This window comes from Streptomyces sp. NPDC030143 (genome assembly GCF_055573695.1).
In genome coordinates, this window is the sequence record NZ_JBVIAY010000001.1 from 455133 (window position 1) to 512090 (window position 56958).

At 72.4% G+C, this 56958-nt stretch carries 50 protein-coding genes and 1 riboswitch (2 of these 51 running past the window's edge); of the genes, 22 read left to right on the top strand and 28 right to left on the bottom strand.

The genetic code is table 11. The features are described 5' to 3' along the window. Positions 1–88, top strand: the 3' end of a protein-coding gene (locus tag ACZ4YY_RS02010; protein WP_468282546.1) for a PadR family transcriptional regulator. The gene continues 464 nt to the left of window position 1, outside the view; only the last 88 of its 552 coding nucleotides appear in the window; its start codon lies off the left edge, out of view; the stop codon is at positions 86–88. Here the strand turns inward: ACZ4YY_RS02010 and ACZ4YY_RS02015 are convergent. From ACZ4YY_RS02015 to ACZ4YY_RS02035, 5 genes are all read right to left on the bottom strand, one after another. Next, positions 69–1271 carry a hypothetical protein gene (locus tag ACZ4YY_RS02015; RefSeq protein WP_468282549.1) on the bottom strand — a complete coding sequence of 401 codons (1203 nt, stop codon included), beginning with the start codon at positions 1269–1271 and terminating at the stop codon, positions 69–71. The two genes, ACZ4YY_RS02010 and ACZ4YY_RS02015, sit on opposite strands and share 20 nt — an antisense overlap. 45 nt (positions 1272–1316) lie before the next feature. After that, positions 1317–2330, bottom strand: coding sequence for a C40 family peptidase (locus tag ACZ4YY_RS02020; protein WP_468282552.1), 1014 nt, complete (start codon positions 2328–2330; stop codon positions 1317–1319). A 199-nt stretch (positions 2331–2529) separates the two neighbouring features. Further along, positions 2530–3564, bottom strand: a complete 1035-nt coding sequence (locus ACZ4YY_RS02025) for a C40 family peptidase (RefSeq protein WP_468282555.1) — start codon at positions 3562–3564, stop codon at positions 2530–2532. A gap of 212 nt (positions 3565–3776) precedes the next feature. Beyond that, on the bottom strand, positions 3777–5120 hold the full coding sequence (locus ACZ4YY_RS02030; RefSeq protein ID WP_468282558.1) for an NYN domain-containing protein: 1344 nt from the start codon (positions 5118–5120) through the stop codon (positions 3777–3779). 37 nt (positions 5121–5157) lie between these two features. After that, complete coding sequence (locus tag ACZ4YY_RS02035) at positions 5158–5397, bottom strand: hypothetical protein (RefSeq protein WP_055541554.1); 240 nt, start codon at positions 5395–5397, stop codon at positions 5158–5160. A gap of 169 nt (positions 5398–5566) precedes the next feature. On the opposite strand from ACZ4YY_RS02035, the gene ACZ4YY_RS02040 reads away from it, so the two are divergent. Both ACZ4YY_RS02040 and ACZ4YY_RS02045 read left to right on the top strand, forming a co-directional pair. Next, positions 5567–6301, top strand: a complete 735-nt coding sequence (locus ACZ4YY_RS02040; RefSeq protein WP_468282561.1) for a rhomboid family intramembrane serine protease — start codon at positions 5567–5569, stop codon at positions 6299–6301. Beyond that, entirely contained in the window at positions 6298–6579 is a 282-nt protein-coding gene (locus tag ACZ4YY_RS02045; protein WP_468282564.1) for an Lrp/AsnC family transcriptional regulator, read from the top strand. The genes ACZ4YY_RS02040 and ACZ4YY_RS02045 overlap by 4 nt, the downstream gene beginning before the upstream one ends. A 63-nt stretch (positions 6580–6642) precedes the next feature. Here ACZ4YY_RS02045 and ACZ4YY_RS02050 read toward each other — a convergent pair whose 3' ends face one another. From ACZ4YY_RS02050 to ctaE, 6 genes are all read right to left on the bottom strand, one after another. Further along, positions 6643–8019, bottom strand: coding sequence for an aminotransferase class V-fold PLP-dependent enzyme (locus ACZ4YY_RS02050; protein ID WP_468282567.1), 1377 nt, complete (start codon positions 8017–8019; stop codon positions 6643–6645). Positions 8020–8182: 163 nt separating this feature from the next. Continuing rightward, positions 8183–8299, bottom strand: a riboswitch (SAM riboswitch). A 75-nt stretch (positions 8300–8374) separates the two neighbouring features. After that, positions 8375–9439, bottom strand: a complete 1065-nt coding sequence (trpD, locus tag ACZ4YY_RS02055) for an anthranilate phosphoribosyltransferase (protein WP_468282570.1) — start codon at positions 9437–9439, stop codon at positions 8375–8377. 141 nt (positions 9440–9580) lie between these two features. Continuing rightward, a complete protein-coding gene (gene qcrB / locus ACZ4YY_RS02060) occupies positions 9581–11203 on the bottom strand; it encodes a cytochrome bc1 complex cytochrome b subunit (protein ID WP_468282572.1) in 1623 nt (540 codons plus the stop codon). Next, positions 11200–12258 carry a cytochrome bc1 complex Rieske iron-sulfur subunit gene (gene qcrA / locus ACZ4YY_RS02065; protein ID WP_468282575.1) on the bottom strand — a complete coding sequence of 353 codons (1059 nt, stop codon included), beginning with the start codon at positions 12256–12258 and terminating at the stop codon, positions 11200–11202. Before qcrA ends, qcrB begins: the two co-directional genes overlap by 4 nt. Then, on the bottom strand, positions 12255–13067 hold the full coding sequence (qcrC, locus tag ACZ4YY_RS02070) for a cytochrome bc1 complex diheme cytochrome c subunit (RefSeq protein WP_468282577.1): 813 nt from the start codon (positions 13065–13067) through the stop codon (positions 12255–12257). Before qcrC ends, qcrA begins: the two co-directional genes overlap by 4 nt. A gap of 63 nt (positions 13068–13130) precedes the next feature. Further along, entirely contained in the window at positions 13131–13751 is a 621-nt protein-coding gene (gene ctaE / locus ACZ4YY_RS02075) for an aa3-type cytochrome oxidase subunit III (RefSeq protein WP_468282581.1), read from the bottom strand. 178 nt (positions 13752–13929) lie between these two features. On the opposite strand from ctaE, the gene ACZ4YY_RS02080 reads away from it, so the two are divergent. Beyond that, on the top strand, positions 13930–14331 hold the full coding sequence (locus tag ACZ4YY_RS02080) for a response regulator (protein ID WP_468282584.1): 402 nt from the start codon (positions 13930–13932) through the stop codon (positions 14329–14331). A gap of 116 nt (positions 14332–14447) precedes the next feature. On the opposite strand, the gene ACZ4YY_RS02085 is transcribed toward ACZ4YY_RS02080, so the two are convergent. From ACZ4YY_RS02085 to ctaC, 4 genes are all read right to left on the bottom strand, one after another. Next, positions 14448–15719: a L,D-transpeptidase gene (locus tag ACZ4YY_RS02085; protein ID WP_468282587.1), complete on the bottom strand. Its 1272-nt coding sequence runs from the start codon at positions 15717–15719 to the stop codon at positions 14448–14450. A 131-nt stretch (positions 15720–15850) separates the two neighbouring features. Then, complete coding sequence (locus tag ACZ4YY_RS02090) at positions 15851–16249, bottom strand: cytochrome c oxidase subunit 4 (protein ID WP_468282590.1); 399 nt, start codon at positions 16247–16249, stop codon at positions 15851–15853. Further along, complete coding sequence (gene ctaD / locus ACZ4YY_RS02095; protein WP_468282593.1) at positions 16246–17982, bottom strand: aa3-type cytochrome oxidase subunit I; 1737 nt, start codon at positions 17980–17982, stop codon at positions 16246–16248. The genes ACZ4YY_RS02090 and ctaD overlap by 4 nt, the downstream gene beginning before the upstream one ends. Further along, positions 17979–18938 carry an aa3-type cytochrome oxidase subunit II gene (gene ctaC, locus ACZ4YY_RS02100; protein ID WP_468282596.1) on the bottom strand — a complete coding sequence of 320 codons (960 nt, stop codon included), beginning with the start codon at positions 18936–18938 and terminating at the stop codon, positions 17979–17981. The genes ctaD and ctaC overlap by 4 nt, the downstream gene beginning before the upstream one ends. A 302-nt stretch (positions 18939–19240) precedes the next feature. Between ctaC and ACZ4YY_RS02105 the strand changes: the two genes are divergently transcribed. Further along, on the top strand, positions 19241–20623 hold the full coding sequence (locus ACZ4YY_RS02105) for an aminotransferase class V-fold PLP-dependent enzyme (RefSeq protein ID WP_468282599.1): 1383 nt from the start codon (positions 19241–19243) through the stop codon (positions 20621–20623). A gap of 191 nt (positions 20624–20814) precedes the next feature. On the opposite strand, the gene ACZ4YY_RS02110 is transcribed toward ACZ4YY_RS02105, so the two are convergent. Next, complete coding sequence (locus tag ACZ4YY_RS02110; RefSeq protein WP_468282602.1) at positions 20815–21789, bottom strand: carbohydrate kinase family protein; 975 nt, start codon at positions 21787–21789, stop codon at positions 20815–20817. A 130-nt stretch (positions 21790–21919) separates the two neighbouring features. On the opposite strand from ACZ4YY_RS02110, the gene ACZ4YY_RS02115 reads away from it, so the two are divergent. Both ACZ4YY_RS02115 and ACZ4YY_RS02120 read left to right on the top strand, forming a co-directional pair. After that, on the top strand, positions 21920–22129 hold the full coding sequence (locus ACZ4YY_RS02115; protein ID WP_468282605.1) for a hypothetical protein: 210 nt from the start codon (positions 21920–21922) through the stop codon (positions 22127–22129). 231 nt (positions 22130–22360) lie between these two features. Further along, the gene (locus ACZ4YY_RS02120) at positions 22361–24184 is read left to right on the top strand and encodes a hypothetical protein (protein ID WP_468282608.1); all 1824 of its coding nucleotides are present in this window, start codon (positions 22361–22363) and stop codon (positions 24182–24184) included. A gap of 74 nt (positions 24185–24258) precedes the next feature. Here ACZ4YY_RS02120 and ACZ4YY_RS02125 read toward each other — a convergent pair whose 3' ends face one another. Continuing rightward, positions 24259–24615 (bottom strand): HesB/IscA family protein, encoded by a 357-nt coding sequence (locus tag ACZ4YY_RS02125; RefSeq protein WP_404028008.1) that lies wholly within the window; start codon positions 24613–24615, stop codon positions 24259–24261. A 277-nt stretch (positions 24616–24892) separates the two neighbouring features. On the opposite strand from ACZ4YY_RS02125, the gene nadA reads away from it, so the two are divergent. After that, the gene (gene nadA / locus ACZ4YY_RS02130; protein WP_468282611.1) at positions 24893–26077 is read left to right on the top strand and encodes a quinolinate synthase NadA; all 1185 of its coding nucleotides are present in this window, start codon (positions 24893–24895) and stop codon (positions 26075–26077) included. A gap of 28 nt (positions 26078–26105) precedes the next feature. On the opposite strand, the gene ACZ4YY_RS02135 is transcribed toward nadA, so the two are convergent. The 6 genes from ACZ4YY_RS02135 to ACZ4YY_RS02160 form a co-directional block, all read right to left on the bottom strand. Continuing rightward, positions 26106–28340 carry a serine/threonine-protein kinase gene (locus ACZ4YY_RS02135; RefSeq protein WP_468282614.1) on the bottom strand — a complete coding sequence of 745 codons (2235 nt, stop codon included), beginning with the start codon at positions 28338–28340 and terminating at the stop codon, positions 26106–26108. 129 nt (positions 28341–28469) lie between these two features. After that, on the bottom strand, positions 28470–31571 hold the full coding sequence (locus ACZ4YY_RS02140) for an efflux RND transporter permease subunit (protein WP_468282617.1): 3102 nt from the start codon (positions 31569–31571) through the stop codon (positions 28470–28472). A gap of 159 nt (positions 31572–31730) precedes the next feature. Continuing rightward, complete coding sequence (locus tag ACZ4YY_RS02145) at positions 31731–32411, bottom strand: response regulator (protein ID WP_468282621.1); 681 nt, start codon at positions 32409–32411, stop codon at positions 31731–31733. Beyond that, positions 32408–33628, bottom strand: coding sequence for a sensor histidine kinase (locus ACZ4YY_RS02150; protein WP_468282624.1), 1221 nt, complete (start codon positions 33626–33628; stop codon positions 32408–32410). Before ACZ4YY_RS02150 ends, ACZ4YY_RS02145 begins: the two co-directional genes overlap by 4 nt. 130 nt (positions 33629–33758) lie before the next feature. Next, positions 33759–34037: a PspA-associated protein PspAA gene (gene pspAA / locus ACZ4YY_RS02155; RefSeq protein ID WP_468282627.1), complete on the bottom strand. Its 279-nt coding sequence runs from the start codon at positions 34035–34037 to the stop codon at positions 33759–33761. Between the two features lie 22 nt (positions 34038–34059). Next, the gene (locus tag ACZ4YY_RS02160) at positions 34060–34830 is read right to left on the bottom strand and encodes a PspA/IM30 family protein (RefSeq protein WP_468283217.1); all 771 of its coding nucleotides are present in this window, start codon (positions 34828–34830) and stop codon (positions 34060–34062) included. A gap of 297 nt (positions 34831–35127) precedes the next feature. Here ACZ4YY_RS02160 and ACZ4YY_RS02165 point away from each other — a divergent pair, with 297 nt between their 5' ends. The 3 genes from ACZ4YY_RS02165 (at position 35128) to ACZ4YY_RS02175 (ending at position 37936) form a co-directional block, all read left to right on the top strand. Then, positions 35128–35757 carry a DUF3043 domain-containing protein gene (locus ACZ4YY_RS02165; RefSeq protein ID WP_468282630.1) on the top strand — a complete coding sequence of 210 codons (630 nt, stop codon included), beginning with the start codon at positions 35128–35130 and terminating at the stop codon, positions 35755–35757. An 83-nt stretch (positions 35758–35840) separates the two neighbouring features. After that, a complete protein-coding gene (locus tag ACZ4YY_RS02170; RefSeq protein ID WP_468282633.1) occupies positions 35841–36542 on the top strand; it encodes a methyltransferase domain-containing protein in 702 nt (233 codons plus the stop codon). Between the two features lie 308 nt (positions 36543–36850). Next, the gene (locus ACZ4YY_RS02175; protein ID WP_468282636.1) at positions 36851–37936 is read left to right on the top strand and encodes a S1C family serine protease; all 1086 of its coding nucleotides are present in this window, start codon (positions 36851–36853) and stop codon (positions 37934–37936) included. A gap of 207 nt (positions 37937–38143) precedes the next feature. On the opposite strand, the gene ACZ4YY_RS02180 is transcribed toward ACZ4YY_RS02175, so the two are convergent. Further along, positions 38144–38356: a hypothetical protein gene (locus ACZ4YY_RS02180; RefSeq protein ID WP_468282639.1), complete on the bottom strand. Its 213-nt coding sequence runs from the start codon at positions 38354–38356 to the stop codon at positions 38144–38146. Between the two features lie 113 nt (positions 38357–38469). On the opposite strand from ACZ4YY_RS02180, the gene ACZ4YY_RS02185 reads away from it, so the two are divergent. Continuing rightward, entirely contained in the window at positions 38470–39678 is a 1209-nt protein-coding gene (locus ACZ4YY_RS02185; RefSeq protein ID WP_468282642.1) for a bifunctional adenosylcobinamide kinase/adenosylcobinamide-phosphate guanylyltransferase, read from the top strand. A gap of 300 nt (positions 39679–39978) precedes the next feature. Here ACZ4YY_RS02185 and ACZ4YY_RS02190 read toward each other — a convergent pair whose 3' ends face one another. Then, the gene (locus ACZ4YY_RS02190; protein ID WP_468282645.1) at positions 39979–40941 is read right to left on the bottom strand and encodes a class I SAM-dependent methyltransferase; all 963 of its coding nucleotides are present in this window, start codon (positions 40939–40941) and stop codon (positions 39979–39981) included. 163 nt (positions 40942–41104) lie between these two features. Between ACZ4YY_RS02190 and cobT the strand changes: the two genes are divergently transcribed. Further along, on the top strand, positions 41105–42265 hold the full coding sequence (cobT, locus tag ACZ4YY_RS02195; protein ID WP_468282648.1) for a nicotinate-nucleotide--dimethylbenzimidazole phosphoribosyltransferase: 1161 nt from the start codon (positions 41105–41107) through the stop codon (positions 42263–42265). A gap of 6 nt (positions 42266–42271) precedes the next feature. Here the strand turns inward: cobT and ACZ4YY_RS02200 are convergent, their stop codons facing one another. Next, the gene (locus ACZ4YY_RS02200; protein WP_468282651.1) at positions 42272–43036 is read right to left on the bottom strand and encodes a hypothetical protein; all 765 of its coding nucleotides are present in this window, start codon (positions 43034–43036) and stop codon (positions 42272–42274) included. Between the two features lie 61 nt (positions 43037–43097). On the opposite strand from ACZ4YY_RS02200, the gene ACZ4YY_RS02205 reads away from it, so the two are divergent. The 8 genes from ACZ4YY_RS02205 (at position 43098) to ACZ4YY_RS02240 (ending at position 55061) form a co-directional block, all read left to right on the top strand. After that, positions 43098–43889 (top strand): adenosylcobinamide-GDP ribazoletransferase, encoded by a 792-nt coding sequence (locus ACZ4YY_RS02205; protein ID WP_468282654.1) that lies wholly within the window; start codon positions 43098–43100, stop codon positions 43887–43889. 285 nt (positions 43890–44174) lie between these two features. Beyond that, entirely contained in the window at positions 44175–45701 is a 1527-nt protein-coding gene (locus tag ACZ4YY_RS02210) for a leucyl aminopeptidase (RefSeq protein WP_468282657.1), read from the top strand. 294 nt (positions 45702–45995) lie between these two features. Next, on the top strand, positions 45996–47384 hold the full coding sequence (gene lpdA, locus ACZ4YY_RS02215) for a dihydrolipoyl dehydrogenase (protein WP_468282659.1): 1389 nt from the start codon (positions 45996–45998) through the stop codon (positions 47382–47384). Between the two features lie 66 nt (positions 47385–47450). Then, the gene (gene sucB / locus ACZ4YY_RS02220; protein ID WP_468282662.1) at positions 47451–49244 is read left to right on the top strand and encodes a 2-oxoglutarate dehydrogenase, E2 component, dihydrolipoamide succinyltransferase; all 1794 of its coding nucleotides are present in this window, start codon (positions 47451–47453) and stop codon (positions 49242–49244) included. A gap of 355 nt (positions 49245–49599) precedes the next feature. Then, a complete protein-coding gene (locus ACZ4YY_RS02225) occupies positions 49600–50238 on the top strand; it encodes a GntR family transcriptional regulator (RefSeq protein WP_468282665.1) in 639 nt (212 codons plus the stop codon). A gap of 490 nt (positions 50239–50728) precedes the next feature. Beyond that, positions 50729–53431 (top strand): pyruvate dehydrogenase (acetyl-transferring), homodimeric type, encoded by a 2703-nt coding sequence (gene aceE, locus ACZ4YY_RS02230; protein ID WP_468282668.1) that lies wholly within the window; start codon positions 50729–50731, stop codon positions 53429–53431. Between the two features lie 79 nt (positions 53432–53510). Then, entirely contained in the window at positions 53511–54485 is a 975-nt protein-coding gene (locus ACZ4YY_RS02235) for a helix-turn-helix transcriptional regulator (protein WP_468282672.1), read from the top strand. Between the two features lie 57 nt (positions 54486–54542). Then, complete coding sequence (locus ACZ4YY_RS02240; RefSeq protein WP_468283220.1) at positions 54543–55061, top strand: DUF4240 domain-containing protein; 519 nt, start codon at positions 54543–54545, stop codon at positions 55059–55061. 192 nt (positions 55062–55253) lie between these two features. Here the strand turns inward: ACZ4YY_RS02240 and ACZ4YY_RS02245 are convergent, their stop codons facing one another. Together ACZ4YY_RS02245 and ACZ4YY_RS02250 are read right to left on the bottom strand one after the other, a co-directional pair. Continuing rightward, positions 55254–55484 carry a hypothetical protein gene (locus tag ACZ4YY_RS02245; protein WP_468282675.1) on the bottom strand — a complete coding sequence of 77 codons (231 nt, stop codon included), beginning with the start codon at positions 55482–55484 and terminating at the stop codon, positions 55254–55256. Beyond that, complete coding sequence (locus tag ACZ4YY_RS02250; protein WP_468282678.1) at positions 55481–56323, bottom strand: peptidoglycan recognition protein family protein; 843 nt, start codon at positions 56321–56323, stop codon at positions 55481–55483. The genes ACZ4YY_RS02245 and ACZ4YY_RS02250 overlap by 4 nt, the downstream gene beginning before the upstream one ends. Before the next feature lie 448 nt (positions 56324–56771). Here ACZ4YY_RS02250 and ACZ4YY_RS02255 point away from each other — a divergent pair, with 448 nt between their 5' ends. Next, a protein-coding gene (locus ACZ4YY_RS02255; protein WP_468282681.1) for a MarP family serine protease crosses the window boundary here: on the top strand, positions 56772–56958 show its start. The gene runs 998 nt beyond the window's last position; 187 of the gene's 1185 nt are visible here — the first part of the coding sequence; it begins with the start codon at positions 56772–56774; its stop codon lies off the right edge, out of view.

The following is a 56958-nucleotide window of genomic DNA, read 5'->3' on the forward strand; positions in this document are numbered from 1 at the left end:
GGCCACGACCACGGCGGAGCTGGCCTGGCTGACCGAGGCCGTCGCCCTCCTGGAGGAGAGCGAGGGGCTCAGCCGAGCCGCGCCGTGAGGTAGGCCCGCCAGTCGGCGGTGAAGGTCTCCAGGGTCGTGCCCAGCTCGCTCCTCAGCGCGTCCTCGACCGCCCCGTCCCGCCTCCCGTGCTCGCCCACAGCGCGGTAGAACGCCCCCAGCCGCTCCTCGCCCCACCGCTCGGCGATCATCCGGCAGGCCGTCCAGCCGCCCTCGTAGGCCCGCGCCAGCCGCGTCGCGTCCCCGCCGAAGCCGAAGTCGTCGTCCGTGGGGAGCGTCGCGGGCACCCGTCCGCCGGCGACGGCCCTGCCCAGCTCGGGGGCCACCTCGTCCGGTGTGCGCCCGGAGCCGCGGTAGCCGACCCAGTCGGCGTAGCCCTCCGACAGCCACAGCGGAGTGGCGCCGTTGGTGTGAGCGCGGGTGGCGACGTGCGTGGTCTCGTGGGTGAGCACCACCTGCTGCCCCAGCGGGCCGAGCAGGCCGTACGCGTCCGGGTTGACGATGACGCGGTCCGCGGGCGTCTCGGGCGCGCCGCCCGTCTCGCCCGTGGTGACCGCGGCGATGCCCCGGTAGGAGGAGGCGGGCGAGCCGAGCAGCGCCGCCATGCCGTCCAGCGACCGCGGGACGAGGACGACGACGCTCTGCGCCCAGTCCGTGCCCCACGCCTCGGAGACCGCCGGGACGGCGCGGTCGGCGAGCCCGGCGTACGTCCGCAGCCGCTCGCCGGACTGGCCCACCCCGAGGACCAGACTGCGGGCGCCCCGCACGACGGTCACCGCGCCCTGGTCCCACAACTGGACGGCGGCCCTCTTCGCGGGCCCCTCCGAGAGCACCGACCACGTACCGTCCGCGTCCTGGGTCAGGCGCAGGGCGCGGCCCGTGGTCACCGGGGCCCGGTCGTGGCCCTCGATGCGGTAGCTGAGGTCGGCGTCGGCCGTGGCGGTGCCCGCGTCGCGGTGGACGGCGGTCACCCGGTAGGACCAGGCGGCCAGCGGAACGGCCCGCAGCCGGGCGTAGCCGGCGGGGCTGCCGGTGGCGGCGTAGGCGTGCTCGTCGTGGGCGAGGACGGCGGCCGCCCGCCGGTCGAGCACCGCCTGCACCTCGGCCCGGGCGCTGTCGACGCCAGGCCGCCCGCCGCAGCCCACCAGCGACACCGACAGCAGCGAGAGCAGCAGACAGGACCGCACGACCCCGGATCCGCGCACCCGCCCTCGACCGCCCATCCTCCCGATCGTACGGTGCCCCGCCCGGACCGGAACCCGGTCGGCTCAGGGTCTGGTCACCGCCGACACCGGCATCATCCCGACCGGGTCGTAGCGCACCGGCGCGCCCGGGTAGGGGGCGTGGATGACCTTGCCGTCGCCGACGTACATGCCGACGTGGCTGGCGTCCGAGCGGTAGGTGACGAGGTCGCCGGGCCGCGCCTGGGAGAGCGGGACCCGCCGGCCGGCGTGCGCCTGGGCCTGCGAGGTGCGCGGCAGGGAGATCCCGGCCTGCGCGTACGACCACTGCATCAGGCCCGAACAGTCGAACCCGGTGGGGCCGTTGGCGCCCCAGACGTAGGGCTTGCCGAGCGCGGCGCGGGCGGCGGCCACGGCGGCGGCCGCACGGCCGGAAACGGGGACGGCGCCGGGGCCGGGCAGGTCGGTGCGGCCGGAGCGCGAGGCCCGTTCGTAGGCGGCGCGCTCCGCGGCCGTCAGCGAGTTCAGCAACTGCCGGGCCCGGGTGAGCTTCTGCTCGACGGTCCTCTTGTGCCGTGCGACGGCCTGCCGACTCTTCTCCAGCTCGCCCAGCCTGCGCCTGGCCTCGACGCGCTCCTGGGCCAGGGAGCGCATCGCGTCCTGAAGGTCCTTCAGTTCGACGGCCTGGTGGTGGGTGATGCGGTCGAGGACCGAGGCCTTGTCGAGGTAGTCGTCGGGGTCGTCGGAGAACAGCAGGGCCAGTGCCGGATCCAGGCCGCCGGAACGGTACTGCGCGCCGGCCAGCGCGCCGAGTTGCCCGCGCAGGTCGTTGATGTGCTTCTGGCTGCGGGCGATCCGGTCCTGCGCGTCACCGACCTGCCGGCGCAGTGTGCCGGCCTTCTCACCGGCCTCGTTGTAGGCCTCGGTGGCCTTCTCGGCCTCCTCGTAGAGGCGGTCCACCTCGGCCCGGGTGTCCTCCTGCGGCGCGGCCTGGACAGGTGCGGCGGCGGACACGGCGCCGAGGAGGGCGGCCGCGGCGGACAGGACGCACAGGGCGCCACGGTCGAAACCGGACGGTGCAAGGCGGCGATGGGACCCCACGGAAAGCCGCGCTCCTTCCACTGGCGGACGAGGAAACGCGGCAGACAGTAGCCCCGCGACAGGGGGCCCTCCAAAGACCTCGGCGGACACACAACGTGACGCCCCGCCTCAGACGCAGGTCATGGGCGGGGCGCGGGGTCAGTTCACGTCGTGGCGATTCGCCCGTTCGGGCGGTGTGGTGTCGCGATCTCGAGCGTGCTCAGATCCGGACGCCGAACTGGAACGGCATGTTGTTGATCGACTCGTAGCGCACGACCGTGCCGGTGCGCGGAGCGTGCAGCACCTGGCCGTTGCCGGCGTAGAAGCCGACGTGGTGCAGGTCGCCGTAGAAGATGACCAGGTCGCCCACCTTGAGGTCGGCCTGCGAGTAGATGCGGGTGCCCGCGTTGGCCTGGTCCTGGGAGATCCGCGGGATCTTCACGCCGGCCTGGGCGAAGGCCCAGGAGGTCAGGCCCGAGCAGTCGAAGGAGTTGGGGCCGGCGGCGCCGTAGACGTACGGCGAGCCGATCTTGCCCTGGGCGGCCTGGAAGGCGGCGAGCGCGCGGCCGGAGGCGGGCGCGGTGTTGCCGAGGTCGACGCGCTCGCCGGCGTCCCGGCTGGCGCGGGCGTCGGCGGCGGCCAGGTCGGCCTTCTCCTTGGCCGTCAGCGTGTTGAGGAGCTTCTGCGCCTCGGCGAGCTTGGCCTGGACTTCCTTCTTCTTCTTGCCCAGTTCGGTGCGGGTGGAGGCCAGGTCCTTGAGCTTGGCGGAGGCCTCGGAGCGGTCCTGGGCGAGCTCGCGCTGCTTCTCCTGGATCTTCTTCAGCGACTCGACCTGCTGGGCGCTGAGCTGGTCCGCGGTGGACGCCTTGTCCAGGTAGTCGTCCGGGTTGGAGGACAGGAACAGCTGGAGGGAGGAGTCGATGGTGCCGCTGCGGTACTGGGCGGCGGCCGCCAGGCCGATGCTGTCGCGCAGCCCGTTGAGCTCTTCCTGGCCGCGGGCCACGTTGTCCTGGATGGTGGAGATCTCCTTCTGGAGGGTCTCCTGCTTCTCCTTGGCCCCGTTGTACTTCTCGGTGGCCTGCTCGGCTTCCTCGTAGAGCTTGTCGACCTTGGACTTGACCTCGTCCTTGGTGGGCTTCTCGTTCGGAGCGGCGTTGGCGGCCTGCGAGCTCAGAGCGACGGCGGCGGCGGCCGCGGTGGTCAGCACGGTCACACGTGCGCGACTGGGCTGCTTGGGTCGACGGTGGGACGCCACGGAGGTCGAGCTCCTTCTTGTGAGTGATCACTCGGCCGGAGGTTCGATGGCAGACCCTAGTGACCATCCTGTGATCAGTTCAAATCCTGGCACCGAAAAAGTCGGTGCCGCAACGCATTCTTTACGCCCGACTCACGTGTGGTAGTGCGCGGTTGACGCTACGTTGCGTGACGATCCCGCCAATTCGGGCATTCAATCATCTATGTTGACCTTCAGGTCAGTCGCCTGAGGAGTACCGCAGAAGCGACAGGACGCGCCCCCGCCCTGGCGACCCCGTCGGCCACCTCGCGGTCGGTCGAGACGACGATGACGGGCCGGCCCGGCGGCTCGGCGCGCACCAGTTGGCGGATCAGCTCGTCGGCGGTGACCCTCGGCTTGGAGAACAGCACCCGCACTCCGCGCGGCGGCGCCAGCAGCACCGGCGCGGCGAGTTCGGCGCCGTCGAAGACACAGGTGACCTCGGCGCCGGTCTGCGCGGCGAGTTGCGAGAGCTGTCCGAGCAGCCGCAGCCGCTGCTGCTCGAGCGGCATCTGCGGATAGCCGGTCTTGGTGACGTTGTAGCCGTCGACCACGAGATGGGCCTGCGGCAGGGCGAGCAACTGGTCCAGGATCGCCGGATCGTTCTCGGACAGCGCGCGGGCCGCGATGTCCTTCGGAGTCATCCGGCCCGGCTCGACCGCGTCGACGGTCTCCGCCGGGCGCACGGACACCGGCGGCAGCGCCAGCTCCCGGCGCAGCCCCTGGGCCGCGTCCAGCACGGTGTCCAGCAGCAGCCGTACCCGCATGTCCTCGACGCTGCGCCCCTCGCGGGCCGCCCGACGGGTCGCCTCCAGGGCCGCCTCCGCCTCGCCGAGACGCGCCTTCAGCCGCCGCGTCTCGCTCTCGGCGGCCGACACCTGCGCATGCCCTTCGGCGCGTACGGTCTCGATCTCGCCCTGCATCTTGCGCAGCGCGGCCTCGCCGCGCTTGACGTCACTGAGCGCGGAACGCAGTTTGCGGTGCAGCGATTCGGTTTCCCTCTTCGCCGATTCCAGCTCGGCGCGCAGCCGTTCGGTCTCGGTCCGGGTCTGCTCCCGGGCCTGGGAGAGCTGCTCGCGCAGCCGCTCCAGCTCCGCGCGGCTCTCCTCGTCGGCGCGCTCGGCGTCCGCCCGCTGCGCCTCCTCGCCGGCCGCGGTCACCAGCTTGGTCCAGGAGGTGGGCCGCAGTACGTAGGCCGCGGCCGCCACGTCGAGCGGGTCCGCGGCCGGGGGCGGCGAGCCGGAGTCGAGGGCGCCGGCCAGTTCCGGCTGGGCCTCTCTGAACTTCTCGGCGATGCGCTGGCGGAACAGCGGATCGGTCTCCAGCGCGGCCGCCATCGCGTTGCCCGCGAACTTGGCCCGCCGGTTCGGCGCGAACCGGGCGTACTGGCGCAGTTGCGCGGGAAGTTCGCCGACGGTCAGACCGCCGAAGCCGTCCGAGACGATCTGCACCACACGGCGGCGCACGCCGTCGGGCAGCGGACGGTCGAGCACCTCGGCGGCGCCGTCGCCCGGCCCCCCGCCCGTGGTCTCCACCATCCGTCACACCCCACTAGCTGTGCGGGCCCGCTCCCCGTCAGGAGCCGGCACCCGGCCTGTCCACGAGTTCCACCTGGTCCACGGCGTTGCACCAACGACACCGCACCGACTCGATGGTCTCACTGACCACCTCGCGCTCCTCGACCTTCGGCTCTCCGGCGAGATCGAGGTGGACGTACTCGACGACCTTCGACGAGCGCGTCACGTCGAACCGCGTGAGGTTGCCGCAGAGGGTGCAGCGCCACCGTGTCGTGGCGGTCGGCAGGGGAACCGTCATGGACTGTCCGCTTCCTTCCAGTGTCGTTCTTCCGGCGTCGGGTCGCGCCCAAGGCTCCCCGGTCTGTGTGGCTCGTAACCCTACGGCCTGGCAGGTACTCGCCGCCCGCCCGTCCATGGCGGCGAGGCGATCCGGCAGAGTGTGTCCGGTTACGTCATGCTCTGTGTCCATGATCGGCGACAGGAACGGGACCGTGGGCCGGGCGATCCGGCGGCCGTCGGCACCGGTGACGTACGCACTGATCGGCCTGTGCTGTCTGGTCTTCGCGATCGGCCCGGCCTCCGGGCTCAACCCCGCCCACGGCACCGGTGAGGCGCTCGTGGCCGCCCAGCGGGCCTATTTCCGGCGCTGGGGGGTGATCCCCGCCGACCTGTTCGAGGGCTCCCCGGGTGCCGCCCTCACCCCCGCGACGGCCCTGTTCGTCCACGGCAGCTGGGTGCACCTGCTGGGCAACATGCTCTTCCTCTACGTCTTCGGGGCGATGACCGAGCACCGGATGGGCCACCTCCGGTTCACGCTGTTCCACCTCGGCTGCGGCTGCCTGGCCCTGCTGGGCTACGCCGCCGCCAACGCCGACTCCGGGCAGCCCCTGATCGGCGCCTCCGGGGCGATCTCGGCGGTCCTCGGGGCGTTCCTGTTCCTGTTTCCCCGGGCGCGCGTGACCAGTCTCCTGCCGTTCCTGTTCTTCCTACCGCTGCGCTTCCCGGCCTGGGTGGTCCTGCCCTTCTGGGCTGCGCTGCAGTGGCTGGCGGCGGCCCGGGCCGGACAGGGGCCGGGTGTGGCGTACCTGGCGCACCTGATCGGCTTCGGCCTGGGCCTCGGCTACGCGTGGGCCCGTTTCGGAGGGACGACTAGAGTGAGGGCCGCCCCTGCTCCGGCCTCCGAGGGAGAGAACCAGCCGTGATCACCGCGATCGTCCTGATCAAGACCAGCGTGGACCGGATCCCCGAGATCGCCGAGTCGATCGCCGGGCTGGAGAGCGTGAGCGAGGTCTTCTCCGTCACCGGGACCTACGACCTCATCGCGATGGTGCGGGTGCGCCGGCACGAGGACCTGGCCGAGGTGATCCCCGGGCGGATCAGCAAGATCCCGGGCGTCGAGGCCACCGACACACACGTGGCGTTCCGCACCTACTCCCAGCACGACCTGGAGGCGGCGTTCGCGATCGGGCTGGACTCCTGACCGCACGGGGCACCGCCCGAGGCGCCTCTGACCCCGTGGCCCACCGCCTCAGGCGCGGGGTCCTCACACCGCCGGGACGCAGCGGCCGTCCTCCGTCCGGTAGCGCCACTTCGCACCGTCCCGCACGAGCTCCTTCACGGCGTCGACGAAACGCTCCACGTGCTCGTCGGGGGTGCCGGCGCCGAAGCTGACCCGGACGGCGTTCAGGGACCGCTCGCCCGGGGCGGCCTCCGGGGCGCCGCACTCGCCCTGGCTCCGGGGTTCGCTGCCGAGCAGCGTGCGGACCAGGGGGTGGGCGCAGAAGAGGCCGTCGCGGACGCCGATGCCGTACTCGGCGGAGAGCGCGGCGGCCAGGTGCGAGCTGTTCCAGCCCTCGACGACGAAGGAGATCACGCCGACCCGGGGGGCGTCGTCGCCGAAGAGGGACAGGATGCGGACCTCGGGCACCTCGGCGAGGCCCTCGCGGACCTTGGCGATCAGGTACCGCTCGCGAGCGACCAGGGTGTCGAGACCGGCCTCGGTGAGGGCCTTGCAGGCCGACGCGATGGAGTAGGCGCCGATCACGTTCGGGGAGCCTGCCTCGTGCCGCGCGGCGCTGTCGTGCCACTCCACGTCCACTCCCCCGTCCTCGCGCCGCGTGACCTTGCGGCTGGCCCCGCCGCCCGCGAGGTACGGCTCGGCGGCGCGCAGCCAGTCGGCGCGGCCGGCCAGGACACCGGAGCCGAACGGGGCGTACAGCTTGTGGCCGGAGAAGGCCACCCAGTCGACGTCGAGGTCGCGGACGGACACCGGGTGGTGGGGGGCCAGCTGGGCGGCGTCCAGGACGATCCTGGCGCCGTGGGCGTGCGCGACCGCCGCCAGCTCCCGCACCGGCCACAGCTCGCCGGTGACGTTGGAGGCGCCGGTGACGCAGACCAGGGCCGGGCCGTGGCCCCCCTCGATCGGCACAGTGCGGTCGGCGAGGGCGCGCTCCAGGGTCTCGACGGCCTGGCGCGGGGTGCGCGGGGCGTCGAGGAAGGTGACCCGGGCGTCCTGCCAGGGCAGCAGCGCGGCGTGGTGCTCGGTCTCGAAGACGAAGACCCGGCAGCCGGCCGGGAGGGCCCGGGCGAGGAGGTTGAGGGAGTCCGTCGTCGAGCGGGTGAAGACCAGCTGGTCGTCGGCGCGGCAGTCGAGGAACTCCGCCACCGTCCGGCGCGCGTTCTCGAAGAGGTCCGTGGAGAGCTGGGAGAGGTAGCCGGCGCCGCGGTGGACGCTGCCGTAGTACGGCGCGTAGGCCGCCACGTCGTCCCAGACGCGCTGGAGGGCGGGGGCGCTGGCCGCGTAGTCGAGCGCGGCGTAGGCGACCTCGCCGCCCGTGACGAGCGGGACGGTGACGTCCCGCCCCAGGACGGGCAGCGGGGCACCGACGGAACGGACGGCGGCAGCGGTGGAGACGGACATGGCGAAACTCCCGTGACAGGCAGGACGGAGACACCGTGCGAGCGGACGCGGCTCGAGCACGGTGGAAGGAGAAAGGAGGGTGCGGAGGCGGGGCTCTGCGGCCCTATCGCATTCGCCGGCTCACGGAAGGCTCCTCGAGACCAGGACCCCTGGCTTCGGGAGGGGTCCGCGCTTGCCGAGGACCTCGCTGCCCACGGCCTGGTCTTCACCCGGGGCACCCCGCCACGGACGGAGGGTTGCCGGACAGTCGGCCGGGGCCTCATGACTGTCACTCATGACCTGCTCGGAAACGTACGTCAGGTGATCGCGGTCCCGCAACTCCTGTCCGGATCGCGGGACCGCACCCCGGGCGGGACTACGCGTTGCTGGCCGCCACCCACCGCTCCAGGACCCGCCGGGCGGCGCCCGAGTCGACCGACTCCGCGGCCCGCGCCATACCGGCCCGCAGCTGCTCGGCGAGCGGGTCCCCGGTCGGGTCCAGGGCGACGAGGGCGGCCGCCGAGTTCAGCAGCACCGCGTCGCGCACCGGGCCCGTCTCGCCGTCCAGGAGACGGCGGGCGATCTCGGCGTTGTACGACGGGTCACCGCCGCGCAAGGCCTCCACCGGGACCGGCTCGATCCCCACGTCCCGCGGGTCGAAGGCCTCCTCGGCGACCGTTCCGTCGCGCACGACCCAGACGCGGGAGGTGGACGTCGTCGTCAGCTCGTCGAGACCGTCGTCGCCGCGGAACACCAGGGAGGAGTTGCCGCGTTCGGCGAAGACGCCCGCGATGATCGGCGCCATGCGCGGGTCGGCGACCCCGACGGCCTGGGCGCGGACCTTCGCCGGGTTGGTCAGCGGGCCGAGGGCGTTGAACACCGTGCGGATGCCCAACTGGCCGCGGGCGGCGCCCGCGTGACGCAGCGCGGGGTGGAACTTGACGGCGAAGCAGAAGGTGATGCCCGCCTCCTCGGCCACCTCGGCCACCCGCTGCGGGGTCAGGTCCAGGTTGACGCCCAGCTTCTCCAGGACGTCCGAGGAGCCCGACGCGGACGAGGCCGCCCGGTTGCCGTGCTTGACGACCTTCGCGCCGGTGCCGGCCACGACCAGCGCCGACATCGTGGAGATGTTGACCGTCTTCGCGCCGTCGCCGCCGGTACCGACGATGTCGACCGTGCGGCCCGAGACCTCGATCAGGTTGGCGTGCTCGTACATCGTCCGCACGAGACCGTTGATCTCCGCGACGGTCTCGCCCTTGGCCCGCAGGGCCACCACGAACCCGGCGATCTGCGCGTCGGTGGCCTCGCCCCGCATGATCCGGTCCATCGCCCAGGCCGTCGCGTCGGCGCTCTGGTCACGGCCGTCCAACAGGGCGTTCAGCACCTCGGGCCAGGAACGGCCCGCCGCGGTGTCGCCTCCAGCGGGGGTCACAGCGCTCATCAGCCGCTCCTGGGTCAGTCCGGTCCCGCCGTGCGGGACACGCGTCTCAACGGGTCCACCCTATCCAGCCCCGGGGCACGGCGAAGGGCCCCGTCCGAACACCGGACGGGGCCCTTCGGCCGTTGCGTGGCGACGCAGCGATCAGTGGTGGCCGTGGCCGCTCGTGATCTCCCTGTACTCCTCGACGGTGGGCTTGGGGATCTGGCTCTCCTCGCCGAAGTAGGCCTTGCTCAGCTTGACGCGGACCTTCTCCGAACGCTTCACCTTGCGCTCGACACCGTTCTCGTCGACCGTCGGGCCGATCTCGGCCGGCGCGTACTGCTCGTGCGCCGTGAGCGTGTACAGCTGCTCCTGGCTGAGCGGCTCGTGGACCTCGATGAACTCACCGTGCGGCAGGCGCTTGATGGTGCCGGTCTCGCGACCGTGCAGCACCTTGTCCTTGTCGCGGCGCTGGAGGCCGAGGCAGATCCGCTTGGTGACGATGAAGGCCAGGACCGGTCCGACGAAGAAGCCGATCCGGACGAACCAGGTGACCGCGTTGATCGACAGGTGGAAGTGGGTGGCGATGATGTCGTTGCCACCGCCGATCAGCATGATCATGTAGCCGGTGACCCAGGCGACGCCGAAGGCCGTACGGGTCGGGGCGTTGCGCGGGCGGTCCAGGATGTGGTGCTCGCGCTTGTCGCCGGTGATCCACGACTCGATGAACGGGTACATCGCGATCACACCGAGGAACAGGCCGAAGAGCACCAGCGGGATGAACACGCCCAGGACGAGCGTGTGGCCCCAGAAGTTGATCTCCCAGCCCGGCATGGCGCGGATCAGACCCTCGGCGAAGCCCATGTACCAGTCGGGCTGGGCGCCGGTGGACACCTGGTCCGGGCGGTAGGGGCCGAGCACCCAGATCGGGTTGATCGACGCGATGCCGGCGAGGACCGCGATGAAGCCGAAGACCAGGAAGAAGAAGCCTCCGGCCTTGGCCATGTAGACCGGCAGCAGCGGCATGCCGACGACGTTCTTGTTGGTCCGGCCGGGGCCCGGGAACTGCGTGTGCTTGTGGTAGAAGACCAGGATCAGGTGGCCGACCACCAGACCGAGCATGATGCCCGGCAGCAGCAGGATGTGGATCGAGTAGAACCGCGCGACGAAGTCGCCGCCCGGGAACTCGCCGCCGAACAGGAACATCGAGATGTACGTGCCGACGATCGGCACGGACAGGATCGCGCCCTGCGTGAAGCGGACACCGGTGCCGGAGAGCAGGTCGTCCGGGAGCGAGTAGCCGGTGAACCCGGTGAACATGCCCAGGACGAACAGCAGGAAGCCGAACAGCCAGTTGATCTCGCGCGGCTTGCGGAAGGCGCCCGTGAAGAAGACGCGCATCATGTGCACGAACATGCCGGCGAGGAAGATCACCGCGGCCCAGTGGTGGATCTGCCGGATGAGCAGACCGCCGCGGACGTCGAAGGAGATGTGCAGCGTGGAGCTGAACGCCTCCGACATCAGCTGGCCCTGGAGCGGGACGTAGCTGCCGTGGTACTCCACCTCGTTCATCGACGGGTGGAAGAACAGCGTCAGGTACACACCCGTGAGGATGATGATGATGAAGCTGTAGAGGCAGATCTCGCCCAGCATGAAGGACCAGTGGTCCGGGAAGATCTTGCGCATGTTGGCCTTGGCCAGGGAGTAGATCCCCAGCCGGCCGTCGGCCCAGTCGGCGACCCGCTCGCCCGCGGGTGCCTTGCGGCGGTCGTCGTTGTTACTCATCCGCGCTCCCAGAAGGCAGGACCGACGGGCTCTTCGAAGTCGCCGAGCGCCTCGAGGTAGCCCTCGTCGTTCACGCCGATGCGCAGCTGCGGCAGGGCGTGGCCGGCGGGACCGAAGATCACTCGGGCACCGTCGGAGAGGTCGAAGGTGGACTGGTGGCAGGGGCACAGCACGTGGTGCGTCTGCTGCTCGTACAGCGAGATCGGGCAGCCCACGTGGGTGCAGATCTTCGAGTACGCCACGATGCCCTCGTGCGACCACTCGAGCTCGCGCTTGTCCTTGATGTCGTCCGGCTGGATGCGGACGATCATCAGGGCCGCCTTGGCGATCTCGGTCTGGAAGTCGTGGTCGTGCTCCTCCAGGCCCTCCGGCTTGGCGAAGGTGAGGGAGCCGACCGCGACGTCCGAGGGACGCAGCGGCTCGTTGGTGTTCACGTTGACGAGCAGCTTGCCCTTGGCCCACAGCGTGTGACGCAGCTTGTCCTCGGGCAGCGGACCGAGGTCGCGCAGCAGGACGACGCCGGAGAGCGGGAACAGCGCCAGCGCGCCGAACATCGTGGTGCGGATCAGCTTGCGACGGCCGATCACGGACTCCTTGGCGCCCTGCTTGAAGTCGGCCATGACCTTGGCCTTGACCTCGGGCGTCGCCTCGATCGCGTGCCGCTCGTCGGCGATCTCCACGTCGGACATCAGGGTGCGCGCCCAGTGGACCGCCGCCGCGCCGATGCTGAACAGGGACAGGCCCAGGGTCAGACCGAGGGCGAAGTTCTGCGCGCTGATGTGGCCGATCGGGAAGATGTAGACGATCTTGTCGTGCGGGATCGCCACGTACGAGGCGATGAAGGCGACGGTGGCCAGCATCGACACGGTGAACAGGAGGGCGACCGTGCGCTCGGACCGCTTGGCGGCCCGCTCGTCGACGTCCTGCATGCGGTGCTCGTGGGGCGGCAGCCCGGGGTCGGCGAACGGGTTCTTCTCGTCCGCGACGCCCACCGCACCGTGCGCGTGGTCCTGCTCAGCGGGCAGGTTCTCTTCTGGAATGTCTTGGCTACTCATGACTTCTTGGCCTTTGCGGTCCGGGCGGCAACCCACACGGCGACGGCGATCAGTCCGCCGAGACCGAAGATCCAGCCGAACAGGCCCTCGCTGACCGGCCCGAGGCCGCCCAGCTCGAGACCGCCGTAGCTCTCCGACTCTTCGCCGTTGACCGCGTTCAGGTACGCGATGATGTCCTTCTTGTTCTGCTCCGACAGGGTGGTGTCGGGGAAGGAGGGCATGTTCTGCGGGCCGGTCTGCATGGCCTCGTAGATGTGCTTGGGGTCCACGTCCTCGAGGGTCGGCGCGAACTTGCCCCTGGTCAGGGCGCCGCCCTTGCCGGTGAAGTTGTGGCACTGAGCGCAGTTGGTGCGGAACAGGTCACCGCCCTTGGCGATGTCCGCGCCCTCCGCGCCGTACTGGGCCTCGGTCGGGATGGACGGACCGGCGCCGAGCGAGGAGATGTACGCGGCGAGCTGGTCGATCTGCGCCTGCGTGTAGATGACCTTCTTCCGCGGCACCTGGGCGCCCTGGGAGGTCGCCGCGGGCATACGGCCGGTGCCGACCTGGAAGTCCACGGCCGCGGCGCCCACGCCGACCAGGCTCGGACCGTCGGAGCTGCCCTGACCGCCGGTGCCGTGGCAGCTGGCGCAGCCGACGGCGTAGAGCTTCTTGCCCTCTTCGATGGCGAGGGACTGGGCGGTTTCGTCTGCCTTCGCCTTGCTCGCGGGCGCGAACGTGGCGTACAGCCCCCCGGTGGCCGCCAGCGCGAGGAGTAGGACGACGACCGCCGCCAGCGGATGGCGTCGTCGTGCGGAGAGCTTTTTCACGGATTACCCCGGTGTCAGGATCTTCTGCGTCGATGCTTCTGGGATGTGCGGGTGCGGGCCCGGCTACTTGATCATGTAGATCGTGGCGAAGAGGCCGATCCAGACGACATCGACGAAGTGCCAGTAGTAGGACACGACGATCGCGGCGGTCGCCTGCTCGTGGGTGAACCTCCTGGCCGCGTAGGTGCGCCCCAGGACCAGCAGGAAGGCGATGAGGCCGCCCGTCACGTGCAGGCCGTGGAAACCGGTGGTCAGGTAGAAGACCGAGCCGTAGGGGTCGGAGGAGAGCGAGAGGCCCTCGTGCTTGACCAGCTCGGTGTACTCGTACACCTGACCGCCGATGAAGATCGCACCCATCACGAAGGTGACGATGAACCAGCCCCGGAGCTTCTTCACGTCCCCGCGCTCGGCGGCGAACACGCCGAGCTGGCAGGTGAGGGAGGAGAGCACCAGGATCGTGGTGTTCGTCGCCGAGAACGGGAAGTTCAAGGCCTCGGCCTTCTCACTCCAGAACTCGGGTCCCGTCACCGATCGCAGGGTGAAGTACATCGCGAAGAGGGCCGCGAAGAACATCAGCTCGGAACTCAGCCAGATGATGGTTCCGACGCTGGTGAGGTTCGGCCGATTGACCGACGGGTGCGCGTGCCCGGTTTCTACTGTCGTTGCTGTCGCCACGACCGACATTATGTCGGTCGCTTATCCCGCCCTCACTCCGGGGGGTGCCGTTCGGAGTGTCCACACCGTGTGCAGTGCCCGTATGGCCCATCGAAGCCCTGTTCCAACAGGTGTTGACCGGATGCCCGGCGGAGTAACATCCGCCCCACGGGCCTGTCCGTACGACGCTGACGTCATCGGAGGAACAATGCAGCCGACCGCCACGGTGCTGGTCTACAGCGACGACTCCACCACCCGAGAGCAGGTGCGGCTCGCGACCGGGCGCAGGCCCGCCGCGGACGTCCCGGTGGTGAGGATCGTGGAGTGCGCGACCCAGGCCGCCGTCGTCTCGGAACTGGACAAGGGCGGGATCGACGTCGTCGTCCTCGACGGCGAGGCCGTGCCCATGGGGGGCATGGGGTTGTGCCGGCAGATCAAGGACGAGGTGTTCCGCTGCCCGCCGGTGCTGCTGCTGATCGGGCGGCCGCAGGACGCGTGGCTGGCGACCTGGAGCCGGGCCGACGCGGCGGTGACGCTGCCGGTGGAGCCGGTGGAGTTCGCGGGGGCGCTGGCGTCCCTGCTGCGCGGCAGGGCGGCCGTGAGCGCCTGACGGGGAGTGGGGGGCTCCGTCGGCGGCCCCGCGGGCTCGCCCGGCCCGCCGCGCGACCCCCTGCGCCTCCTGCGCCTCCTGCGCCTCCTGCGCCTCCTGCGCCTCCTGCCGGGCGCCTACACGCTCGCCGGTCGCAGTCTCGACGTGTTCTCTTCGGCTGCCTTCTGCGCGCCGCCGGACAGGGCGCTGCCCTCGCGCCACTTCGTCCAGTCGAGGTTCCAGTCGCCGAAGCCGTTGCCGAAGCTCTCCATCGTGTGGCCGTAGCTGTTGACGACCTGGACGACGTCGCCCTCGCGGACGTTCTCGAAGAACCACTGCGCGTTCGCGGTGCTCATGCCGGTGCAGCCGTGGCTGACGTTGGCGAAGCCCTGGGAGCCGACGGACCAGGGGGCGGCGTGCACGTACTCGCCGCTCCATGTCACCCGGGTGGCGTAGTAGACGGGCAGGTCGTAGGAGTCCGCGGAGCCCTCGGCTATGCCGATGCTGGTGCCGCGCATGCGTACGAAGTACTCCTTGCCCAGGACGACCTTGACGCCGTTGCGGGTCTCGAAGCCGGGCTTGCCGGTGGTGACGGGTATGCGTTTGATCTCCTCGCCGTTCTTGTAGAAGGCCAGCGTGTGCGTGGAGGCGTCCGTGACGGCGATGACGCGGTCGCCGGTGGTGAGCTGGAGGTCCTTGCTCCTGCCGCCCCACAGCCGGTCGCCGATCTTTATTCCGTCCAGTGCGCTGTGGACGCGGATCTCGGCGTGGGCGGGCCAGTAGTCCTTCGGGCGGTAGTGGAGCTTCTTGTCGTCCACCCAGCGCCAGGCACCCGGGGCGTGGGGCTTCACGTCGACCTTCAGGGCGCGTTCGACGACGGCCCGCTGGGCGGGTTCCCTGATCGGCTGGCTGAGTTCCGCGGTGAGGGGCTGTCCGACGCCGTAGGTGCCCGCCTTGGGGCCGAACGCCACCGTCAGGCGCTTCTTGCCGGTGGGCTTGCCCGTGTCGAAGGTCAGCACACGGCGGCCGGGGGCGCCGTCCTCGTCCTCGGTGCTCACGCGGACCGTGTAGCGGGCGTCGGCGGCCAGCGGCTCGGTGCTGTGCCAGCGCCTGCCGTCGGCGGAGAGTTCGCCGGCCACGTAGCGGCCTGCGGCGTCCACGGCGGTCACGTCGGTGATCCGGCCGTCGGAGTCCTCGGCGGTGATCTCCAGCGGCTTGTCCGGGTCGGCCTTGTGGCCCTCGCCGGTGGGGCCGTTGAAGGAGATCTGGTCGGTCGCGTCGTACGGCCGTGAGGCGAGGGGGCTGCCGTCCGAGCCGCAGGCGGTTGCGCCCGCGGCCAAGGCGGTCACCAGCAGGGTGCAGCCGACGACCACGGCGGGGCGCGGGCGGAATGACTCAGCGTGGCTCATGGGGTTCACGCTAGGAAGCCGTGCCGGGGGCGGCGCGCCGGGTGACACGGATGGAGGACGTTCCGTGCGGCAAAAGGGTGAGCCCGGACCCTCCTGACGGAGTGTCCGGGCTCTGCCGCGTCGGGCGCGTGTTACTGGGTGCGGTTCTCACCGCGGTAGTACTCGAAGACCCAGCCCCAGACGCCGATGAGGATCAGCGGGGCGGAGAAGTACAGCAGCCACCAGCCGACCGCGACCCCCAGGAAGGCGAGGGCGCCGCCGATGGCCAGGGACAGCGGCTGCCAGCTGTGCGGGCTGAAGAAGCCCAGCTCGCCGGCGTCGTCCGCGACGTCCGCCTCCTTGTTGTCCTGGGCGCCGGTGTCGACCCGCCGGGCGGTGAAGCCCAGGTAGAAGCCGACCATGATGCACAGGCCGAAGGCCAGGAAGAGGGCCGTGGTGCCGGCCGGCTCCTTCGACCACACGCCATAGACGACCGCCATGGCGAGGACGAAGACGCTCAGCCAGATGAACATCTTGCCCTGGATCTTCACTTGCCGGCCTCCTTGCTGCCCGAGAGGGCGCTGGCGCCGTGACCGGCGTGCTCCAGGTGCTCCAGGGCGGCGATCTCAGGGTGGTGCAGGTCGAAGGCCGGGGATTCGCTGCGGATCCGCGGCAGGGTGAGGAAGTTGTGCCGCGGCGGCGGGCAGGAGGTCGCCCACTCCAGGGAGCGGCCGTAGCCCCACGGGTCGTCGACGCCGACCGGCTTGCCGTACTTGGCCGTCTTCCACACGTTGTAGAAGAACGGCAGGATCGACAGGCCGAGCACGAACGAGGAGATCGTCGAGATCGTGTTCAGGGCGGTGAAGCCGTCGGCGGCGAGGTAGTCCGCGTAACGGCGCGGCATGCCCTCGGCACCCAGCCAGTGCTGGACGAGGAACGTGCCGTGGAAGCCGATGAACAGCGTCCAGAAGGTGATCTTGCCCAGGCGCTCGTCGAGCAGCTTGCCGGTCATCTTCGGCCACCAGAAGTGGAAGCCGGCGAACATCGCGTAGACGACGGTGCCGAACACCACGTAGTGGAAGTGCGCCACCACGAAGTACGAGTCCGACACGTGGAAGTCCATCGGGGGCGAGGCCAGGATGACACCGGTCAGACCACCGAAGGTGAAGGTGATCAGGAAGCCGGTGGCCCAGAGCATCGGCGTCTCGAAGGACAGCGAGCCCTTCCACATCGTGCCGATCCAGTTGAAGAACTTCACACCGGTCGGCACCGCGATGAGGAACGTCATGAAGGAGAAGAACGGCAGCAGCACACCGCCGGTGACGTACATGTGGTGCGCCCACACGGTCACGGACAGACCCGCGATGGCGATCGTCGCGGCGATCAGGCCCATGTAGCCGAACATCGGCTTGCGGGAGAAGACCGGGATGATCTCACTGATGATGCCGAAGAACGGCAGGGCGATGATGTACACCTCCGGGTGGCCGAAGAACCAGAAGAGGTGTTGCCACAGCAACGCGCCGCCGTTGGCCGCGTCGAAGACGTGGGCGCCGAACTTGCGGTCCGCCTCCAGGGCGAACAGCGCGGCCGCGAGGACCGGGAAGGCCAGCAGGACCAGGACGGCCGTCAGCAGGACGTTCCACACGAAGATCGGCATGCGGAACATGGTCATGCCCGGTGCGCGCATGCAGATGATCGTGGTGATGAAGTTGACCGAGCCGAGGATCGTGCCGAAGCCGGAGAAGGCCAGACCCATGATCCACATGTCGGCGCCGATGCCCGGGCTGCGGACCGCGTCCGACAGCGGGGCGTAGGCGAACCAGCCGAAGTCGGCCGCACCCTGCGGGGTGAGGAAGCCGGCGACGGCGATGAGCGAGCCGAACAGGTACAGCCAGTAGGCGAACATGTTCAGCCGCGGGAACGCCACGTCGGGCGCGCCGATCTGCAGCGGCATGATCCAGTTCGCGAAACCGGCGAACAGCGGGGTCGCGAACATCAGCAGCATGATCGTGCCGTGCATCGTGAACGCCTGGTTGAACTGCTCGTTCGACATGATCTGCAGGCCCGGACGGGCCAGCTCGGCACGCATGAACAGCGCCATCACGCCGCCGATGACGAAGAACGCGAAGGACGTGACGAGGTAGAGCGTGCCGATCGTCTTGTGGTCAGTGGTGGTCAGCCACTTGACGACGACTTCGCCGCCGCGCCGGCGCCGGACCGGCAGCTCGTCCTCGTAGTGGGACCCTGCTGCCGCGGCACCCTGGGGTTCGTTGAGGATGCTCACAGGTTGTTCGTCTCCCGGTTCTTCTCGTGGCTCGTCTGCTCGATGCCCGCGGGAACGTAACCGGTCTGCCCCTTCTTGGCGAGGTCCTTGAGGTGCTGCTCGTAGCGCTCGGGGGAGACGACCTTCACGTTGAACAGCATGCGGGAGTGGTCGACGCCGCAGAGCTCGGCGCACTTGCCCAGGAAGGTGCCCTCCTTGTTGGGGGTCACCTGGAAGGCGTTGGTGTGGCCCGGGATCACGTCCTGCTTCATCAGGAACGGCACCACCCAGAAGGAGTGGATGACGTCACGCGAGGTGAGGACGAAGCGGACCGTCTTGCCCTCGGGGAGCCAGAGGGTCGGGCCGGGGTTGTTGGTCTGCGGGTTCCGCTCACCGGGGACACCGCAGGTGTACACGCCGCCCGCACCGGCCGGGAAGTCCTTCTTGTACCGGTCCGGGATCGCGTCCAGGTTCGCGTCGGTCTTCGCGTCGCCGCTGGAGCCGTCGACGTTCTCGATGTAGTTGAAGCACCAGCTCCACTGGAAGCCGACCACGTTGACCGTGACGTCGGGCTTCTTCTCGAGGCTGAGCAGCTTCGACTCGTCGCGGGCCGTGAAGTAGAACAGCACCGAGACGATGATGATCGGAACGACCGTGTACAGCGCCTCGATCGGCATGTTGTACCGGGTCTGCGGAGGAACTTCGACCTTCGTGCGGCTGCGCCGGTGGAAGAAAGCACTCCACAGGATCAGGCCCCACACCAGCACGCCGGTGGCCAGCGCGGCAGCCCAGGAGCCCTGCCACAGGGAGAGGATCCGCGGAGCCTCTTCCGTGGTCGGGGTGGGCATGCCAAGGCGGGGGAAGTCCTTGTATGTGCAACCGGTGGCGGTCGCCAGGACCAGGCCCGCGGTCAGTGCCTGCAGCAGCTTCCGCCGCATCGGGCGCCGCGGCGAGCGGTCGGAGCCGTTGGGACTCACGTAGCGCCTTCCCGAGAGTCTCGCCCGCGCGCTCGGCTGCGGCCTTCTCGCTGGTCGGTCGCCGCCCTGCGTCGGGCAGGGGTTTGGATGTTTATGCGGACCAAACCCTAGCCGACGCCCTTCGGGGGTTCGCGGGGAGGGTGGCATACGCGCCGCGGGTCACCCCGAAGGGGTGGGAGCGTGCCGGGTTTGCCCCTCATGAGGGGGGCGACAGCGGTGCGTTCGCGACCGCGGACGTGAGGGGCTCGCTCGCACGGCTCCCCGCACCCCTTCACGGCTCCCCCACGTTCTACCGTTGCGGTGTGTCCTACTTCGATGCCGCTTCCGCCGTTCCTCTCCATCCCGTCGCCCGGCAGGCGCTGTTGGCTTCCCTCGACGAGGGGTGGGCGGATCCCTCGCGCCTGTACCGGGAGGGGCGTCGGGCGCGGATGCTGCTCGACGCCGCGCGGGAGGCCGCTGCGGAGGCCGTGGGGTGCCGGGCCGACGAGCTGGTGTTCACGCCGTCGGGGACGCGGGCCGTGCACAGCGGCGTCGCGGGGGCGCTGGCGGGCCGGCGGCGGGTCGGGAGTCACCTGATCGTGTCGTCCGTCGAACACTCCTCGGTCCTCCATTCGGCCGAGGCGTTCGAGGCGGAGAGCGGCACGGTGGCGCGGGTGCCGGTGCTGCGGACGGGCGCGGTGACGGTCGAGGCGTACCGGGAGGCCCTGCGGCCGGACACCGCGCTGGCGTGTCTGCAGTCCGCCAACCACGAGGTGGGCACCGAACAGCCGGTGGCGGCGGTGGCCGAGGTGTGCCGGGAGGCGGGGGTGCCGCTGCTGGTGGACGCGGCGCAGTCGCTCGGCTGGGGGCCGGTGGAGGGGCCCTGGTCGCTGCTGGCGGCGAGCGCGCACAAGTGGGGAGGGCCCTCGGGGGTGGGGCTGCTCGCGGTGCGCAAGGGGGTGCGGTTCGCGCCCCGGGGGCCGGGGGACGACCGGGAGTCGGGGTGGGCGGCCGGGTTCGAGAACCTGCCGGCGATCGTGGCGGCGGCGGCCTCGCTGCGGGCGGTGCGGGCGGAAGCCTCGGCCGAGGCGGTACGGCTGCGGGAGCTGACGGAGCGGATCCGGGCGCGGGTGGCGTCGCTCGTTCCGGACGTGGAGGTGGTCGGGGACGCGGAGCGGCGGCTGCCGGGGATCGTCACCTTCTCGTGTCTCTACGTCGACGGGGAGACACTGCTGCACGCGCTGGACCGGGAGGGCTTCTCGGTCTCGTCCGGGTCGTCGTGCACGAGCAGCACGCTGACCCCCAGTCATGTGCTGCGCGCGATGGGTGTGCTGAGCGAGGGGAACGTGCGGGTCTCGCTGCCGCCGGGGGCCGCCGAGGCGGACGTGGAGCGGTTCCTCGCGGTGGTGCCGCAGGCGGTGGCGCGGGTGCGGGAGCAGCTGGGGGCGCCCGTGTCCGCGCCGACGGCGGCGGCGGGGGACGAGGTGGTCGTCGTGGACGCCCTCGGCAGGCGCTGTCCGATCCCGGTCATCGAGCTGGCGAAGGTCATCGGGGACGTGCCCGTCGGCGGGACGGTCCGTGTCCTGGCCGACGACGAGGCGGCGCGGCTGGACATCCCCGCGTGGTGCGAGATGCGGGGGCAGGAGTACCTGGGCGAGGAACCGGCGGACCGGGGTGCGGTGTACCTGGTCCGCCGGGTCTCCTGACGGGGCTCCGACCGGCCCGGGGCGCGTTCCGAAGGTCACGCCCGGCCCGCGAGGACTGCACGGCGCCTCGCCGCGTCGTCGGGTCGTCCGCGTACACCGAGTACGCGGACGACCCTCCGCCTCGCGGTGCACCGCACCGGACGGCGCGGGCCCCACCCTCCGGGCGGACGGCGCTCCTGTCGGCACACGCCCTAGCCGAGGTGCTTCTTGACCTCGCCGGCGGCGTCGTCGCCGTAGGCCTTGGTGAAGCGGTCCATGAAGTGGCCGCGGCGCAGCTGGTACTCCTGGGTGCCGACCGTCTCGATGACGAGGGTGGCGAGCATGCAGCCGATCTGCGCGGCGCGCTCCAGGGAGACGCCCCAGACCAGGCCGGACAGGAAGCCGGCGCGGAAGGCGTCGCCGACGCCGGTGGGGTCGGCCTTGCGCTCCTCGTCGGGGCAGCCGACCTCGATCGGGTCCTCGCCGGCGCGCTCGATGCGCACGCCGCGCGAGCCGAGGGTGGTGACGCGGTGGCCGACCCGGTCGAGGATCTCCGCGTCGCTCCAGCCGGTCTTGGACTCGATGAGGCCCTTCTCGTACTCGTTGGAGAAGAGGTAGGTCGCGCCGTCCAGCAGGATGCGGATCTCCTCGCCCGCCATCCGGGCGATCTGCTGGGAGAAGTCGGCGGCGAAGGGGATGTCGCGCGAGCGGCACTCCTCGGTGTGGCGGAGCATCGCCTCCGGGTCGTCGGCGCCGATCAGGACCAGGTCGAGGCTGCCGACGCGGTCGGCGACGGTCTTCAGTTCGATGAGGCGGGCCTCGCTCATCGCGCCGGTGTAGAAGGAGCCGATCTGGTTGTGGTCGGCGTCCGTGGTGCACACGAAGCGGGCGGTGTGCAGCGTCTCGGAGATGCGCACCGAGTCGGTGTCGACGCCGTGACGGTCCAGCCAGGCCCGGTAGTCGTCGAAGTCGGCGCCCGCGGCACCCACCAGGACCGGCCGGGTGCCGAGCTGTCCCATCCCGAAGGCGATGTTCGCGCCGACGCCGCCCCGGCGGACGTCCAGGGTGTCGACCAGGAACGACAGCGAGACCGTGTGCAACTGGTCCGCTACGAGCTGGTCGGCGAAGCGACCGGGGAAGGTCATGAGGTGGTCGGTTGCGATGGAGCCGGTGACTGCGATGCGCACGGCGTGGACTCTCCTGTGGGAGGGTGGGTTGACAGTTCACGCTACCGGGTCGGCCGGTGCCGCTGAAGCAGGCGAAACTACCCGATAGTAGATCTTTCTTCGCAGGGTCGACCATGCCTACGGTGCCGCTATGACGAACCTCAAGGTCCACTCCCCCGCCCCGGCCGACCTCGAAGGCGATCTGGCGTCGCTGCGGGGGGACTGCGCCCGGATGGCCCCGCACTGGGCCGCCCCGGAGCGGGACGCCGCCCGTCCGGTGCCGCCGTCCCTGATCCACGGCGTGACCGTCCCGGCGACCTCGGCCCGGCTGCTGGAGGCGATGCCCGAGTACGGCAACTAGTTTCGAAAGTCCCGCACAGCACCCACGGCGCCCGGCACGCGCTCCGGACCGCACTCCGGTTCGCGCCTTCCTGACCTCGCCGCGGTCGGCATCCTCCGGACCGCCGCCGCGGTCGGCCTCCTTCGACGGGGCGCCCGGTGGGGAACCGTGCGCTCCCCCGCCGCGTCCCATCGCTGTCCCCCGTCGAGGGGATGTGGAGTACGACAGCAGGGCAGCCGAAGGAGCGATGCGGTGAACACCGAGCGACCCGACAACGACGACACCGCGCGCGGGCCGGAGGACCGGGAGGTCGGGACGGAGAACCGCGCCGAGCCGGAGGAGAGGGCCCGCCCGGAGGACAGGCCCTCCCTGGAGGAGAAGCCCTCTCCGGAGGAGACGGGACGCCCCGAGGACGAGCCGTCCCTGGAGGAGGCGGCCCGCCCCGAGGGGAAGGCCGCCTCCTCACAGGAGAACGTCTCCTCCGGGGGTGACGCGGTCGAGGAGAGGGTTCCGGCCGCCCGGGAGACCGCCGGCGGCGACGGCACCGCCGAGGAGCGGGCCGAGGAGGACCACACCTCCGGGGACCCCCTGGCCGCCGGTCCCGCCGGGGGTGGTCCGTCCGACGACGACTCCCCGGCCGTCCCCCGGCGCCGCTCCGCCGTGCTCGTCGCCTCCGTCGCCGCGGCCGTCCTGCTCGTCGGCGGGGGCGGGGCCTACCTCGCCGCCGACGCGACCGGCGGCTCGGGGCGTGGGGCGGACTCCGGGGCGCCCGCGGGGGACGGCACTCCCCCGCCGCTCGTGCTGGACGACCACACCGCGGCCACGAGCCCGTCCGAGGGCGGGACCAACGGCATCGCCCCCGGCGAGCCGAACCCCTACGGCGTCACCTACCGGGCCGACGGCACGCTCCCCGACGGCCCCGACGCGGCGCCCGTGTACTGGGCGAAGGGCGCGGTCAGCCAGGAGGAGGTCGCCCGGCTGGCGCGCGCGCTCGGGGTCGGCGGGACGCCGGTGGCGGACGGGGACGCGTGGCGGGTCGGCGCGGGGACGGACGGCTCCGGCCCGGTGCTGCGGGTGGACCGGCAGGCCCCGGGCATGTGGACGTTCACCCGGTACGCGGCCGGCACCGACGCCTGCGAGAGCGTCGCCGTGTGCACGCAGAGCCCCTCGAGCCGGGTCACCGACCCGGTGGACGAGGCGGTCGCCCGGCAGGCCGTCGCGCCGGTGCTGAAGGCGCTCGGCCAGGACGACGCGAAGATCGACGCGAGCCAGGTCGTGGGCGCCCAGCGGGTCGTGAACGCCGACCCGGCGGTGGGCGGTCTGCCCACGCACGGCTGGACGACCGGCCTCAGCGTCGGCGCGCAGGGCGAGGTCGTCGCCGGGAACGGCCCGCTGGAGGCACCGGCGAAGGGCGAGACGTATCCGGTGCTGAGCGCGGCGGAGACGCTGGAGCGGATGAACGCGGCGCCGGGCACCGGCGGTCACCGGATGGGGATCGACGGCTGTGCGAGTGCGGTGCCGTCGAAGGACCGGCTGGAGAGCCCGTGCGGGGCGTCGACGGCCGTTCCGAAGAAGCAGGCCCTGACGGTCGAGGACGCTGTGTTCGGGCTCGCCCCGCACGCCTCGGAGGGCCGGCAGGTGCTCGTGCCGTCCTGGCTGTTCGAGGTGCGGGCGCCGGGGGCGAAGGACACATACACGGTGACGCATCCGGCCGTCGAGCCCGACTATCTGCGCGCCCCCGCGGCGCCCAGCCCGTCCGGCCCGTCCGACGCGCCGACCTCGACGGTCCGGCCCGAGGACGTGAAGGTCGACGGCTACACGGCCGAGGGCGGCGAGCTGACCGTGAGCTTCACCGGCGGGGTGTGCGCCGACTACAAGGCGAAGGCCGTGGAGAGCGAGGACGAGGTGAAGGTGACCGTGACCTCGACGCCGTGGCCGGACCGGATCTGCATCATGATCGCGAAGGTGTACGAGCGGACCGTGCGGCTGGACGAGCCGCTCGGCGGCCGGACGGTGGTCGGCTCGGACGGCAGGGAGATCCCGCTGGAGAAGCCGGGGGCGCGGCTGCCGCGGTGACCTGAGCCCCGTACGGACGACGAAGGCGGCGGCCCCCCGAGGGGGGTCGCCGCCTTCGTCGACGTCGGGACGGCTCAGCTGAAGGAGTCGCCGCAGGCGCAGGAGCCCGTCGCGTTGGGGTTGTCGATGGTGAAGCCCTGCTTCTCGATGGTGTCCACGAAGTCGATCGTGGCACCGCCCAGGTACGGGGCGCTCATCCGGTCGGTGACGACCTTCACACCGCCGAAGTCCTTCTCGACGTCGCCGTCGAGGGAACGCTCGTCGAAGAAGAGCTGGTAGCGCAGGCCGGAGCAGCCGCCGGGCTGGACCGCCACGCGCAGGGCGAGGTCGTCACGGCCTTCCTGGTCGAGCAGGGTCTTGACCTTGGACGCGGCGGCGTCGGTCAGGATGATGCCGTCGGTGACGGTGGTGGTCTCGTCCGATACGGACATCTACATCTCTCCCGGTGTGTACGGAGACTGCTTGCCGACGGTTGCAACCGGCGGGGCCGCGGATTCATTCCGGGCCGAGGACCCGTGTTTCCACTTCTTTCCTCTTCCTGCCTTTCATGCTCGCACACCGTCGCGGGAGCGAACAGCGGCCGTCCGTGCGCCGTCGGCTCCTCCGGGGGATTCACGTCACATCGACGCAATGACCATCGTCAAAGTGACATGAAGCGGGTTATGATAGATAACGTCAGTTCGACGAAAAGTAGAAAGGGTGCGGGTCGTGACCACCGCCCAGACCACGGAGCTCGACGTACAGCCGACTCCGCTCGCCCTGTTGCTGCTCGGCCGCGAGGCCGACCCGAAGAGCGAGCGGGGTGTCGAGTGCCCCGGCGACCTGCCCTCCCCGTCCGACCCGGACCTGGTGGAGCGGGCCCGCGCGGCCAAGGACAAGCTCGGGGACAAGGTCTTCGTCCTCGGTCACCACTACCAGCGCGACGAGGTCATCCAGTTCGCCGACGTCACGGGTGACTCCTTCAAGCTGGCCCGCGACGCGGCCGCCCGCCCGGAGGCCGAGTACATCGTGTTCTGCGGTGTGCACTTCATGGCGGAGTCCGCGGACATCCTGACCTCCGACGCCCAGAAGGTCGTCCTGCCCGACCTCGCCGCCGGCTGCTCGATGGCCGACATGGCGACGGCCGAGCAGGTCGCCGAGTGCTGGGACGTGCTGACCGAGGCCGGCGTGGCCGACCGGGTCGTCCCCGTCTCGTACATGAACTCCTCCGCGGACATCAAGGCGTTCACCGGCAGGCACGGTGGCACCATCTGCACCTCGTCGAACGCGCAGCGGGCGCTGGAGTGGGCCTTCCAGCAGGGCGAGAAGGTGCTCTTCCTGCCCGACCAGCACCTCGGCCGCAACACCGCCGTGCGGGACATGGGCATGTCCCTGGAGGACTGCGTCGTCTACAACCCGCACAAGCCGAACGGCGGGCTGACCGCCGAGCAGCTGCGCGAGGCGAAGATGATCCTGTGGCGCGGCCACTGCTCGGTCCACGGCCGCTTCAGCCTGGAGTCGGTCGAGGACGTGCGCGCCCGGATCCCCGGCGTGAACGTGCTGGTCCACCCGGAGTGCCGGCACGAGGTCGTGGCCGCGGCGGACCACGTCGGCTCGACCGAGTACATCATCAAGGCCCTGGAGGCCGCCCCGGCCGGCTCGAAGTGGGCCATCGGCACCGAGCTGAACCTGGTGCGCCGGCTGGCGAACCGTTTCGCCCCGGAGGGCAAGGAGATCGTCTTCCTCGACAGGACGGTCTGCTTCTGCTCCACCATGAACCGGATCGACCTCCCCCACCTGGTCTGGGCGCTGGAGTCCCTCGCCGAGGGCAAGCTGGTCAACCGGATCGAGGTCGACCGGGAGACCGAGGCGTTCGCCAAGCTGGCGCTGGAGCGGATGCTGGCGCTGCCGTAGGGCAGCGGTCGGGTGCCGGGGTGGGCGATCACCCCGGCACCGACACCGACTTGCGGTCCGGTCGGGCCGGGTCGAGGGTGAAGACCGTGCCGTCCGGGGTCACCACCACCAGCGCGCCCCCGTGCACGAACACCTCGGGCCAGGAGCCCCCGCTGCCCATCACGTGTTCGGCGCGCGGGTAGGACTCCCACAGCAGGGTGCCGGTGCCGGCGTCCAGTGCCGCCACCCGTCCGCTGGCGCTGGCCACGTACAGGGTGTGGCCCCCCGGGTCGGCGAGCGGCTCGCCCGGCTGTTCCAGGGTCGTGGGGGTCTGCCACAGCTGTCTGCCCGTGTCGGGCGACACGGCGGTCACGTGGCCGCTGGAGCTGACGAAGCAGAGCAGTCCCCGCACCACCGCCGCCGACCCGCGGAACTCCCGCTGGAGCTTCCTCGTCTCACGGGCTCCGGTGACGGGGTCGACGTACACGATGCCCGTGTACCGCGTGTCCACCCCCGAGTCGTCCTCGCGCCACTCCCCGAAGAGCAGCCGGTCGTCGAGCCTGCCGATGTACAGGGCGGTCGTCGGCAGGGACGGCAGACGCTCGGCCGAGCCGTCGGCCGGGTCGAGGGCGAGCATCCGGGAGGCGCCGCCCTCGTCGTTGGGGGAGCATTCGGCGTAGGGGCGGCCACCGATGTCGTGGAACGCGCAGAAGTGGTTGCCCGGCAGGGTCGCCGTCCAGCGCTTCGCGCCGTCGCGCGGGGAGCGGGCGGTGACCGAGGTGCCGCCGTCGGGGGTCATGACCAGGCCCCCGGCGATGTCCAGGGCGATGTTCCCGTCGTCGACCGTACGGGACCAGCGCAGGGCGCCCGTCTCGGTGTCGAGGGCGACGAGGGTGGTCGAGTCGTTGTCGCCCGAGCCGCTGGAGATGGACTGGCGCACGAGCACCGTGCCGTCGCGGACGCCGAGGATGTGGGCCGAGTACGACTGCGGGTCCGCGGCGACCGCGTCCGCCGACACGGCGGCGGCGCGCCAGAGCGTGGCGCCGGTCAGCGCGTCCACCCGCACGGGCAGGACGGCGTCGCCCGCGCAGTACAGGGCGCCGTCGCTCATCTCGCACGCGGGTGTCGCGCCGGCGTTCTCGCCGAGCGGCTTCTGACCGCGCGCGGCCGGTTCGTTCACCGTCGTCCGCCAGGGTTGCCAGCCGGCGGGCAGCGCGCCCCAGCGGGCGGTCTGCTCCGCAGAGGGGGACGCCGAGCGGCCCTCCTGTGTGCTCCCGCCGCCCGGGAGCGGGCCGAGGACCAGGTAGACCGCGAGGGCGACGGCCAGCACGCCGGCCGCGCCGACCAGCACCGGAAGCCCACGCAGCCGGGTGCGGCGGGGGGCCGGTGTGGGTGACGGGTCCGCGGAGGTGGGGGTGCGGGTGGCGTCCGGGCCGGGCAGCCGCAGGGTCACCGTGTGCGCGTCGTCCGGCGCCGGTTCGGGCAGGGCGTCGGCGAACTCCGTGGCGAGCTCGTCGAGCGCGGGCCGGTCGGCGGCCTCCTTGGTCAGGCAACGCGCCAGGATGCCGCGCAGCGGCTGCGCCACCGCGTCCAGCGCCGGTTCCTCGTTGATCACCCGGTACGCCGTCAGATAGGGGCTGTCCGCGTCGAACGGGCCCCGTCCGGTCGCGGCGAACACCAGCAGCGCGCCCAGGGCGAAGACGTCGGAGGCGGGGCCGACCGAGCGGGCGTCCGTGAGCTGTTCCGGCGACATGAACGGCGGGGTGCCGATCATGTGGCCGGTCTCGGTCAGCGTCTGGTTCTCCGCCGCGCGCGAGATGCCGAAGTCGATGACCCGGGGGCCGTCGTCGGCCATCAGCACGTTGCCGGGCTTGAGGTCGCGGTGGACGACGCCGGCCCGGTGGATCTCCCGCAGCGCCTCGACCAGTCCGAGGGCGAGGCGCCGCAACTGCGCGCCCCGCAGGGGCCCTTCGGCACGGATCCGGGCGGCGAGCGAGGGGGCGGGCACGTACTGGGTGGCCATCCACGGCCGTACGGCATCGGGGTCGGCGTCCACGACCGGCGCCGTGAAGGCGCCGCTCACCTTGCGGACCGCCTCGACCTCCTGACGGAAGCGGGTGCGGAAGACGGCGTCCTCGGCGTACTGGGCGTGCACGACCTTGACGGCGACCTCGCGGCCGGATCTCGACCTGGCCCGGTAGACGACGCCCATGCCGCCCGCGCCGAGCCGGTCGACGATCCGGTACCCGCCCAGCGACCGCGGGTCGTCCTTGTGCAGCGGCACCGCCCCGATCCCCCTCCCCGCAGAGCAGTTCGAGATCACAGGATATGGAAAGCCCGCGGGGAAGTGGACATCGGTGGGGTGTGACACCCGTGGGGTGGCACCGGCGGGGTGCCACCCGTGGGGTGACCGCTACACGCCGGCCGGCTCCGACACCTGCTCCGGCTCGGGCTGCCGCTTCGCCGCCCGCTTCTTCGCCCGCCGCTCCTTGCGCAGTTCGAGCATCGCGTAGAGGGTCGGGACGAGCAGCAGGGTGAGCAGGGTCGAGCTGATCAGACCGCCGATGACGACCACGGCCAGCGGCTGGGCGATGAAGCCGCCCTCGCCGGTGACGCCCAGCGCCATCGGCAGCAGGGCGAAGATGGTCGCCAGGGCCGTCATCAGGATGGGCCGCAGCCGGTGGCGGCCGCCTTCGACCACGGCCTCGACGACGCCGTAACCCTGCTGGCGGTACTGGTTGACGAGGTCGATCAGGACGATCGCGTTCGTCACCACGATGCCGATCAGCATCAGCATGCCGATCATCGCGGGGACGCCCATCGGCGTGCCCGTGGCCACCAGCAGACCGATCGCGCCCGTCGCGGCGAACGGGATGGACACCAGCAGGATCAGCGGCTGGGCGAGCGAACGGAAGGTCGTCACCAGCAGCATGAAGACGATCGCGATCGCCGCGAGCATCGCCAGGCCGAGGTTCTTGAACGCGTCGTCCTGGTCCTGCGAGACACCGCCGATCTCGGCCGTCGCACCCGCCGGGAGCTTCAGCGCGTCGAGTTTCGCGGTCAGGTCCGCGCTCACCGCGCCGGTGTTGTCGCCGGTCGGCCGTGCCGTGACGGTGGCCGCGCGCCGGCCGTCGATGCGGGTCATCGACACCGGTCCGTCCACCAGTCGCACGGTCGCGACGTCGCCGAGCTTCACCGGGCCGAGCGGCAGGGCCTTCAGCTCCGCGAGCGTGCGGACCGGCTTCGCCGAGGTGATCACGACGTCGCGCTCGGTGTCGTCGAGGATCGCCTTCGCGGCCGGCGTCCCGCGCACGGCCTGCGCGACCGCCGCGCCCAGCGTCTGCTCGTCGAACCCGGCCGCCGCGGCCCTGGCGTTCGCCTCGACCGAGATGCGCGGCACGCTCTGCGACAGGTCGCTGGTGACGTCGGTGACGTCGTCCAGACCGGCCACGGCCCGGCGGACCTGTTCGGCCGCCGTGCGCAGCACGCCCGCGTCGGCCGCTCTGACGACGACGCTCAGGTCCTGGCTGCCGAAGCCGTCACCGGCCGCGACAGTGGTCGAGCCGATGCCGTCGAGCTTCTCCAGCCCCGCCTCGACGCGCTCCTGGACGTCCTCGTACGACGCGGAGTCCTCCAGCATCACCTGGTAGGTGGCCTGGTTGGTGTCGGTGCCGCCGCCGAAGGCCGCCATGAACCCGGAGGAGCCGACGGTGACCTGGTAGTCCTTCACGCCCTCGGTGTCGGCGAGCAGCCGCTCGACCCTCTTCGCCTGGGCGTCGGTGGCCGCGAGGCCGGTGCCCGGCTTCAGCTCCTGCCTGACCGTCAGGACCTGCTGCTCGCCCTGGTCGAAGAAGTTCGTCTTCAGCAGCGGCGCCATGCCGAACGTGCCGATCAGGACGACGACCGCGATCGCCACGCTGGTCATCCGGCGGCGGGTCGCGAAGCGCAGGACGGGCACGTACACGCGCTGAAGACGGCTCCGGGCCTCCTTCTCCTCGGCCTTGCGGCGGGCCTCCTCGGCGTCCTGCGGGGTGCCCTTGGGAGCGCGCAGGAACCAGTACGACAGGACCGGCACCACCGTCAGCGAGACGAGGAGGGAGGCCAGCAGGGCCGCCGTCACGGTGAGGCTGAACGAGCCGAACAGGGCGCCCACCATGCCGCCGACCAGGCCGACCGGCAGGAACACGGCGACCGTGGTGAGGGTGGAGGAGGTGACCGCGCCGGCCACCTCGCGCACGGCGGTGAGGATCGCCGTCTGCCGCTCCTCGCCGTAGCCGAGGTGGCGCTTGATGTTCTCCAGGACGACGATCGAGTCGTCGACGACCCGGCCGATGGCGATGGTCAGCGCGCCCAGCGTCAGCATGTTCAGCGACAGGTCGCGCGTCCACAGCACGATCAGGGCGAGGACGACGGACAGCGGGATCGACACCGCCGTGACGAGCGTGGAGCGGATCGACGCCAGGAACACCAGGATGACCAGGACCGCGAAGAGCAGACCGAGCGCGCCCTCCGTCGTCAGGCCCTCGATGGCCTTGGAGACCGCCGGGCCCTGGTCGCTGACGACCGTGATCGAGGCGCCGGAGCCGAGGGCCGTGCGCAGCCCGGGCAGCTTGTCCTCGACGGCGCCGGAGATGGCGACCGCGCTGCCGTCGTGGTCCATGGTGACCATCACGGCGAGGCTGGGCCGGCCGTCGGTGCGGGTGATCGAGTCGGCCGGGGCCTCCTCCTGCCGCACGGCCGCCACGTCACCGAGCCGGACCGGCTTCCCGCCCGCCCGGCCCGGGATCATCAGGTCCTGGATCTGCCGCAGGGACGTGAAGCCGCCGCCGACCTGGACCGTGCGGTTGGAGCCGCCCTCGTCGAAGGAGCCGGCCGGGACGGTCGCGCCGCCGGCCTGGAGGGCCTGGGCGAGGGTCTGCCCGGTCAGCCCGGACCGCGCGAGTTTCGCGTCGTCCGGGGTGACGGTGATCCGCAGGTCGCGCACGCCGTCGACGGTGACCTGGCCGACGCCGTCGATGTCGCGGAGCGCCGGCACGACGGTCGTGTCGATCTGGTCGGCGAGGGCCTGCTGGTCCTTGTCGGAGGTGACGGCGAGGACCACGGTCGGCATGTCGTCGGTGGAGCCGGCGACCACCTGCGGCTCCACGGAGTCCGGGAGCTGGACGCGGGCCCGGTTGACGGCCTGCTGGACGTCGGCGACGAGCCGCTTGGTGTCGATGCCGTAGTCGAAGGAGGCCAGGATGACGGCGTTGCCCTCACTGGCCGTGGAGGTGACGCCGGTGATGCCGTCGACGCCTTCGAGGTTGTTCTCGATCGGCTCGACCACCTGCTTCTCGACGACGTCCGGGGAGGCCCCCTGGTACGGCGCGAGCACGGAGACCACCGGCAGCTCGATGGTGGGCAGGAGCTGCTGTTTGAGCTGGGGGATCGCGATCGCGCCGAACACGAGCGCGACGATGGACACCAGGCCTATGAGGGCCCGTTGGGCGAGGCTGAATCTCGACAGCCAGGACATGGGTTCAGGGTCTCTCTTCTGTGAGCGGCAGAAGCGCGTGCCGGGCACATGGGAGCGCCCGCCCCTACACCCTGGTCCATCGGCGAGGGCCGGTCCGTGGGCCCCAGGTCGGGTTCCTTATCCCGCGCATACTCCGGTCGCAGTACGGCGGGATGGAGATCAGTCCACCCTCGGACGGACCAGCCCCGACTCGTACGCGACGACCACGAGCTGGGCCCGGTCGCGGGCGCCCAGTTTCGCCATGGCCCGGTTGACGTGCGTCTTCACCGTCAGCGGGCTCACCTCCAGCCGCTCGGCGATCTCGTCGTTGGAGTGGCCGCCGGCGACCTGGACCAGGACCTCGCGCTCGCGCACGGTGAGGGCCTCCAGCCGTTCGGCGCGCGCCGGGTCCTGGTCGTCGTCCCCGCCGCCCTGGGCCAGGAACCGGGCGATCAGTCCCTTGGTGGCGGCCGGGGAGAGCAGGGCCTCGCCGCCGGCGGCGACCCGGATGGCGTTCAGCAGCTCCTCCGGCTCACTGCCCTTGCCGAGGAACCCGGACGCGCCCGCGCGCAGCGACTGCACGACGTAGTCGTCGACCTCGAACGTCGTCAGGATGACCACCCGGACGTGGGCGAGGGCCGCGTCGGCGCTGATCAGCCGGGTCGCGGCGAGACCGTCGGTCCCGGGCATGCGGATGTCCATCAGGACGACGTCGGCGCGCTCGTCCCGCGCCAGCCGCACCGCCTCGGCGCCGTCCGCCGCCTCGCCGACCACCTCCATGTCGGGCTCGGAGTCGACCAGCACCCGGAACGCGCTGCGCAGCAGTGCCTGGTCGTCGGCGAGCAGGACGCGGATGGTCATGCACTCTCCCCCCGTGCGGTGGTGCGGTTCTCGAGGGGCAGGATCGCATGGACGCGGAAACCGCCCCCGTAGCGGGGACCGGTGGTGAGGGTGCCGCGCAGGGCCGTGACGCGTTCGCGCATGCCGAGCAGGCCGTGGCCGCCGCCGTCGCGCGGTCCGGTGTCCCCGCTCGAGCCGCTGTCGAGGACCGTGACCTCGATGTGCGGTCCCACGCGGACGACGCTCACCTCGGCCTTGGCATCCGGCCCCGCGTGCTTCTGCACATTGGTCAGCGCCTCCTGGATGACCCGGTAGGCGGCGAGGTCGACGGCGGCGGGGAGTTCCGTGCCGTGGTCGGCGCGGGCGACCTCGACGTGCAGTCCGGCGTTGCGGAAGGTGTCGGCGAGCTCGTCGAGACGTCCCAGGCCGGGAGCCGGCTCGGTCGGGGCCTCCGGGTCGTCGGACTGGCGCAGCAGACCGACGGTGGCCCGCAGTTCGTTGAGCGCGGAGCGGCTGGCCTGGCGCACGTGTGCCAGTGCCTCCTTGGCCTGGTCGGGCCGCTTGTCCATGACGTGGGCGGCGACTCCGGCCTGGACGTTGACCAGCGCGATGTGGTGGGCGACCACGTCGTGCAGGTCGCGGGCGATGCGCAGGCGTTCCTCCGCGACCCGGCGGCGGGCCTCCTCCTCGCGGGTGCGTTCCGCGCGCTCGGCGCGCTCGCGGATGGCCTGGACGACGGCCCGGCGGCTGCGCACGGCGTCGCCGGCGGTGGCGCCGATCCCGGTCCAGGCGAAGATCGCGAGGTTCTCCTGGGCGTACCAGGGCAGCGGACCGGCGAGCATCGCGGCCGCGGTGAGGACCGTCATGGTGAGCAGGCCGGCGCGCAGGGTCGTGGGGCGGTCGGTGGTGGCGGCGACGGTGTAGAGGGCGACCACGGCGCCCATCGCGACCGGGGCGCGGGGGTCGCCGGTGACGCACTCGACCAGGGCGACGGTGCCGGTGAGCGCCAGGACCCGGATGGGGGCGTGGCGGCGGAAGACGAGGGCGGCGGCGCCGAGGGTGATCAGCAGCAGGCTCAGCGGGTCCGGGGTGCGCAGGATCCAGCTGACGCCGCGCTCGCCGTGCGGGTCGACGAAGGAGCCGGCGAGCATGCACAGGAGCACCCCGGCGGCGAGGACGGCGTCCAGGGCGAGGGGGTGGGCGGTCAGCCGGCGCTTGGCCCGGGCCAGGGGGGTCACTGTGCGGTTACCGTCGCTTTCCTGCCGTCGCCGGGGCTGCCGCCCGCGGCCCCGCCGCTGGCCCGGATCGGACCCGGTCTCCTCACCACGCCCGCGGGAGCCGTCCCCGGCCGGGGCCCGGCCGCCGAGGTCAGCCGGGGATCAGCCCGTCGTCGCCGAGCATCTTCCGGACCTCTTCCAGCGTCGCCTCCGGGGACGGCAGGATCAGTTCGGAGGGCTCCAGGCTGTCGTCGGGCAGGGGGGTGCCCAGACGGCGGACGGCGTCGAGGAGGGCGGTGAGCGTCCGGCGGAAGCCGTCGGCGTCGCCGCTCTCCATCTCGGCCAGCAGGTCGTCGTCCAGCTTGCTCAGTCGGGTGAAGTGGGAGTCGTCCAGCTCCACCTGCCCCTCCCCCATGATCCGCACGATCATGTCGCCCTCCTCGGCGTGGGCCCTACTGCTTGTCGAAGCGCGGGGTGTCCTGCGGCTGCTGCTGGTTCTGCGGCTGACTCGTGCCACCCTCGATGGCCTGCTGTCCGGAGGAGCTGCCCCCGGCGAGCTCGGCCTTCATGCGCTGCAGCTCCAGCTCTACATCCGTACCACCGGAGAGCCGGTCCAGCTCGGCCTGGAGGTCGTCCTTGGCCATGCCGGTCGGGTCGTCCAGGGCGCCGGAGGCGAGCAGTTCGTCGAGCGCGCCGGCGCGGGCCTGGAGCTGCGCCGTCTTGTCCTCGGCGCGCTGGATGGCCAGGCCGACGTCGCCCATCTCCTCGGAGATGCCGGAGAAGGCCTCGCCGATACGGGTCTGGGCCTGGGCGGCGGTGTAGGTGGCCTTGATGGTCTCCTTCTTCGTACGGAAGGCGTCCACCTTGGCCTGGAGGCGCTGGGCCGCGAGGGTGAGTTTCTCCTCCTCGCCCTGGAGCGTCGCGTGCTGCGTCTCGAGGTCGGTGACCTGCTGCTGGAGGGCGGCGCGGCGGGAGAGCGCCTCGCGGGCGAGGTCCTCGCGGCCGAGGGCGAGCGCCTTGCGGCCCTGGTCCTCCAGCTTGGAGGACTGCGACTGCAACTGGTTGAGCTGCAGTTCCAGCCGCTTGCGGGAGGTGGCCACGTCCGCGACGCCGCGGCGGACCTTCTGGAGCAGCTCCAGCTGCTTCTGGTACGAGTAATCGAGGGTCTCGCGCGGGTCCTCGGCCCGGTCAAGGGCCTTGTTCGCCTTCGCGCGGAAGATCATCCCCATACGCTTCATGACACCGCTCATGGGCTTCGCGCGCCCCCTTCTGACGGACTCCGGCTCAGCTCTGCGACAGAACCCACAGTACGGGCCCTGCATCCATTGACGCACTGTTCGGGGGCGGATGGACTCCTCCCCAAGGACGACTGACCAAGGGCTTGCTCCGGCGTGAGGAGTAGGTGACCTTCAGGGTGACCGGGAGGTCGCCGCGTGTCCCCTCTTCCCCGGTCTGTCCCGGGTCTGTCCTCACTTCAGACGTCTGGTGTTGCCGGATCGTTCCCCGCGGGGCTGGGGTCCATGCCCGGGGAGCGCTTACCCTTGGGTTTTGTGTTCCGTAGCCGTGCCAAGGAAGAGAAGGCATCGGTCGCCGACAAGGCGCCGCTGACCGACTCCAAGCAGCCCCGAGACCCGCAGGCCCCCAAGGGCAGGCCCACGCCCAAGCGCAGTGAGGCCCAGTCCCAGCGGCGCAGCGTGGCCAACACGCAGATGACGCGCAAGGAGGCCACCAAGCGTCAGCGCGACGAGCGCCGTGCCCAGCTGGAGCGTCAGCGCCAGGCCCTGGCCGGGGGCGACGAGCGGTACCTGCCGGCCCGTGACAAGGGACCGGTGCGCAAGTTCGCGCGCGACTTCGTCGACTCGCGGTTCAACGTGGCGGAGTTCTTCCTGCCGATGGCCGTGATCATCCTCGTGCTGAGCATGGTCCGGGTGCCCGCGCTGCAGAACGCCGCGCTGCTGCTGTGGCTCTTCGTCATCGTCCTCATCGTGCTGGACTCGGTTCTCTCCGCGTTCCGGCTGAAGAAGCGGCTGGCCGAGCGCTTCCCCGAGCAGAACCGCCGGGGCGCGGTGGCGTACGCGCTCATGCGCTCCCTCCAGATGCGTCGGCTCCGGCTGCCCAAGCCGCAGGTCAAGCGCGGAGCGCGGCCCTGAGCACTGCGTCGTTCTCCGGGGGTGCGGCACGGGCCTGGCTGGACAAGCTGGGCGGGCTGCGTGACGTCGTACGGCAGGAGCTGGTGGCCCGGCAGCTCGACGAGCAGATAGCCGGGCGGTACCCGGTCGGGCAGCGGCTGCGGGTGCTGGACGTCGGGATGGGCCAGGGCACGCAGGCGCTGCGGCTGGCCCGGCTCGGTCACCAGGTGACCGGGCTGGAGCGGGACGCGACGATGATCGCCGCGGCCCGGGAGGCGCTGTCGGGGCAGCCGGAGGGCATCCGGGAGCGGATGCGGATCATCGAGGGCGACGGCCGGGACACCGGTGTGCACTTCCTGCCCGGCAGCTTCGACGTGGTGCTGTGCCACGGCGTGCTGATGTACGTCGAGGAACCGGACCCGCTCCTCGCCGGTCTCGCGCGTGTGCTCGCTCCGGGCGGGCTGCTGTCGCTGCTCGTGCGCAACGCGGACGCGCTGGCGCTGCGGCCGGGGCTGTCCGGGGACTGGGCGGGGGCGCTGTCCGCGTTCGACACGGTGTCGTACCGGAACAGGCTGGGGCTGGACGTGCGCGCGGACCGGCTGGAGACGCTGACGGCGACCCTCGCCGGCATCGGTGCGCCCCTGCACACCTGGTACGGGGTGCGGGTGTTCACGGACACGGCGGCGGACGCGACGCAGGCCCCCGACGACGTGGAGACGCTGCTGGCCGCGGAGGAGCGGGCGGGCCGGACGGACCCGTACCGCGGCGTGGCGGCGCTGCTCCATCTGTGCGGGGTGCGGGGCTAGGTGTGCTGTCCCGGCACGTCGGTGACACGCGGACTGGGTGCTTGAACAGGTGAGGGCCTTCTGGGTTCGGTGTGGATTGCGACATCTACGCCCGACCGCAGGAGGCCCTCGTGTCCCACCGTAATGCCCCGCTGACGCCGACCGGCAGGCTCCGTCCGGCCCGGTGTGTCGTGGACGACGGCTGGCCGCTGCGGCGGGCTCTCCCGTCGCGTTCCCCGTCGTCCTCCCGGGGCTGCTCGTGCCGGGGCGCCTTCTCGTTCGGGTGAGCAGCGCACGCCGGAGGCCGGGGGCGCGGTGAGACTCGGGGCATGGATGCTTCCCGTGCGCGTGCCCGTCGTCGGGCGGTCGCCCTGGTGGCCGTGGGCGTGTGTCTGCTCGGACCGGCCGTCGGGTGTTCCGCCTCCCCTTCCTCCGGCGGGAACCGGGCGGTGACCCGGCAGGCCGCGCAGCCCGAGGCGGTCGCGCAGGCGGACGATCTGGAGAACGCCTACCAGCGGGTGATCAGGGACGTCCTGCCGTCGGTCGTGCAGATCCAGACCGAGGACGGTCTCGGCTCGGGGGTCGTCTACGACGGCAGGGGGCACATCGTCACCAACGCGCACGTCGTCGGCGGTGGGCGGACCTTCCGGGTGACGACCGCCAACAGCGAGGCCGCGCTGACCGCGACCCTCGTGTACTCCTATCCGGAGCAGGACCTCGCCGTCGTCCGACTGGACCAGGTGCCGGACGGGCTGAAGGCCGCGGCCCTCGCGGACTCCGCGAAGGTGGAGGTCGGGCAGATCGTGCTGGCCATGGGTTCGCCGCTGGGGCTGTCGTCGAGCGTGACGCAGGGCATCGTCTCGGCGACCGGACGGACCGTCAGCGAGGGCCGTGCCGACGGCGGGACGGGCGCGACGCTCGCCAACATGGTGCAGACGTCCGCGGCCATCAATCCGGGCAACAGCGGCGGCGCGCTGGTCGACCTCGACGGGCGGGTCGTCGGCATCCCGACGCTCGCCGCGACCGATCCCGGACTCGGGGAGGGCTCGGCGGCCCCGGGCATCGGGTTCGCGATCCCCGCGTCGACGGTGCGGACGATCGCCGACCAGATCGTCAGGGACGGCAGGGTCACGGACTCCGGCCGGGCGGCGCTCGGCATCACCGGGCGGACCTTCGTCGACGCCGGGTTCCGGCCCGCCGGGGTCGCCGTCGTGCAGGTGACGGCCGGGGGCGCGGCCGACCGGGCCGGCCTGGAGGCCGGGGACGTCATCACGAGGCTGGGCGACACCGAAATCACCACCATCACCTCGCTGGCGGAGGCCCTGGCCGAGGACCGGCCCGGGGAGCGGACGACGGTGACGTTCACCCGCGACGGCACCGAGCGGACCGTCGACGTGACGCTGGGCGAGCAGTAGGCGGGGGGACGGCGCACGGACGGCCGCCCCCGCCCGGTGGGGCCAGGGGGTGTTTCGAAAGTCCCGCACAGCACCCACGGCGCCCGGCACGCCCTCTCGCCGCACCGGCCGAAAGCCCGAGTACACCCGGTACGAGCGCTTCCGTCCGGCACGCCGAGAGCACGCACCGGACACCGCGGACACCGCACAGGACCTTCGAAACACCCCCTACGCGTCCGCGGCGTCCAGGCTCATCGGGCCATAGATCTCGGTGGCCTCCTCGAACAGCCGCACCTGGTCCGCGCCGCCTTCGAGCAGGGCCTTCCAGTGCTCCCCGATCCAGGACTCGGCGTCCCCCTGGGTGGGGAAGTCCTCGGGCTGCACCGCGGGCTGGACCTCCGTCCCGTCGGCCTTCTCGAACCGCCACGTCCATGCCGCCATGTACGCCTCCCACGTGTTCGCACCTGCAGAGCAGGAGCCGGATCTTGGTCCGGCTCCTGCTCAGAGCCTAGCCGGGCGCGCAAGAGTGGGGCGGACAGGTGAAAATCGGGTCCGTGGAAGTGACTCTGCTCGGTACCGGTGCCCCGGCGGGACTCCCCCGCCCCGACTGTCCCTGCGCGGTGTGCGCGACCTCCCTCGGCGAGGACGCGCGGGCGGCGACCGCGGTGCTCGTGGACGGGGCGTTGCTGCTCGACCTGACCCCGGGGGCGGCCTTCGCGGCGGCGCGGGCGGGCCGTTCGCTGACCGGGCTGCGGCAGGTGCTGCTGTCCCATCCGCACGACGGACCCCCCGTGGAGGTGCCGGCCGGGGTGCCGCACCCCGGACGGGTGCCGGACGGACGGGAGTTGACGCTGCCGACGGGCCATCGGGTGCGGGCGGTGGCGATGGACGCGCCGGGCACCGGGTACGCGGTGACCGGGCCGGACGGTGAGCGGCTGCTGTACCTGCCGCCGGGCGGCGCTCCGGCCGGGCTGGAGGAGGGCGCGGAACCCGCCGAGCGCTACGCCCTGGTCCTCGCCGATCTCGTGGGGCGGCCGGACGCGTTGGCGCGGCTGCGGGCGGTGGGCGCGGTGGGCCCGACGACGGACGTCGTCGCCGTCCATCTGGACCACGACGTGCCGCCGGGCGCGGAGGTGCGGCGGCGGCTCGCCGCGGCGGGGGCGCGGGCGGTGCCGGACGGGTCGACGCTGGCGGTGGGGGCGTACGAGGAGGTGCCGGACGCGCCCAGGCGGACGTTGGTGCTGGGCGGGGCGCGGTCGGGGAAGTCGGTGGAGGCGGAGCGGCGGCTGGAGTCCTTCCCGGACGTGCTGTACGTGGCGACGGGCGGCACCCGGGGCGGGGACGGCGAGTGGGCGGCGCGGGTGGCGGCGCACCGGGAGCGGCGGCCGGGGTCGTGGCGGACGGCGGAGACGTGCGATCTGGTGCCGTTGCTGGGGGTGGGCGGGGCACCGCTGCTGATCGACTGTCTGTCGTTGTGGCTGACGGACGCGATGGACTCCGTGGGGGCGTGGGACGACGCGGTGTGGGCGGACGGGGGTGAGCGCGAGTTGCGGGCGCGGGTCGCGGAGCTGGCGGCCGCGGTGCGTGCGGCTCGGCGGACGGTGGTGCTCGTGTCCAACGAGGTCGGCTCGGGGATCGTGCCCGCGACGGCGTCGGGGCGGCGGTACCGGGACGAGCTGGGGCGGTTGAACGCGGCGGTGGGCACGGAGTGCGAGCAGGTTCTGTTGGTCGTGGCGGGGCAGGCGGTGGTGCTGCGGGGGTGAGGGTCTCCAGGGCGGGCCGGTCGGGAGCGGCGGGCGGGACCTGGGCGGCTCATCGGCGGAGGGAGGTTGCGGCGGTCCGCGCCGGGCCGGGGGCTGGTCGGGGTTGTGGCGGGGGTGCACCGGTCCGGGCGGCCGGTCGGCGGGCCGGGCTTGTGGCGGAGGTGCGTCGATCGCGCGGGCGTCCAGTTCGGTGGGCCGGGGGTGCCCGGGCCTGTGGGGCGTCGCCCCCTGTGGGGTCGGGAGCGCCCCGGGCGGGCCGCGGAACGGCGCAGGCCGTGCGCGCCGCCCGCGGCTTCCGGGTCAACCGTCCTTGCGGGCGATGACGCGGAACGCGTTGGAGAAGCGAGTGCGGCTCAGGAGGGGGGCCAGGGTGTGGTCCAGGACGGTGGCCGCGGTCACCAGGGGGGCGGTGGCGCGCAGGAGGGGGGCGCGGGTGGGGGGAATGGTCCGGGTGAGCGACAGGGAGAGGGCCGCCGCCAGGTCGTAGGGGATGTGGGCGGCGCGACGGTCGACGGTGACGACGGTGCAGCCCTGGGTCTCCAGTTCGGTGCGGAGGTTGGCCAGGGGCATCAGGTGGACGTGGCGGGGCTGGCCGTGCGGGACCCACCACTTGCCGAGGAGCGCGGCGAACACGCTGTGCGGGTCGGGGACTTCGAGGAGGAGGTGACCGCCGGGGCGCAGGACGGTGAGGGCGGCGCGGAGTTCCGCGCGGGGGTCGAGGGTGTGCTCCAGGTGGTGCAGCATGCTGACGACGTCGTAGCGGCCGCGCAGCCGGGCCCTGACCTCCGGGTGGGTGAGGTGACCCCGGTGCGCCTCCTCCACGCGGCCCGCCTGCCGTGCCCGTTCCACCCGTGCGGTGGGGTCGAGACCGTCGAACGAGGTGTAGGCGAACACCCGTTTCGCCACCTCGGGGAAGCGCGCGTGGCCGGTGCCCACGTCCAGCCAGCTCTCGGGCTCGGGGTAGGGCAGCATCGCGCGGGCGGCGGCGCGCAGACGGCGCCGGCTGGTGCCGGTGGCGAGGACGCGTGCGGTCAGGTCGTGGCCGTGCTCGACGTCGGGGTGCCGCCGGTAGAGGGCGAGGCCCTCGGCGGTCAGGCGCGGGTTCTGGAAGGCGTGCGCGCAGTCCCGGCACTCGTCGAGCAGGAACGTCCCCGGCTTGTGGTGGTGCAGCAGGTCCGGGGCGCGCAGCCGGGTGCGCAGACGTCTGGAGCCGCACCAGGGGCAGTCGTCGCGGCGCGGCTCGTGGATGGGCCTGGGGGGCATTCGCGGCTCCGGGTGAGGGGCGTGAGGGCGCGCGGCAATTCATGACAAAACGGAAAGTATGGGATCGCGATCTTGGGCGCAACGACGTCGTGGGGGTGTGGTGGCCACATGGCGCGCGACGGACGCGCGGAACTGTTCGACCGCTGCCGGTACTGTTCGGCGAATGAGCTCGCTTAATCTCGACGACTTCACCGATCTGATCGAGCGCCCCGACGGTGGGGTGCGCCGCGACGCGGAGGCGCGCCGGGAACGTCAGATCGTGCCGCCCGGGTCGCTGGGGCGCCTGGACGACCTGGGTGAGTGGCTGGCGGCGGCGCAGGGGTCCGTGCCCGTGCGGCCGGTCGTGCGGCCGCGGGTGGTGCTCTTCGCCGGCGACCACGGCGTCGCCGGGCTCGAGGTGTCGGCGCGGCCCGCGGGCAGCGCGTCGGAGCTGGTACGGGAGGTGCTGGAGGGCGGCCGTCCGGCGTCCGTGCTGGCCCGCCGGCTCGGGGTGCCGCTGCGGGTCGTGGACATGTCGCTGGACTGCGAGCCGGACGCCTTCCCGCAGGACGTCGTACGGCATCGGGTGCGGCGCGGCAGCGGTCGTATCGACGTCGAGGACGCGCTGACCCTCGAGGAGGCCGAGGCGGCGTTCCGCGCGGGCGTCGCGGTGGCCGACGAGGAGGCGGACTCCGGCACGGACCTGGTCGTGCTGGGCGATGTCAGCGTGGGCGGGACGACGGCGGCGGGCGTGCTGGTGGCGGCGCTGTGCGGGACCGACGCGTCGGTGGTGACCGGACGCGGCGGTGAGGCGATCGACGACCTGGCGTGGATGCGCAAGTGCGCGGCGATCCGGGACGCCCTGCGACGGGCCCGGCCGGTGCTCGGGGACCAGTTGCAGTTGCTGGCGACCGTGGGCGGGGCCGACCTGGCCGCCATCACGGGCTTCCTGTTGCAGTGCGCGGTGCGCAAGGTCCCCGTCCTGCTGGACGGTGTCGTGGTGGCCGCGTGCGCGCTCGTCGGGCAGCGGATCGCGTTCCGGGCGCCGGACTGGTGGCTCGCCGGACAGAAGAGCGGTGAGCCGGGGCAGGCCAAGGCGCTGGACCGGATGGCCCTGGAGCCGCTGCTGGACCAGGGGGTGACCGTGGGCGAGGGTGCGGGCGCGCTGCTGGCGCTGCCGCTGGTGCAGGCCGCGGCGGCGCTGGCCGCCGAACTGCCGGAGAGGCCCGAGCCCCCGCAGGAGCGGGGGCCTCAGGAGGACGCGCAGGACACGGGAGACGCGGCGGAGGCGGGGGACGAAGAGCGCGCGCGGGACGGGGGCGAGGCGGCGTCGGAGTCGGCGTAGGCGCGGTCAGCGGTGGCCGGCGGTGCGGGCGAGTTCGTCGTCCGTCTTGCCGCCGAGCCAGTCCCCGATCATCCGCCGGGGCCCGGCCCACCGTCGGTCGTGGTGGTAGGCGCGCAGGGCCGCCTTCGCGCGGGCGCGGGGGCGGCGGCGGTAGAAGCGGCGGGCCCACGGGGAACCGGGGCGGGCCAGCCGGACGAAACCGATGAGGCCGAGCAGCGGCACGATGACGCTGAAGATCGCCATCCGCACCTTGCCCTTGCTGAGCACGGCCAGGGCGAACGCGAAGTTGACCGCCACGGTCGAGATGACGCTCCCCCGGTCCTGGCGTTCGTCCTGGCTCACGTCGTCGACGCCGAACGGCGAGAACCCCACCAGGACCAGCCCGACCAGGGCCGCCGTGAGGACGACGACCTCGACGCTCTTGCGGCCGGCCTCGGTCCAGTACACGTCGTCGAGGTGCAGGATCAGGGCGAACTCGTCCAGGACGAGTCCCACGCCGATGCCGAAGACGACCGCGAACACCCCCGAGCCGACACCGTGCCGGTAGGTCGCCACCGATCCGAAGCCGCCGAGGACGGTCAGCACGACCCCGGGGACGACGTGGTGGACGTGCACCCCGCCCGCGCTGACGTTGCCGAACGGGCCCTTCCCCGCCCGGATCATGCGTGTGATGACGCGGGTGATCACGAAGGTCAGGACGAAGGCGCCGAGGGCGAGGAGCAGCGGCAGCTTGCCCGGCTCGACGATGTTCCGCTGCAACCAATGTCCCATAAGCGCATTTTCGCCCTGGCCTGTCGGGGGCGCCCGTCCGACCGCCGGGTAACCTGCGCCGGTGTCCACGACCCCGCCCTCCCCCCTGGACGGCCTCCGCTTCGCCTTCGGCACCCTCACCGTGCTCCCGGTCCGGGTGACCCGCTGGGACCGACGGGCCGCGCGCGGGGGCATGCTGAGCGCCCCGGCGGCCGGGCTGGTCGTCGGCGGCTGCGCGGCCGGACTCGGCCTGCTGGCGCTGTTCCTCGGCGCGGGGCCGCTGCTCGCCGCCGTCGCCTCCGCCGCCGTGCCCGCCGTCCTCACCCGTGGTCTGCATCTCGACGGGCTGGCCGACACCGCGGACGGGCTGGGCAGCGGCAAGCCCGCCGAGGACGCGCTGCGGATCATGAAGCAGTCGGACATCGGGCCGTTCGGCGTGCTCACGCTGGTCCTCGTGCTGCTCGCCCAGGTCGCCGCGCTGGCGCAGGCGTACGGCGCCTCCTGGTCGCGGGGCGCGCTCGCCGCCGTCCTCTCGGCCCTCGCGGCCCGGCTTGCGCTCACCCTGGCCGCCCGCACCGGAGTGCCGGCCGCCCGGCCGGAAGGGCTCGGGGCGGCGGTCGCCGGGGTGGTCCCGGTGCGCGGCGCCCTCGCGGTGACGGCCGTCTGCGTGCTCCTCGCGGCGGGCGCGGGGCTGCTGCTCGGAACGGCCGACGCGGTCCGCTCGGCCGGCGCGCTCGTCCTCGCCCTCGCCGCCGCCGAACTCCTCCTGCGGCACTGCGTCCGCCGCTTCGGCGGCGTCACCGGAGACGTGTTCGGCGGGCTCGCCGAGACGGCGGCGACGACGACGCTCGTCCTGCTCTGCCTGGGCGCCTGACACCTCGTCGCCCCACCGTGACCCGGCCGCTGTCGCACCCCGCCACAGGTGCGAGGATCGAGGCGTGGCGACGACGCCACCGCGAGGTGAACACCCGCGTGCATGAGCGACCGCTCACGCACGCGTACGCTCGTCCCGGGGTTTCGCCGTACCGGTTCGCCGCGCCGATAGGGCCGACCCCGGTAGCGACCGCACCCCCAGCCAGAAGACAGGGTCGGCTGTCGGGCCCGGTCGACCCACACATTCGGCCAAGCAACTCCACATCGGAAGCGAGATTTCACCACCGTGACTGCTCTCACTCTCAGCACCGCCGCGGCGCCCGGCCTGCGGGCCGACGCGATCGTGATCGGTGTCGTCAAGGGCGCGAAGGGCCCCGTCGTCGCCGCGGGCGCCGAGGCCGTGGACAAGGCCTACGACGGCCGGCTCGCCGGCATCCTGGAGACCCTCGGGGCCACCGGCGCCGAGGGCGAGGTGACGAAGCTGCCCGCACCGGCCGGCTTCAAGGCACCGCTCGTGCTGGCGGTGGGTCTGGGCGGGGAGCCCGAGAAGGACGCCTCCTACGACGCCGAGGCCCTGCGCCGCGCCGCCGGCGTGGCCGCCCGCGCGCTCGCCGGGTCCAGGAAGGCCGCCTTCGCCCTGCCCCTGACGGACGCCGCCGACGTCGGCGCGGTCGCCGAGGGCGTGGCGCTGGGCGCCTACTCCTTCGACACCTACAAGGAAAACGGCAAGGACGCCAAGGCCAGGAACGGCAAGGCGCCGCTCGCCGAGGCCGCCCTGCTCGGCGGCAAGCCGCGCGACGCCGCCCACAAGGCCGCCCTCGCCCGCGCCGCCGCGGTCTCCGAGGAGCTCAACCGTGCCCGCGACCTGATCAACATGCCGCCGAACGACCTGGACCCCCAGGCCTTCGCCGCGATCGCGCAGGCCGCGGCCAAGGAGCACGGCATCAAGGTCCAGGTCCTGGACGAGAAGGCCCTCACCAAGGGCGGCTACGGCGGCATCCTCGGCGTCGGCGCCGGTTCCGCGGCGGCCCCGCGCCTGGTGAAGCTGTCGTACACCTCCTCCCGGGCGAAGAAGCACCTCGCCTTCGTCGGCAAGGGCATCACCTACGACTCGGGCGGCATCTCGCTGAAGCCGGCCGGCCACAACGAGACGATGAAGTGCGACATGAGCGGTGCGGCGGCCGTCTTCGCGGCCGTCGTCGCCGTCGCCCGGCTCGGCCTGGACGTCAACGTCACCGGCTGGCTGGCGCTGGCCGAGAACATGCCGTCCGGCTCCGCCACCCGCCCGGGTGACGTGCTGCGGATGTACAGCGGCAAGACGGTCGAGGTGCTCAACACCGACGCCGAGGGCCGGCTGGTGCTCGCCGACGCGCTGTGGGCGGCGTCGCAGGAGAAGCCGGACGCCATCGTGGACGTCGCGACCCTCACCGGGGCGATGATGCTCGCGCTCGGCAACCGGACGTTCGGGATCATGGCGAACGACGACGCGTTCCGCTCCGCCGTGCACGAGGCGGCCGAGGAGGTGGGCGAGCCGGCGTGGCCGATGCCGCTGCCGCAGCACCTGCGCAAGGGGATGGACTCCGCCACGGCCGACATCGCGAACATGGGTGAGCGGATGGGCGGCGGGCTGGTCGCCGGGCTCTTCCTGAAGGAGTTCGTGGGCGAGGGCATCACCTGGGCCCACCTGGACATCGCCGGCCCCGCCTACAACGAGGGCGGCCCCTTCGGGTACACGCCGAAGGGCGGTACGGGTACCGCGGTGCGCACCCTGGTGCGGCTCGCGGAGCTGACCGCCGCGGGCGACCTGGGCTGACCTTCGCCCGACAGCCCGGTCCGTTCCGCCGCAGGGCGACGTCGTCGCGGGGGTGCCGGCAGCACCCGCGCGACGGCGTCGCATATCGGGACAGTCCCGCGCCGCTGCGGGGCGCCCGTGCGAACGTGGGACGTCTCACACCCCGGCCCCGCGTCTCGTCCTCCTCCCACAAGTGCAAAGATGGGGCTCGGCAGGACAGGGCCCCCACCACAGGGCCGAAGCAAGAGCGGCCGGACACCAGCCGCCGACCGGTCACCGACGACCGGCGTGGCGCACATGCATGGAGGACGTGACGTGGCGAACGACGCCAGCACCGTTTTCGACCTAGTGATCCTCGGCGGTGGTAGCGGTGGTTACGCCGCGGCCCTGCGCGGAGCGCAGCTGGGCCTGGACGTCGCCCTGATCGAGAAGGACAAGGTCGGCGGCACCTGCCTGCACCGGGGTTGCATCCCCACCAAGGCCCTGCTGCACGCGGGCGAGATCGCCGACCAGGCCCGCGAGAGCGAGCAGTTCGGCGTCAAGGCCACCTTCGAGGGCATCGACATCGCCGGGGTCCACAAGTACAAGGACGGCGTGATCGCCGGTCTGTACAAGGGCCTCCAGGGTCTCGTCGCCTCCCGCAAGGTGACGTACATCGAGGGTGAGGGCCGGCTGTCCTCCCCCACCTCCGTCGACGTGAACGGCCGACGCGTGCAGGGCCGTCACGTCCTCCTCGCGACCGGTTCCGTGCCGAAGTCGCTGCCGGGCCTGGAGATCGACGGCAACCGGATCATCTCCTCCGACCACGCCCTCGTGCTGGACCGGGTGCCGAAGTCCGCGATCATCCTGGGCGGCGGTGTCATCGGCGTGGAGTTCGCCTCCGCGTGGAAGTCCTTCGGCGCGGACGTCACCGTCATCGAGGGTCTGAAGCACCTCGTCCCGGTCGAGGACGAGAACTCCTCCAAGCTTCTCGAGCGCGCGTTCCGCAAGCGCGGCATCAAGTTCAACCTCGGCACCTTCTTCCAGAAGGCCGAGTACACCCAGGACGGCGTCAAGGTCACCCTCGCCGACGGCAAGGAGTTCGAGGCCGAGGTCCTGCTCGTCGCCGTCGGCCGCGGCCCGGTCTCCCAGGGCCTGGGCTACGAGGAGCAGGGCGTCGCGATGGACCGCGGCTACGTCCTGGTCGACGAGTACATGCGCACCAACGTCCCGACCATCTCCGCCGTCGGCGACCTGGTCCCCACGCTCCAGCTCGCGCACGTCGGCTTCGCCGAGGGCATCCTGGTGGCGGAGCGGCTGGCCGGTCTGAAGACCGTCCCGATCGACTACGACGGCGTGCCGCGGGTGACGTACTGCCACCCCGAGGTCGCCTCCGTCGGCATCACCGAGGCCAAGGCCAAGGAGATCTACGGCGCGGACAAGGTCGTCGCTCTGAAGTACAACCTGGCGGGCAACGGCAGGAGCAAGATCCTCAACACCGCGGGCGAGATCAAGCTCGTCCAGGTGAAGGACGGTGCCGTGGTCGGCGTCCACATGGTCGGCGACCGCATGGGCGAGCAGGTCGGCGAGGCCCAGCTGATCTACAACTGGGAGGCGCTGCCGGCCGAGGTCGCCCAGCTCATCCACGCCCACCCGACGCAGAACGAGGCGCTCGGCGAGGCGCACCTGGCCCTCGCGGGCAAGCCCCTCCACGCGCACGACTGACCCTCGGTCGAACCACGTCGAAGCGACGACACAGACTTCCGCAATTCGTAAGGAGCAACCGAAACCATGGCGGTTTCCGTAACCCTTCCGGCGCTCGGCGAGAGCGTCACCGAGGGCACTGTCACCCGCTGGCTGAAGGCCGAGGGCGAGCGCGTCGAGGCCGACGAGCCGCTGCTGGAGGTGTCGACCGACAAGGTCGACACCGAGATCCCCTCGCCCGCCGCCGGCATCCTCGCCTCCATCAAGGTCGCCGAGGACGAGACCGTTGAGGTCGGCGCCGAGCTGGCCGTCATCGACGACGGCACCGGTGCCCCCGCTGCCGCCCCGGCCCCGGCCGCCGAGGAGGTCGCCCCGCCGGCTCCCGAGCCGGCCCCGGCCGCCCAGCCGTCCACCGAGCAGGCCGCCCCCGCGCCGGCCCCGACCGCCGACGCCGCCGCCGGCGGCGGCTCCGCCGAGGGCACGGACGTCGTCCTGCCCGCGCTCGGCGAGTCCGTCACCGAGGGCACCGTCACCCGCTGGCTGAAGTCGGTCGGCGACAGCGTCGAGGCCGACGAGCCGCTGCTCGAGGTCTCCACGGACAAGGTCGACACCGAGATCCCGGCGCCCACCTCGGGTGTGCTGCTCGAGATCACGGTCGGCGAGGACGAGACCGCCGAGGTCGGTGCCAAGCTGGCCGTCATCGGCGCCCCGGGTGCCGCTCCGGAGGCCGCCCCGGCCCCCGCCGCTGCCGCCCCGGCGCCCGCTGCCCCGGCGCCCGCTGCCCCGGCCCCCGCTGCCCCGGCCGCGCCCGCTCCGGCCCCGGCTGCTCCGGCCGCCGCCGCTCCGGCCCCGGCCCAGCCCGCGGCCCCGGCCCCCGCGCCGGCTCCGGCCGCTCCGGCTCCGGTCACCCCGGCCGCCCCGGCACCCGCCGCCGCGCAGGCCACCGACGAGGGCGCCTACGTCACCCCGCTGGTGCGCAAGCTCGCCGCCGAGAAGGGTGTCGACCTGGGGTCCGTCAAGGGCACCGGCGTCGGCGGTCGTATCCGCAAGCAGGACGTCGAGGCCGCCGCCGAGGCCGCCCGGGCCGCCGCCGCTGCCCCGGCCCCCGCCGCGGCGGCCCCGGCCGCCGCGAAGAAGGCCCCGGCGCTGGAGGCCTCGCCCCTGCGCGGCCAGACCGTCAAGATGCCGCGCATCCGCAAGGTCATCGGCGACAACATGGTCAAGGCGCTGCACGAGCAGGCCCAGCTGTCGTCGGTCGTCGAGGTCGACGTCACGCGGCTCATGAAGCTGCGCGCCAGGGCGAAGGACTCGTTCGCGGCCCGCGAGGGCGTCAAGCTCTCCCCGATGCCGTTCTTCGTCAAGGCCGCGGCCCAGGCACTGAAGGCCCACCCGGTCATCAACGCCAAGATCAACGAGGCCGAGGGCACGATCACCTACTTCGACACCGAGAACGTCGGTATCGCGGTGGACTCCGAGAAGGGCCTGATGACCCCGGTCATCAAGGGCGCCGGCGACCTGAACATCGCCGGAATCGCCAAGGCCACGGCGGACCTGGCGGGCAAGGTGCGCGCCAACAAGATCACCCCGGACGAGCTGTCCGGCGCGACCTTCACCATCTCCAACACCGGTTCGCGCGGTGCGCTCTTCGACACGATCATCGTGCCGCCGGGCCAGGTCGCGATCCTCGGCATCGGTGCCACGGTGAAGCGTCCGGCCGTCATCGAGACGGAGGAGGGCACGGTCATCGGCGTCCGCGACATGACGTACCTGACCCTGTCCTACGACCACCGTCTGGTGGACGGCGCCGACGCCGCGCGTTACCTGACCGCGGTCAAGGCGATCCTGGAGGCGGGCGAGTTCGAGGTCGAGCTCGGTCTGTAAGTCGTGCGGTGCCCCCGTCCGGAGCCCTCTGGGTTCCCGGGCGGGGGTTCCGTGTGTTCGCGGAGCGTGTAAGTCTCGTCTCACCTGCGGCACAGCGCGCCTCCGCGCCGCTCCGCGACGGCCGGGCGGCCTTATTGTCTGAGGGGTCCTCGCACTATGCGCGCCTGGGCCGCGCGGCCTGGTGCCGTACCTCGCCGCGTTGCCGGAAAGCCCTGGTAGCTCCGCTACAAGGGCTCTACGGCGCCTAGCGACGCACGGCACCGGACCACGCGGCCTGATCAGGCGCTCACAGCGCAAGGACGTCCAGACGTCAAACGCCCCCGGGGGCCTGTGGGCCCCTTCCGAAGGAGCCCTCATGAGCGCGCCCGTCGTCCACTCGCTGCGCGAGCAGATCCGCGAGCACATCCTCGAGGGGATCATCAGCGGTCGCTGGAAGCCGGGCGAGCGGATCGTGGAGCGGCGCATCGCGACGGAGCTGGAGGTCAGCCAGACGCCGGTGCGGGAGGCGCTGCGCGAGCTGGAGTCGCTGCGGCTGATCGAGTCGGCGCCGAACAAGGGCGTGCGGGTGCGGAACCTGACCGCCGCGGACCTGGAGGAGTCCTACCCCGTCCGGGCCGGTCTGGAGGCCATCGCGGCCGAGCTGGCGGCCGAGCGGCTGGCGGGGGACTGCTCGGCGCTCGCACCGCACGTCAGCGCGCTGTACGAGGCCGACCGTCTCGCCGACGGCACGGCCCAGGTCCGGCACACGGTCGGCTTCCACCGGGAGATGGTGCGGGCCGCGGGCAACTCGGTGCTGCTGCACACCTGGGAGAGCCTGGGCATCGAGGTCTTCACGACCCTGTCCATCCGCTGGCTGGGCACCATCCAGCAGTCCTACGCCGAGGAACACGAGGAACTGGTCGCGGCGTTCCGGCGCCGGGACCCGGACATCGGCCGCCTGGTCAAGGAGCACGTCCTCGGCTGCGCTCCGCGCGCGGCCGACGCACCGTCCTGACCGCCGCGAACGCGCCGCGTCGACCGCAGACGCGCAGCCTTGCACCGAGACGCGCACCGTCACGACCGCGGCTCGCCGCACGGACGGCGTCGGCCGGCCGGGCGAGGGCCGTCCGCACGAGTGGGGGAGCGGGCGGAGGTGCCGCACGCGTGCGAACCGCGGAGCCGACGATGTCGGCGAGCCGCGGAGGCTGCCCGCCGTGTCGGCGCGTGCCCACCTCAGCCCTGCACACCTCAGATGAGCAGGGAAAACCGGCACCGCGTGCCCGGGTTCGCGGCACCGGATGCCAATTTCCCGCTGTCGGCCGATTTTCTCCCGTTCACCCTTTGATCGATCATCGATCAGGGAGTTACAGTCACCGACGGGCCACGCGGCGGCGCTCCACATCGCCACCGCACCCCGGCCCCACCGCCCTGTCCTGCCAAAGACAAAGGGCACCCCCGAACCCTTGCCGATGAGGGAACCCCCTTCGACTGAGGAAGGCGGCGACATGACCGACCCCCACGCCATCCAGCCGAGCGCGCTCGACCAGCTCCCCGACCGGGACCCGGAGGAGACCGCCGAATGGCAGGCCTCCCTGGACGCGGTTGCCCAGGCGGCCGGACCGCACCGTGCCGCGTACCTGATGCGCCGCACGCTGGAGCGTGCCGAGGGCAACGGCATCGCGCTGCCCAAGCTGCTCGAGACGGACTACGTCAACACGATCCCCACCGCCGCCGAGCCCGCCGTACCGGGTGACGAGGCGATGGAGGCGCGGATCACCGCCTGGAACCGCTGGAACGCGGCCGCCATGGTGACCCGCGGCTCGAAACACGGCGTCGGCGGCCACATCGCCACCTTCGCCTCCGCGGCCTGGCTCTACGAGACCGGCTTCAACCACTTCTTCCAGGGCAAGGAGGCGGACGGCTCGGGCGACCAGCTCTACATCCAGGGCCACGCCTCCCCCGGCATCTACGCCCGCGCGTTCCTCGACGGCCGGCTGAACGAGCACCACCTCGACAACTTCCGCCAGGAGACGGGCGGCAACGGCCTCCCGTCCTACCCGCACCCGCGCCGGCTGCCCTGGCTGTGGGAGTTCCCGACGGTGTCGATGGGCCTCGGCCCGCTCTCCGCGATCTACCAGGCGCGCTTCAACCGCTACCTGACCAACCGCGGCATCAAGGACGTCTCCAGCTCCCACGTGTGGGCGTTCCTCGGCGACGGCGAGATGGACGAGCCCGAGTCGACGGCGGCCCTCGCGCTCGCCGCCCGCGAGGAGCTGGACAACCTCACCTTCGTCATCAACTGCAACCTCCAGCGCCTCGACGGCCCCGTCCGCGCGAACTTCAAGATCGTGCAGGAGCTGGAGGCCCAGTTCCGCGGCGCCGGCTGGAACGTCGTCAAGACGCTGTGGGGTTCGGCCTGGGACGAGCTGTTCCGGCTCGACACCACCGGTGCGCTCGTCCGCCGTCTGCGCGAGGTGCCCGACGCCCAGGTGCAGACGTACCAGACGCGCGACGCCGCCTACATCCGCCAGGACTTCTTCGGTGCCGACCCGGCGCTCGTCGAGATGGCGAAGCTGCTGAGCGACGACAAGATCCTCGAGTGTTTCCACCTCTCCCGCGGCGGCCACGAGGCGCGCAAGGTGTACGCCGCCTACAAGGCCGCGGTCGAGTTCAAGGGCGCCCCGACGGTCATCCTGGCCCAGACGGTCAAGGGCCACACCCTCGGTGAGGGCTTCGCGTCGAAGAACGCCAACCACCAGATGAAGAAGCTGACGGTGGACGAGTTCAAGACGATGCGCGACCTGCTGGAGCTGCCGATCTCCGACGCGCAGTTCGTCGACGGCGTGGTCCCCTACGGTCACCCCGGAGCCGACTCCCCCGAGGTCCGCTACCTCCAGGAGCGCCGCGCGGCCCTCGGCGGCCCGGCCCCGGCCCGCCGCACGCACGCGCTGGCCCCGCTGCCCGCCCCGGCGGAGAAGGCGTTCACCTCCTTCGACAAGGGCTCCGGCTCCCAGAACGTCGCCACCACCATGGCGTTCGTCCGCCTCATCAAGGACCTGGTCCGCGACAAGGAGACGGGCAGGCGCTGGGTGCCGATCGTGCCGGACGAGGCGCGCACCTTCGGCATGGAGAGCCTCTTCCCCTCCCTGGGCATCTACTCGCCCAAGGGCCAGACGTACGAGCCGGTCGACCGCGACCAGCTGATGTACTACAAGGAGGCCCGCAACGGCCAGATCCTCAACGAGGGGATCACCGAGGCCGGTTCGATGGCCGACTTCATCGCCGCGTCCACCGCGTACGCGACGCACGGCGAGGCGATGATCCCGTTCTACATCTTCTACTCGATGTTCGGCTGGCAGCGCACGGCCGACCAGATGTGGCAGCTCGGCGACCAGCTCGGCCGCGGCTTCCTGGTCGGCGCCACGGCCGGCCGGACGACCCTGACCGGTGAGGGCCTCCAGCACGCCGACGGCCACTCCCCCGTCATCGCCGCGACCAACCCGGCGGCGCTGACGTACGACCCGGCGTTCGCCTACGAGGTCGCGGCCATCGTCAAGGACGGTCTGCGCCGGATGTACGGCGAGGCGGCCCCGGGCGAGGACCAGAACGTCTTCTACTACCTGACCGTCTACAACGAGCCGCTGCCGCAGCCCGCCAAGCCGTCCGGGCTGGGCATCGACGAGGGCATCGTCAAGGGCCTGTACCGCTTCAACACGGCCGAGTCGGCGGGCGTGACCGTGCCGGCCAACGCCCCGCGCATCCAGCTGCTGGGCTCCGGCACGGCGATCCACTGGGCGCTGAGCGCGCAGAGGCTGCTCGCCGAGGACTGGGGCGTGGCCGCCGACGTGTGGTCCGCGACCTCCTGGACCGAGCTGCGCCGCGACGCGCTGGAGGCCGACGCGGCCCTGCTGCGCGGCGAGGAGCGCGTGCCGTACGTCCGTCAGGCGCTCCAGGGCGCCGAGGGCCCGGTCCTCGCGGTCTCCGACTACATGCGCCAGGTCCCGGACCAGATCGCGCAGTGGGTCGAGCAGGACTGGTCCTCGCTGGGCGCCGACGGCTTCGGTCTGTCGGACACCCGTGAGGCGGCCCGCCGGCACTTCGGCGTCGACGCCGGATCGATCGTCGTCGCGGCCCTCGCCCAGCTCGCCCGGCGCGGCGAGGTCAGGGCGGCCGCGGTGAAGGAGGCGCGCGACAGGTACGGCCTGTAGGAGGTGTGCCGGTCATCGGGAGGGGCACGGCGGTTTCGCCGTGCCCCTCCCGTTGTCGGGGCCCCGGCATGATGGCCGTATGCGTGCTGCCCGGCTGATCAAGATGGTGCTGTTGCTCCAGTCCCGGCCCTCCATGACCGCCGCCGAGCTGGCGGGCGAGCTGGAGGTGTCGGAGCGCACGGTCACCCGCGACGCGCAGGCACTGTCGGAGGCCGGGGTGCCGGTGTACGCGGAGCGGGGCCGGGCCGGGGGCTACCGGCTGGTCGGCGGGTACCGGACGCGGCTGACGGGGCTGGCGCGCGGTGAGGCCGAGGCGTTGTTCCTGAGCGGCGTGCCGGGGGCGCTGCGGGAGATGGGCCTGGAGGACACGGCCTCGGCGGCCCGGCTGAAGGTGTCGGCGGCGCTGCTGCCCTCCCTGCGGGACGCACCGCGCACGGCGGCGCAGCGGTTCCATCTGGACGCCCCGGCGTGGTTCCAGGAGCCGGGGGTGCCCGAGTTGCTGCCGGTGGTGGCGGAGGCGGTGTGGGACGACCGGCGGGTGCGAGCCCGTTACCGGCGGGGCGAGGGGGAGGTCGGCCGGGAGCTGGAGCCGTACGGGCTCGTGCTGAAGGCGGGCGTCTGGTACCTGTGCGCGCGGGTGGTGGGGACCGGGTCGTTCCGGACGTACCGGATCGACCGGTTCACCGGTGCGGAGGCGCTGGAGGACCGTTTCGTGCGGGACGAGGAGTTCGATCTGCCGGGTTACTGGGCGGATCAGGCCGAGCGGTTCGCGCGGTCCATCCTGCGGGCCGAGGTGGTGCTGCGGCTGTCGGAGACGGGCGTACGGCGGCTGCCGCACGTCGTGGACCCCGTGGCGGCCCGGGACGCCCTGGCGCGGGCCGGCCGGGCCGACGCCCGGGGCCGGGTGACGGTCGTGCTGCGGGTCGAGTCCGAGGACGTGGCGCACACCCAGCTCACCGCCCTGGGGCCGGAGGCCGAGGTGGTCTCGCCGGAGTCCCTGCGGCGCCGTCTCGCCGCGGACGCGGCGCGGCTGGCGGCGCTGTACGGGCCATAACAATCGTCCGCACTCCGGGTGCGGCCCACCCCCGCAGGCAGGATGCTGGGACGCGTGATGGACGAGACGGAGTTCTGGGAGCTGGTCGACGCCACCCGCGAGGGGGCCGAGGGCGACCCCGAGGAGCAGGCCGACCTGCTCCTGGAACGGCTCCTGCGGCTGGATCCGGACATGATCCTGGACTTCGCCCGTCACTTCGAGGCCCGCTACAACCGCGCCTACACCTGGGATCTGTGGGGCGCCGCGTGGGTGCTGCTGGACGGGGCGAGCGACGACGCCTTCGACTTCTTCCGGTGCTGGCTGATCGGGCAGGGCCGGGAGGTCTACGAGGGTGCCGTGCACGACCCGGACTCGCTCGCGGACCTGCTCGACGACTTCGACGAGGAGATCGACGGCGACGGCGAGGAGCTGGGCTACGCGGCCGACGAGGCCTACGAGCAGCTCACCGGGACCGTCGCCCCGGATCTCGGGATCGCGCCGGCGCCGACGGAGCCCGCCGGGACGCCGCTCGACCTCGAGAACGAGCGGGCGCTCGCGGAGCGGTTCCCCCGGCTGTGGGAGCGCTTCAAGGAGTGAGGGCGGGCCGCCGGGGGGCGGTTGCGCTCAGGGGTCCTTGCACTGTGAGCGCCTGATCAGGCCGCGGGGTCCGGTGCCGTGCATCGCACGGCGTCGGAGAGTCCTTGTAGCGGAGCTACCAGGGCTTTACGGCCACGCGGCGAGGTGCGGTACCGGGGCGCGCGGCCCGGGCGGGCACAGTGCAAGGACCCCTCAGGCCGCGGCGGCGCGGCGGGTGGTGTCGGACGGGAGGTGGGCCTGCGGCTGCTCGGCCTTCACCGCGTGGTGCAGCGGCGCCCTGTCGGCCTGGTCCAGGGCGGACGCGGTGGTCGCCGCCGGCCCGAGGACGACCGCGGCGACGGCGCAGACGACGGTCCAGGGGCTGCGGGCGGCGCGGGCCCAGCCGTCGGCCCCACGGGTCTCTTCGGTACGACTGCCGTTCATGGTCCCCACCTCCGGTCGGCCTGTGTCGTCCCCGACGGTAGGGCGCCGACATGGGAACTTCCTGAACGGCTGCTGAGAGTTCCGGACGGAAGGGGGTGCCGGCCCTGGAGGCGGGCGGCCCGCTCGCGGATCTCCGGCAGTCGGGCGGTGAGGGCCGCGCCGGGGCAGCTCGTCATGTAGCCGTCCTGGTGGCCGGCGAGGGCGGGCAGGGCGACGGTGGCGCCGGCGGCGTACCGGCTGTGGCTGTTGCTGGAGGTGAGGCGGACGGTGGTGCGGGGGTCGACACCGGCCGGACCGAGTTTCCAGGCGGCGAGGGCCGCGATCGTCTCGACCATCGCCTGCGGCACCTCGACCCCCGCGGTGAACGTGCCGAGCGCGGCCACACCGACCGTGCGGTGGTTGAACCCCTGGGTGTGCGCGCCGGTGACGGGCCGGTCGACGCCGCCCGCGCGGCCCTCGTAGAGGGTGCCGCAGCGGTCGACGAGGAAGTTGTAGCCGATGTCGTCCCAGTCGCGGCCGTCGGTCTGGCCCGCGTACAGGTCGCGGATGACGCGGGGCGCGTCGGCGCAGTCGTAGCCGTTGGGCGAGTCGGTGTGGTGCACGAAGACCGCGACGACCTTGTCGTCGTAGCGCGGGGGCGGCTGCGCGCGCTCGGCAGCGGCCAGCCAGGCCGAGCGCGGCACGATGCGCGGGCGCGCGGCGACGTGCGCGGACTGCGGGCGCGCCGTGCGGTGGGCGGTCTCGGCGGCCAGCGCGGCGGTGGCGGCGTCCTCGACCCCGTTCGCGCACAGCACCAGCGCGAGGACGGCGGCGAGGCCGGGCAGGCACCCCAGGGCCACCAGGGCCGGCCCGGGAACGCGCGCGGGACGCCGCCCGCGCGGGCCCCGGGGGTCCTGCGGCCCGGCCGGCCCTGCACCGGCGGCCGGCCCGCGACCGGCCGCTCCGGCGGGCCGTCCCCAGCCGGGACGGCGTGCCCTCCCCGGCCGGCGCGGGAAGCCTCGCGAACCCCGCAGGACGCGCGCGAGAGGGCCGCCGGCCGCGGTCTGCCACGGCGGACGGCCCGGGGCCGTCGGCGGCGGGAGGGCACGGGCGGCGCGCATGGCACCACTGTCGGTCCGTTCGCCCTCGTCCGCGATGTGTGGTGTGCCACCCGGTGGAACCATCGTCCCGGTCCAGGGCGTTTGCGGGGTACACGCACGCGTGGCCGGTTCCGGGCGCGCCGCGCGGCGCGACTGATCACCGGGCCCGTCCCCCACGTACTGGTGGGTCCGAGAGAAAGGCGGCTCCGTGGACCTGCTCGACATCCTGCTGGTGCTGGTGGTGCTCGTCTACGCCGGCTCCGGCTACCGGCGCGGCCTGGTGGCCGGGTGCGTCTCGCTCGCCGGGTTCGTGGGCGGCGCGGCGGTGGGCGTGTGGGTGCTGCCGTGGGTGATGGGCCTGGTGACCGCGGGGACGACGACGGCGACGGTGACGG

Coding starts and splice junctions, on each gene's coding strand:
- pspAA (WP_468282627.1), bottom strand. CDS start 34,037: ATGATCGTGCGGATCATGGGGGAGGGGCAGGTGGAGCTGGACGACTCC.
- ACZ4YY_RS02160 (WP_468283217.1), bottom strand. CDS start 34,830: ATGATCTTCCGCGCGAAGGCGAACAAGGCCCTTGACCGGGCCGAGGAC.
- sucB (WP_468282662.1), top strand. CDS start 47,451: ATGGCGGTTTCCGTAACCCTTCCGGCGCTCGGCGAGAGCGTCACCGAG.
- ACZ4YY_RS02200 (WP_468282651.1), bottom strand. CDS start 43,036: ATGGGACATTGGTTGCAGCGGAACATCGTCGAGCCGGGCAAGCTGCCG.
- ACZ4YY_RS02080 (WP_468282584.1), top strand. CDS start 13,930: ATGCAGCCGACCGCCACGGTGCTGGTCTACAGCGACGACTCCACCACC.
- ACZ4YY_RS02235 (WP_468282672.1), top strand. CDS start 53,511: ATGCGTGCTGCCCGGCTGATCAAGATGGTGCTGTTGCTCCAGTCCCGG.
- ACZ4YY_RS02190 (WP_468282645.1), bottom strand. CDS start 40,941: ATGCCCCCCAGGCCCATCCACGAGCCGCGCCGCGACGACTGCCCCTGG.
- ACZ4YY_RS02165 (WP_468282630.1), top strand. CDS start 35,128: ATGCCCGGGGAGCGCTTACCCTTGGGTTTTGTGTTCCGTAGCCGTGCC.
- ACZ4YY_RS02180 (WP_468282639.1), bottom strand. CDS start 38,356: ATGGCGGCATGGACGTGGCGGTTCGAGAAGGCCGACGGGACGGAGGTC.
- cobT (WP_468282648.1), top strand. CDS start 41,105: ATGAGCTCGCTTAATCTCGACGACTTCACCGATCTGATCGAGCGCCCC.
- ACZ4YY_RS02050 (WP_468282567.1), bottom strand. CDS start 8,019: ATGTCCGTCTCCACCGCTGCCGCCGTCCGTTCCGTCGGTGCCCCGCTG.
- ACZ4YY_RS02035 (WP_055541554.1), bottom strand. CDS start 5,397: ATGACGGTTCCCCTGCCGACCGCCACGACACGGTGGCGCTGCACCCTC.
- ACZ4YY_RS02225 (WP_468282665.1), top strand. CDS start 49,600: ATGAGCGCGCCCGTCGTCCACTCGCTGCGCGAGCAGATCCGCGAGCAC.
- ACZ4YY_RS02015 (WP_468282549.1), bottom strand. CDS start 1,271: ATGGGCGGTCGAGGGCGGGTGCGCGGATCCGGGGTCGTGCGGTCCTGT.
- ACZ4YY_RS02030 (WP_468282558.1), bottom strand. CDS start 5,120: ATGGTGGAGACCACGGGCGGGGGGCCGGGCGACGGCGCCGCCGAGGTG.
- ACZ4YY_RS02085 (WP_468282587.1), bottom strand. CDS start 15,719: ATGAGCCACGCTGAGTCATTCCGCCCGCGCCCCGCCGTGGTCGTCGGC.
- qcrA (WP_468282575.1), bottom strand. CDS start 12,258: ATGAGTAGCCAAGACATTCCAGAAGAGAACCTGCCCGCTGAGCAGGAC.
- ACZ4YY_RS02145 (WP_468282621.1), bottom strand. CDS start 32,411: ATGACCATCCGCGTCCTGCTCGCCGACGACCAGGCACTGCTGCGCAGC.
- ACZ4YY_RS02240 (WP_468283220.1), top strand. CDS start 54,543: ATGGACGAGACGGAGTTCTGGGAGCTGGTCGACGCCACCCGCGAGGGG.
- trpD (WP_468282570.1), bottom strand. CDS start 9,439: ATGAGCGCTGTGACCCCCGCTGGAGGCGACACCGCGGCGGGCCGTTCC.
- ACZ4YY_RS02040 (WP_468282561.1), top strand. CDS start 5,567: ATGATCGGCGACAGGAACGGGACCGTGGGCCGGGCGATCCGGCGGCCG.
- ACZ4YY_RS02115 (WP_468282605.1), top strand. CDS start 21,920: ATGACGAACCTCAAGGTCCACTCCCCCGCCCCGGCCGACCTCGAAGGC.
- ctaE (WP_468282581.1), bottom strand. CDS start 13,751: ATGTCGGTCGTGGCGACAGCAACGACAGTAGAAACCGGGCACGCGCAC.
- ACZ4YY_RS02125 (WP_404028008.1), bottom strand. CDS start 24,615: ATGTCCGTATCGGACGAGACCACCACCGTCACCGACGGCATCATCCTG.
- qcrB (WP_468282572.1), bottom strand. CDS start 11,203: ATGAGTAACAACGACGACCGCCGCAAGGCACCCGCGGGCGAGCGGGTC.
- aceE (WP_468282668.1), top strand. CDS start 50,729: ATGACCGACCCCCACGCCATCCAGCCGAGCGCGCTCGACCAGCTCCCC.
- ACZ4YY_RS02140 (WP_468282617.1), bottom strand. CDS start 31,571: ATGTCCTGGCTGTCGAGATTCAGCCTCGCCCAACGGGCCCTCATAGGC.
- ACZ4YY_RS02245 (WP_468282675.1), bottom strand. CDS start 55,484: ATGAACGGCAGTCGTACCGAAGAGACCCGTGGGGCCGACGGCTGGGCC.
- ACZ4YY_RS02175 (WP_468282636.1), top strand. CDS start 36,851: ATGGATGCTTCCCGTGCGCGTGCCCGTCGTCGGGCGGTCGCCCTGGTG.